45 protein-coding genes and 10 pseudogenes are annotated in these 47,231 nt (G+C 33.0%); 20 read left to right on the forward strand and 35 right to left on the reverse strand.

The annotated features are described in order from the left end of the window. Nucleotides 1-513: 513 nt before the first annotated feature. From Y7E_RS0105355 to Y7E_RS0105400, 10 genes and pseudogenes are all read right to left on the reverse strand, one after another. The gene (locus Y7E_RS0105355) at nucleotides 514-1,083 is read right to left on the reverse strand and encodes a hypothetical protein (RefSeq protein ID WP_017150261.1); all 570 of its coding nucleotides are present in this window, start codon (nucleotides 1,081-1,083) and stop codon (nucleotides 514-516) included. Nucleotides 1,084-1,869: 786 nt separating this feature from the next. After that, nucleotides 1,870-2,220 carry a TM2 domain-containing protein gene (locus Y7E_RS0105360; RefSeq protein ID WP_017150262.1) on the reverse strand — a complete coding sequence of 117 codons (351 nt, stop codon included), beginning with the start codon at nucleotides 2,218-2,220 and terminating at the stop codon, nucleotides 1,870-1,872. Between the two features lie 397 nt (nucleotides 2,221-2,617). Beyond that, nucleotides 2,618-3,223: a gamma carbonic anhydrase family protein gene (locus Y7E_RS0105365; protein WP_017150263.1), complete on the reverse strand. Its 606-nt coding sequence runs from the start codon at nucleotides 3,221-3,223 to the stop codon at nucleotides 2,618-2,620. Between the two features lie 23 nt (nucleotides 3,224-3,246). Continuing rightward, the gene (locus Y7E_RS0105370; RefSeq protein WP_017150264.1) at nucleotides 3,247-3,717 is read right to left on the reverse strand and encodes a GNAT family N-acetyltransferase; all 471 of its coding nucleotides are present in this window, start codon (nucleotides 3,715-3,717) and stop codon (nucleotides 3,247-3,249) included. Between the two features lie 548 nt (nucleotides 3,718-4,265). Continuing rightward, nucleotides 4,266-6,092: an alpha/beta fold hydrolase gene (locus Y7E_RS0105375; RefSeq protein ID WP_017150265.1), complete on the reverse strand. Its 1,827-nt coding sequence runs from the start codon at nucleotides 6,090-6,092 to the stop codon at nucleotides 4,266-4,268. Between the two features lie 59 nt (nucleotides 6,093-6,151). Further along, entirely contained in the window at nucleotides 6,152-6,682 is a 531-nt protein-coding gene (locus tag Y7E_RS29125; protein ID WP_237741346.1) for a TetR/AcrR family transcriptional regulator, read from the reverse strand. A gap of 438 nt (nucleotides 6,683-7,120) precedes the next feature. Next, nucleotides 7,121-7,303 (reverse strand): hypothetical protein, encoded by a 183-nt coding sequence (locus tag Y7E_RS0105385; RefSeq protein ID WP_017150267.1) that lies wholly within the window; start codon nucleotides 7,301-7,303, stop codon nucleotides 7,121-7,123. A gap of 63 nt (nucleotides 7,304-7,366) precedes the next feature. Beyond that, nucleotides 7,367-7,540, reverse strand: a complete 174-nt coding sequence (locus tag Y7E_RS33540) for a hypothetical protein (RefSeq protein ID WP_017150268.1) — start codon at nucleotides 7,538-7,540, stop codon at nucleotides 7,367-7,369. A 275-nt stretch (nucleotides 7,541-7,815) separates the two neighbouring features. Continuing rightward, complete coding sequence (locus Y7E_RS0105395) at nucleotides 7,816-8,430, reverse strand: stage II sporulation protein M (RefSeq protein ID WP_017150269.1); 615 nt, start codon at nucleotides 8,428-8,430, stop codon at nucleotides 7,816-7,818. 196 nt (nucleotides 8,431-8,626) lie between these two features. After that, nucleotides 8,627-8,965, reverse strand: a pseudogene (locus Y7E_RS0105400) (recombinase family protein); the annotation flags it as partial. Between the two features lie 383 nt (nucleotides 8,966-9,348). On the opposite strand from Y7E_RS0105400, the gene Y7E_RS0105405 reads away from it, so the two are divergent. After that, a complete protein-coding gene (locus tag Y7E_RS0105405) occupies nucleotides 9,349-10,311 on the forward strand; it encodes a VOC family protein (RefSeq protein WP_017150271.1) in 963 nt (320 codons plus the stop codon). Between the two features lie 265 nt (nucleotides 10,312-10,576). On the opposite strand, the gene Y7E_RS0105410 is transcribed toward Y7E_RS0105405, so the two are convergent. The 12 genes and pseudogenes from Y7E_RS0105410 to Y7E_RS0105475 form a co-directional block, all read right to left on the reverse strand. After that, the gene (locus Y7E_RS0105410; protein WP_017150272.1) at nucleotides 10,577-12,013 is read right to left on the reverse strand and encodes an IS4 family transposase; all 1,437 of its coding nucleotides are present in this window, start codon (nucleotides 12,011-12,013) and stop codon (nucleotides 10,577-10,579) included. 234 nt (nucleotides 12,014-12,247) lie between these two features. Then, nucleotides 12,248-13,684: pseudogene (locus tag Y7E_RS29130) on the reverse strand (IS4 family transposase). 238 nt (nucleotides 13,685-13,922) lie between these two features. Beyond that, entirely contained in the window at nucleotides 13,923-14,801 is an 879-nt protein-coding gene (locus tag Y7E_RS0105420; protein ID WP_017150275.1) for a hypothetical protein, read from the reverse strand. A gap of 306 nt (nucleotides 14,802-15,107) precedes the next feature. After that, nucleotides 15,108-16,249, reverse strand: a protein-coding gene (locus Y7E_RS0105425) for an IS3 family transposase (RefSeq protein WP_087957792.1) whose coding sequence is annotated in 2 segments (ribosomal slippage) — nucleotides 15,108-16,018 and nucleotides 16,018-16,249 — 1,143 coding nt in all. Because the reading frame shifts where the segments join, the coding sequence is not laid out codon by codon here. Between the two features lie 603 nt (nucleotides 16,250-16,852). Next, complete coding sequence (locus Y7E_RS0105440) at nucleotides 16,853-17,281, reverse strand: hypothetical protein (RefSeq protein ID WP_017150277.1); 429 nt, start codon at nucleotides 17,279-17,281, stop codon at nucleotides 16,853-16,855. A 335-nt stretch (nucleotides 17,282-17,616) separates the two neighbouring features. After that, nucleotides 17,617-17,859: a hypothetical protein gene (locus Y7E_RS33145; protein ID WP_017150278.1), complete on the reverse strand. Its 243-nt coding sequence runs from the start codon at nucleotides 17,857-17,859 to the stop codon at nucleotides 17,617-17,619. A 659-nt stretch (nucleotides 17,860-18,518) separates the two neighbouring features. Then, nucleotides 18,519-18,617, reverse strand: a pseudogene (locus tag Y7E_RS33150) (AbrB/MazE/SpoVT family DNA-binding domain-containing protein); the annotation flags it as partial. A gap of 107 nt (nucleotides 18,618-18,724) precedes the next feature. Further along, nucleotides 18,725-19,384 (reverse strand): GAP family protein, encoded by a 660-nt coding sequence (locus Y7E_RS0105455; protein ID WP_017150280.1) that lies wholly within the window; start codon nucleotides 19,382-19,384, stop codon nucleotides 18,725-18,727. Nucleotides 19,385-19,394: 10 nt separating this feature from the next. Further along, a pseudogene (locus Y7E_RS29135) lies at nucleotides 19,395-20,045 on the reverse strand (MerR family transcriptional regulator); the annotation flags it as partial. A gap of 57 nt (nucleotides 20,046-20,102) precedes the next feature. After that, the gene (locus Y7E_RS0105465; protein ID WP_017150282.1) at nucleotides 20,103-20,792 is read right to left on the reverse strand and encodes an IS6 family transposase; all 690 of its coding nucleotides are present in this window, start codon (nucleotides 20,790-20,792) and stop codon (nucleotides 20,103-20,105) included. A 12-nt stretch (nucleotides 20,793-20,804) separates the two neighbouring features. Further along, nucleotides 20,805-21,014 (reverse strand): ribonuclease toxin immunity protein CdiI, encoded by a 210-nt coding sequence (gene cdiI / locus Y7E_RS34985; protein WP_422666708.1) that lies wholly within the window; start codon nucleotides 21,012-21,014, stop codon nucleotides 20,805-20,807. A gap of 119 nt (nucleotides 21,015-21,133) precedes the next feature. Next, nucleotides 21,134-21,712 (reverse strand): DUF3967 domain-containing protein, encoded by a 579-nt coding sequence (locus tag Y7E_RS0105475; protein WP_017150284.1) that lies wholly within the window; start codon nucleotides 21,710-21,712, stop codon nucleotides 21,134-21,136. Nucleotides 21,713-21,772: 60 nt separating this feature from the next. Here Y7E_RS0105475 and Y7E_RS34720 point away from each other — a divergent pair, with 60 nt between their 5' ends. The 3 genes from Y7E_RS34720 to Y7E_RS0105485 all read left to right on the forward strand — a co-directional run bounded on the left by Y7E_RS34720 (nucleotide 21,773) and on the right by Y7E_RS0105485 (nucleotide 23,698). Next, nucleotides 21,773-21,898: a hypothetical protein gene (locus tag Y7E_RS34720; protein ID WP_272942941.1), complete on the forward strand. Its 126-nt coding sequence runs from the start codon at nucleotides 21,773-21,775 to the stop codon at nucleotides 21,896-21,898. 199 nt (nucleotides 21,899-22,097) lie between these two features. Beyond that, nucleotides 22,098-23,321: a ParM/StbA family protein gene (locus tag Y7E_RS0105480; RefSeq protein ID WP_017150285.1), complete on the forward strand. Its 1,224-nt coding sequence runs from the start codon at nucleotides 22,098-22,100 to the stop codon at nucleotides 23,319-23,321. A gap of 20 nt (nucleotides 23,322-23,341) precedes the next feature. Next, nucleotides 23,342-23,698: a hypothetical protein gene (locus tag Y7E_RS0105485; RefSeq protein ID WP_017150286.1), complete on the forward strand. Its 357-nt coding sequence runs from the start codon at nucleotides 23,342-23,344 to the stop codon at nucleotides 23,696-23,698. Nucleotides 23,699-24,221: 523 nt separating this feature from the next. Here Y7E_RS0105485 and Y7E_RS34200 read toward each other — a convergent pair. The 6 genes and pseudogenes from Y7E_RS34200 to Y7E_RS31405 all read right to left on the reverse strand — a co-directional run. Continuing rightward, nucleotides 24,222-24,485, reverse strand: a complete 264-nt coding sequence (locus Y7E_RS34200; protein WP_237741347.1) for a hypothetical protein — start codon at nucleotides 24,483-24,485, stop codon at nucleotides 24,222-24,224. A 751-nt stretch (nucleotides 24,486-25,236) separates the two neighbouring features. Beyond that, nucleotides 25,237-25,739 (reverse strand): annotated as a pseudogene (locus tag Y7E_RS29145) (DUF3967 domain-containing protein). Between the two features lie 103 nt (nucleotides 25,740-25,842). Continuing rightward, the gene (locus tag Y7E_RS34990) at nucleotides 25,843-25,980 is read right to left on the reverse strand and encodes an S-layer homology domain-containing protein (protein ID WP_422666709.1); all 138 of its coding nucleotides are present in this window, start codon (nucleotides 25,978-25,980) and stop codon (nucleotides 25,843-25,845) included. Nucleotides 25,981-26,490: 510 nt separating this feature from the next. Then, nucleotides 26,491-27,087: a DUF3967 domain-containing protein gene (locus Y7E_RS0105500; protein ID WP_017150290.1), complete on the reverse strand. Its 597-nt coding sequence runs from the start codon at nucleotides 27,085-27,087 to the stop codon at nucleotides 26,491-26,493. A 179-nt stretch (nucleotides 27,088-27,266) separates the two neighbouring features. After that, complete coding sequence (locus tag Y7E_RS0105505; RefSeq protein ID WP_017150291.1) at nucleotides 27,267-27,581, reverse strand: DUF3892 domain-containing protein; 315 nt, start codon at nucleotides 27,579-27,581, stop codon at nucleotides 27,267-27,269. 426 nt (nucleotides 27,582-28,007) lie between these two features. Beyond that, nucleotides 28,008-28,259 (reverse strand): annotated as a pseudogene (locus Y7E_RS31405) (DUF3967 domain-containing protein); the annotation flags it as partial. Between the two features lie 270 nt (nucleotides 28,260-28,529). Between Y7E_RS31405 and Y7E_RS0105515 the strand changes: the two are divergent. After that, nucleotides 28,530-29,351 (forward strand): ParA family protein, encoded by an 822-nt coding sequence (locus Y7E_RS0105515; RefSeq protein WP_017150293.1) that lies wholly within the window; start codon nucleotides 28,530-28,532, stop codon nucleotides 29,349-29,351. 1 nt (nucleotide 29,352) lies between these two features. Next, nucleotides 29,353-29,724, forward strand: coding sequence for a hypothetical protein (locus Y7E_RS0105520; protein WP_017150294.1), 372 nt, complete (start codon nucleotides 29,353-29,355; stop codon nucleotides 29,722-29,724). Between the two features lie 88 nt (nucleotides 29,725-29,812). Here Y7E_RS0105520 and Y7E_RS0105525 read toward each other — a convergent pair. Continuing rightward, a pseudogene (locus Y7E_RS0105525) lies at nucleotides 29,813-30,040 on the reverse strand (IS4 family transposase); the annotation flags it as partial. 138 nt (nucleotides 30,041-30,178) lie between these two features. Between Y7E_RS0105525 and Y7E_RS34860 the strand changes: the two are divergent. The 3 genes and pseudogenes from Y7E_RS34860 to Y7E_RS0105540 all read left to right on the forward strand — a co-directional run. Next, nucleotides 30,179-30,456 (forward strand): annotated as a pseudogene (locus Y7E_RS34860) (hypothetical protein); the annotation flags it as partial. A gap of 337 nt (nucleotides 30,457-30,793) precedes the next feature. Further along, entirely contained in the window at nucleotides 30,794-31,405 is a 612-nt protein-coding gene (locus Y7E_RS0105535; protein WP_017150297.1) for a DUF2278 family protein, read from the forward strand. Between the two features lie 127 nt (nucleotides 31,406-31,532). Further along, nucleotides 31,533-31,847: a hypothetical protein gene (locus Y7E_RS0105540; RefSeq protein ID WP_017150298.1), complete on the forward strand. Its 315-nt coding sequence runs from the start codon at nucleotides 31,533-31,535 to the stop codon at nucleotides 31,845-31,847. A gap of 62 nt (nucleotides 31,848-31,909) precedes the next feature. Here the strand turns inward: Y7E_RS0105540 and Y7E_RS0105545 are convergent, their stop codons facing one another. Further along, nucleotides 31,910-33,589 carry a helix-turn-helix domain-containing protein gene (locus tag Y7E_RS0105545; RefSeq protein WP_017150299.1) on the reverse strand — a complete coding sequence of 560 codons (1,680 nt, stop codon included), beginning with the start codon at nucleotides 33,587-33,589 and terminating at the stop codon, nucleotides 31,910-31,912. 1,255 nt (nucleotides 33,590-34,844) lie between these two features. Between Y7E_RS0105545 and Y7E_RS0105550 the strand changes: the two genes are divergently transcribed. The 3 genes from Y7E_RS0105550 to Y7E_RS29160 all read left to right on the forward strand — a co-directional run bounded on the left by Y7E_RS0105550 (nucleotide 34,845) and on the right by Y7E_RS29160 (nucleotide 38,911). Beyond that, nucleotides 34,845-36,545: a hypothetical protein gene (locus tag Y7E_RS0105550; RefSeq protein ID WP_017150300.1), complete on the forward strand. Its 1,701-nt coding sequence runs from the start codon at nucleotides 34,845-34,847 to the stop codon at nucleotides 36,543-36,545. 852 nt (nucleotides 36,546-37,397) lie between these two features. Then, complete coding sequence (locus tag Y7E_RS0105555) at nucleotides 37,398-37,742, forward strand: hypothetical protein (protein ID WP_017150301.1); 345 nt, start codon at nucleotides 37,398-37,400, stop codon at nucleotides 37,740-37,742. A gap of 80 nt (nucleotides 37,743-37,822) precedes the next feature. After that, nucleotides 37,823-38,911: a hypothetical protein gene (locus Y7E_RS29160; protein WP_390881330.1), complete on the forward strand. Its 1,089-nt coding sequence runs from the start codon at nucleotides 37,823-37,825 to the stop codon at nucleotides 38,909-38,911. A 215-nt stretch (nucleotides 38,912-39,126) separates the two neighbouring features. Here Y7E_RS29160 and Y7E_RS32570 read toward each other — a convergent pair. Together Y7E_RS32570 and Y7E_RS0105575 are read right to left on the reverse strand one after the other, a co-directional pair. After that, nucleotides 39,127-39,519: pseudogene (locus Y7E_RS32570) on the reverse strand (transposase); the annotation flags it as partial. Between the two features lie 149 nt (nucleotides 39,520-39,668). Next, the gene (locus Y7E_RS0105575; RefSeq protein ID WP_017150305.1) at nucleotides 39,669-40,643 is read right to left on the reverse strand and encodes an alpha/beta hydrolase; all 975 of its coding nucleotides are present in this window, start codon (nucleotides 40,641-40,643) and stop codon (nucleotides 39,669-39,671) included. A 265-nt stretch (nucleotides 40,644-40,908) separates the two neighbouring features. Between Y7E_RS0105575 and Y7E_RS0105580 the strand changes: the two genes are divergently transcribed. Then, nucleotides 40,909-41,736 carry a hypothetical protein gene (locus tag Y7E_RS0105580; protein WP_026049101.1) on the forward strand — a complete coding sequence of 276 codons (828 nt, stop codon included), beginning with the start codon at nucleotides 40,909-40,911 and terminating at the stop codon, nucleotides 41,734-41,736. 189 nt (nucleotides 41,737-41,925) lie between these two features. Here the strand turns inward: Y7E_RS0105580 and Y7E_RS33550 are convergent, their stop codons facing one another. Both Y7E_RS33550 and Y7E_RS0105590 read right to left on the reverse strand, forming a co-directional pair. After that, nucleotides 41,926-42,084: a hypothetical protein gene (locus Y7E_RS33550; protein ID WP_017150307.1), complete on the reverse strand. Its 159-nt coding sequence runs from the start codon at nucleotides 42,082-42,084 to the stop codon at nucleotides 41,926-41,928. Between the two features lie 209 nt (nucleotides 42,085-42,293). After that, nucleotides 42,294-43,010, reverse strand: a complete 717-nt coding sequence (locus Y7E_RS0105590; RefSeq protein WP_017150308.1) for a hypothetical protein — start codon at nucleotides 43,008-43,010, stop codon at nucleotides 42,294-42,296. A gap of 151 nt (nucleotides 43,011-43,161) precedes the next feature. On the opposite strand from Y7E_RS0105590, the gene Y7E_RS0105595 reads away from it, so the two are divergent. From Y7E_RS0105595 to Y7E_RS0105610, 4 genes are all read left to right on the forward strand, one after another. Beyond that, nucleotides 43,162-43,458, forward strand: coding sequence for a hypothetical protein (locus tag Y7E_RS0105595; RefSeq protein ID WP_026049102.1), 297 nt, complete (start codon nucleotides 43,162-43,164; stop codon nucleotides 43,456-43,458). A gap of 1 nt (nucleotide 43,459) precedes the next feature. Then, nucleotides 43,460-43,645: a hypothetical protein gene (locus Y7E_RS0105600; RefSeq protein WP_017150310.1), complete on the forward strand. Its 186-nt coding sequence runs from the start codon at nucleotides 43,460-43,462 to the stop codon at nucleotides 43,643-43,645. 100 nt (nucleotides 43,646-43,745) lie between these two features. Beyond that, nucleotides 43,746-44,927 carry an FtsK/SpoIIIE domain-containing protein gene (locus Y7E_RS0105605; RefSeq protein ID WP_017150311.1) on the forward strand — a complete coding sequence of 394 codons (1,182 nt, stop codon included), beginning with the start codon at nucleotides 43,746-43,748 and terminating at the stop codon, nucleotides 44,925-44,927. Then, nucleotides 44,866-45,480 (forward strand): replication-relaxation family protein, encoded by a 615-nt coding sequence (locus tag Y7E_RS0105610; RefSeq protein ID WP_017150312.1) that lies wholly within the window; start codon nucleotides 44,866-44,868, stop codon nucleotides 45,478-45,480. Before Y7E_RS0105605 ends, Y7E_RS0105610 begins: the two co-directional genes overlap by 62 nt. Here the strand turns inward: Y7E_RS0105610 and Y7E_RS0105615 are convergent, their stop codons facing one another. Next, nucleotides 45,481-45,705, reverse strand: coding sequence for a helix-turn-helix domain-containing protein (locus Y7E_RS0105615; protein WP_016113529.1), 225 nt, complete (start codon nucleotides 45,703-45,705; stop codon nucleotides 45,481-45,483). A 427-nt stretch (nucleotides 45,706-46,132) separates the two neighbouring features. On the opposite strand from Y7E_RS0105615, the gene Y7E_RS34210 reads away from it, so the two are divergent. The 3 genes and pseudogenes from Y7E_RS34210 to Y7E_RS0105630 all read left to right on the forward strand — a co-directional run. Beyond that, nucleotides 46,133-46,288, forward strand: a complete 156-nt coding sequence (locus Y7E_RS34210) for a hypothetical protein (RefSeq protein ID WP_017150313.1) — start codon at nucleotides 46,133-46,135, stop codon at nucleotides 46,286-46,288. A gap of 135 nt (nucleotides 46,289-46,423) precedes the next feature. Further along, nucleotides 46,424-46,837, forward strand: a pseudogene (locus Y7E_RS31415) (transposase); the annotation flags it as partial. A gap of 100 nt (nucleotides 46,838-46,937) precedes the next feature. Next, on the forward strand, nucleotides 46,938-47,231 hold a 294-nt coding region (locus tag Y7E_RS0105630), incomplete at its 3' end, for an IS6 family transposase (RefSeq protein ID WP_017150315.1).

The raw sequence follows: 47,231 nt of genomic DNA on the forward strand, positions 1-47,231 counted from the left end.
GTCTTTTTTATAGCTGTCTACTTGACAGGGCTAACACCAGTTCTTGGTCTTATCTATTTTTATTTATATATTTTCTTGGAGGAGGCGTACCGCCCACATTTTAACGAAAATATACGCTAAGCAATTTTCGATATCAAAAAACGTAGGTATTTGAGACAAAGGAACTTTTGACAAAATATTTTTTGTAATTAAAAATACGCACAAAAAATATCCCTTTATACAAAGGGATAAAGCGGTGCAACTTTTTTATAAACGGTATAACTTTTTTATAAACGGTACATCTTTTTTATAAACAGTACGACTTTATTTCAAAGGTACAGTTATTGAGTTTTGAGAATCCCTTAGAGTATAAAAACGTTAAAATGTGCGTGCTACCCCAATGATAATAAATCCGGATTATATTATTCTTTAATAGGTGAAAAAGAAGAAGGGAAATTCACTTCTTCAGAGTTAATAGAAATGGCAAATTCAATACAATAAAGTAAAAAAGGGCTGAAAAAATTCAGCCCTTTTTTACTTTATTGTATTTGCTATCTCTATTAATTTATCTTTTGTTTTTTCAACTTCACTATTAGAAATCGGAATATAACCAATCAAATATTCTACTTCTTTATCTTTCCAAGCTAATTGATTTTTTCCATAATATGCAGTTACTCCACTCTTTAATTTCAGTTCACTTTCATATTCTTTTTTATTAATAATATCAGATGGATAATCTGGAAAATTTGCAACACGTACAGAATATACTCCTAATTTTTCTTTGTTTAATTCGTTCGGAATTATTTTCGTTTCCATAGCTATTTTTTCTTTGTTACCCCAATCTTCTATATAAACATTCTTTATCGGTTCATAACCATCTAATAAGTTAGATGATAACTTTGGATCAAAAGGAAGTACCTTTTTCGCTTCTTTTAATGACACTGGTTTATATACTTTAGGTTTTACTTTTTCAGAAAGTTCCTTGTCTTCTAATACAAGTTTATCATCATTTAATTTGTTTTTACTTGTTGTTATTTCTGTATTTTTTTGACAACCTATTACCATTAAAAAACTAAAAAAAAGCATAATTAAAATTCTCTTCATAATATCCCTCCATTAAAAAAAGTCATATTAATTACATTATAGTATTTTCAAATTGTATATAATTACCTTTTTTAAATATCCATTGAGAAATATCTATTTTTAGGTATTCACTCTATTAGTGATAAGAATAAATAGTCTCCTCTTGTTTTTGGGTGTAAGTGCTGGCTAGTCGTGTGGGGGCTAAACCCCACGAACTTAACGTAACTACATATAGGCGTACCGCCCACATTTTAACGAAAATATACGCTAAGCAATTTTCGATATCAAAAAACGTAGGTATTTGAGACAAAGGAACTTTTGACAAAATATTTTTTGTAATTAAAAATACGCACAAAAAATATCCCTTTATACAAAGGGATAAAGCGGTGCAACTTTTTTATAAACGGTATAACTTTCTTTAAAACGGTACATCTTTTTTATAAACAGTACGACTTTATTTCAAAGGTACAGTTATTGAGTTTTGAGAATCCCTTAGAGTATAAAAACGTTAAAATGTGCGTGCTACCCCCATAAAGAAAAGACACCCTAAGGTGCCTTTCTCCGACTTGAACCACTCTACTTTTAATAATATAAATTGAATTCCTATCTAATTTCCATTTTACCATATTTATCTATATTGGATATTGAGAAAAAAGAAAAATACCCACATATAAGAGCTTTCGTGTTATGGTTAAGTTACCTGAATTATTATTTTCTTGCACATGTTATCCCCATTTCATGTGCTTTTTTTGTTGTTAAGATTAAAAATAAAAGCACTCTTTCGAGCGCTTATTTTTAATTACATGTTTAGAATCTAGGTTTTGATAAATCTAAAGGTTCTTCCTTCTTATCTTCCACTTTCGGTTCTGCTGTTGCAGCAGCTTCAGATTGCATATTTTTTAGCATGTTTGGATCAATATTAACTTGAACTGTATTCACATTATTAATATTATTTGTAGCTGTTCTAGCAGCGAATAATGCGTTTTTATAATCAACACGTCCACTTAATAGAAATAGATCAATAAACCATAGAACTCCGAATCCTCCTAATGTAAGAAGGTTTAAAATTCCCATACCTATATCACCAACATAGAAACGACCAGCACCTAAAAATCCTAAGAAAATATGTAGTAAATAAGCTACACCTTTTGATTTCATCTTAACTCCGCCCTCACTTCGTTTATTAAAATGTAAGATTTCCGAAACTATCATAACAAATCCAGTTACAACTATTTTGTCATATTTTGTCGAAAGAAATAAAAAAAGAGAGCCGAAGCCCTCGTTGGTGTAGCTTTAAAATAAAGATTGATAAAAAAATTTCCTTCAATCCTTGTTTAACAGCAAATAAAAAAACTCCATTTTGAAAAAAGATTAATCAAAATGGAGTTACTCTTTTTAACTAAGCATGAGATTTTTATAAAAAAGTTTGATTATTTCTACCTATGTTGTTCCACAATCGCGCCCGTTTGTGGAAGATCATATCTACATAAAGGGGGCCATACAGAATAAACTTATCACATTTGCTTGAATATAAATGAAATTTTAAAAAGAAGTTTTAAACAATATCCTTATCTTCTTTATGTTTCTCTAGATAATTTGTATATTTTTCGATAGCTATGTTCATCCTTTTCAACAACTCTATATCTGAGGGTACATTGAAAACACTTCCTAAGAAATCAATGTTTTGAAGTTCAGCCCCTATTTCATTTACTTGGTTCGGGGAATATATAGCATAAGGTGAACCAATGGCAACATTATAAATAGGAACACGACTTTTCTTGGGTAAATGAGTATTAACGTGAACAACTCCACCAATAGCGACAATAGAGCCAATACCTACGACAGCACCATTGTACACTTTAGCTCCTGATGCAATAAAACTTCCGTCTTCAATTGTACAACCGGTTATATAGGCATGAGGACCGATAAGCACTTGTTTTCCAACTTTCAAGTTGAATTTTCCGGCTGATCGTAATACAGCATTCTCCATAATAATTGTATTCTTCTTAATAATAACGGGACTACCTTCAGCAGTAATTACAGCACCATATAGAATACGTACGCCTTCTTCAATAGTCACGTTTCCCGACACCACTGCGTTCGGTGCGATATATGCAGTTTCATGAATAATTGGTTTTTCCTTACTATGTTCAATGATCAATATTCTCCCCCCTGACTGACAGGTTATAGTACTTTAACAAACAAAACTCTATCTTGTTCTACACCATCATAATTACTATGTACATCAATACCATCTACATTTTTATCTCCCTTTTCAATTTCAAACCCCATCTTGGTATGATAGGCAATCGAAACTTTGTTGACAGGAGATGTTACGCAACGGACAATTTTACGACCATTTTGTTTAACTTCATTAAAAAATTCGTTGTATAATTTTTTTCCGATGTTATGCTTTCTATATTCAGGATGAACGCCAACAAAGTGAATATATGCCTCATTTGAATGAGATTGAGAAAGGAACCCTATAAGAAAACCTACAATTCTCCCTTCCTTCTCAGCAATGAAACTTGTATTTGTAAAATGATCGAAGAATAATTTTGGTAACATATCGGACATATTCCTTCCGCCCCACCACTCATTAAGTAGTGGAGAAATTACATAGTAGTCTGAACCTTTCACTAAACGAATTTTCATTTTAATCCCCCAATTTATGTAAAAACAATTTTAACTAATTTTATCATTAAGGAAAATTTTATGCTATGCTTCTTTAACTAAACTCCCTATCCTAGCATTTACACAATAAGTTATTCAAGAAAATGGACCTTTAGTGGAGTAACTTTACTGCTACTCAACAGTTCCTTAATCCGCCCTTTCAGTTCAAATCTTCTTTTCACTTTTCACTATAAAAACACCCCTTTAGATAAACAGATCCAAAGGGGCAAAACATCTCAACTTTTTTATAAACGTCGCGACTTTATTCAAAACATCGCGTCTTTTTTAAAAACACCGTGACTTTATTTAAAAGCAACAACAATGAACTTCAACAATTACTAGCTACTTCTTAAACATTGTTCTTCATTTACCAACCTGTTTATGCTTTTTTCAAACTTTGCAACAGAACCAGTTTAACTATCATCGTGTTCATGGAACTTTAGGTTATTTAAGTCCAGTTGAGTTCAGAAAACGAGCCCTTAAAAAGCAGCCTAAATTTGTGTTGACAATCCACACCTCCATCAATACCTTTATACTGTTACAGCTTGAGAAATCCATTGAGCAGTTAGTTCAGGGGATTCAACAGGAAACTGATGACCGTACTGAATACGTGTAATATCCAAGTGTTCAAACTGCTTTGGGACATGATGATCTTTGTCCAAAGCTCCCCATAGTATCTTAATTTTCCTCTTATCCCATGTCTCAGGATTTAGTTGAATGGATTTTGATATAGTTAAGCAAGACATGACCGTAGCGTTAGTTTTACGTATACGGGGGGATTTTAAATCACGGACCACAGAATGAGCGTAATTACTCAATAACTGACTGGATGTTCTGAAGCTATTGGCTTGAAGTAGCTCTTTTTCCAAACGGGCGGGATCCATATATTTTAGAACGAAACTTGTAATACGTCGAAATCTATATTTAGGTTGGATAGGATGCAGTACTGGCTGCAATAAAATGAGTTGTTTGATCAGTGAGGGCAGCCGTTCCATCACTTGAGCCGCAATCAATCCGCCAAATGAATGCCCCACTAATATAACGGGTCTGTTCAACTCAGTGATCATAGTGGAAATGCTCTCTACATAGCCTTCTAGCACAGAAGGATTATGGTGATAAGGGGTACGCCCAAATCCAGGTAAATCTACGAACCAAGTATTTAAACTGCTTAAAAATTGTGAGAGGGGCAAAAGGGCATCAGCATTGCTGAACGTCCCATGAAGAAAAATAATAGGTGTTTTATTCCTATCTTTCTCTAGCGAAACTAAGTTAGCCCTTCTTCGTTGACTAAAATCTTTCTGCTCATTTTGATTCAGGCCTAAATGATTTAACCGATAATCCAAATCACTAATGATAAAAGGGAGCGTGGACGGAACTACGAATGAATTTCTGCCGTTCCTTTGTTCTATTTCTAATTTACTGTAAACAGGGAATTCCGACTTAACAAGAAAACTCATGGATTCTTTAGGAATACCAAGCATCTTACCAGCACCCATTCTAAGCACAGTTTTCAATAACGGAAGCGGTATAGTTCCTAACGGCTTTGTTGTCTGCAATTCGTGTGCCATGAGTTTGATGAAAGTTCGGATCGACGGACTCTCTTGCTTAGAATCTAAAAGATAGTAGGTATTGCTTGATAACCCTTCTGTATTAGCAAGTTTTGAAATAAACGAAGCCACATGATCAATATGAACCATTGGTAACCAATAATCGTCGCCGCCTGGAACAAGCGACATAAGATTTCGCCTTACGGCATCGACTAAGATGCTAAGGCCTCCAATCTGTTCTGTTTTCCCTGAGAAGGAGTCTCCGACGATTACACTAGGATTAACAGTAGATAAGGGAATGCTCATGTTATGAAGAGATTTTCGTATATAAGAGTCGGCTAAAAACTTCATTTTTTCATAAGGCGGTTGATTGTCCAGCAAATGATCTAGATCCAACAATGCATTTTGTTCATGATAGGGACTCATAAAGCCTACGACATGGATAAAATGCTTTAATTCTTTTGCAGCGTGGATATCCTGTGCTAGCCGAGCAAGGGATTTTGCAGGGGCGAGGAAAGACTGCTCAGCTTCACTGAGGTTCAACTCAATATTCATTGGACCTCCTGCATGAATAATTAGATCAGTTGCAAGTAATTGCTTGTAGCTGTCATCACTTAAACCTAATCGAGGCTGCGTTAGATCACCGATAACAGGAACAATGTTGTTCTGTTGATCGGGTGCCAGTTGATTGATGATGGTAAGAAGACGATTTTTTTGACGTACAAGTGCATAAATCTGATGCTGAGAAGCTAACTCAGCGATTAAATGACGTCCAATATAACCAGTTCCGCCGGTCATGAAGATTTTCATAATAAAAACACTCCTTTATTATTTTATAGTACTAACTAGTACTAATATATCTAAAAATATTACTTTAGCATGGAAGCTAAAGCAGGAAATAAATTTTTGATCATATCTTGGTTGTTAGAAGCTTGAGCCAAGAAGAGAGCACCCTCAATAGAGGAGACAATCAACATAGCTGTTTGTTTAACGGGCAGCTCTTCCTTTAGTTCTTGTCGTGCAATCCCTTGGGCTAAAATCAATTCAACACCATGCAGCTGTTTTTCAAAAAAACTCTTGATTCTATCTCTAATTTCAACCGCGTCAATAGGCGTCTGTGTATACAGAGTCAGGAAAGGACAACCGCCAAGGTAGTTATTTTGTTCAATAGTATCGCTTAAAATGTGGAGTACCGCTTCTAATTTCTCCTGAACGGTGAGCTCAGTTTGAGACACAATATAATTAATTCGCTGCTCGTAATGTGCTATCAACTGATTAACAATAGCGAGCAGCAGCTCCTCCTTGCTCTTAAAATAATAATAAATGTTCGTTTTTGAAACTTTGCTACGTGTGACTATGTCGTCCATGCTTGTTGCCAGAAAACCTTTAGTAAGAAACAATGTAAAAGCGGATTGCAGAGCAATATCTTTATTACTAAGTGTATTTTTTTCATATTAGTACTATACAGTACTACAAATGGAGAGTCAAGGGAATGATTGATGAAATGCATACAAATATAAAAATCACTATGGAGGTATCAATACTCCTAAAGAATTCCCCATAGAAGTACGAGCCTGGATAAATACCCAATCCGAATATATTGTGACCGAACTAAAAATTAGAGGCTTCCAGTCAAGTGTCACTTTAGGAAATAGATTTGATATTTCAATTTTCCGGTTAACAGACATAACCGGAAAACCATTATTCAGAGTACAAAGGGCATCGTCAGCATTTTAGAAAAACCCCACGCTAAGCAAAAAATAAAATAAGCCGTCCATATGGACAGCTCATTTACATAATTATCGAAAGCAGAAGTTATTTATGTTTATTAAACATCTTTAGTTTTTTTGAGATTTTCTTCTTAAATTCATAAGTGCAGAAATTCCTAAACCAGCACAAACACTCATGGTTATTTTCCAGGATAAAGATTGATATGCTACTCCTGATTTAAAACCTATTGTAATTAGAATCAAACACATAATTAAAATTGACGTATATATGTAGATCCAATATCTGTTCATGCTATGTCCTCCTTATTCTCATTCATTATTTTATGTAGCAAACCTCTCCGATCAAAAAGAGATTTATTTCTTAAACAATTGCATGACTGGACTTAATCCTATTAGGATTCCGCCAATAATCGCGGCAACAGTGGCAAGAACTATGGTGTTTTCCCATTGAGAAGCATAGATTCCTCCTGTAAACAGAATCAATCCTATGTTTAAGAGCAAAATGCTCAATATACCCCGAATACGCATGATTTCCTCCCCTTATTAAAATAACGATTTTACCACATTGTACCATTTGAGGAGGGCGATGTAATGTGTAGGCTTTGGTTGTATATCAGATTCATGCTCGGTTAACATAATCTCTCATTATCGGGATTCAATGTATTTAGAAGACTATTAAAAGCCCTTCAAATTATTTAACTGGAAGACTTTCGTGTTCACATAATTTCTCGTTATTGGAAGTTATAAGCACAGTTTGTATTATGTTTAGGTAAATCTCAATCTTCATCAAGCATATAAAGTTCCTAAAATAAATCAAGTATGATATCAGCTATATAAGTTTCCAAGAATGCAGCAACGATAATTATAGGTAAAGTTAAAACAATATAAATCTTTATTACTTCTAAAATCTTTTTACTAAGAGATACTCTTTCTTTATCCTTTTTGAATATAATTTTTAATTTGATTCTAATAAATTTATTTAATTCAAAAAGAATGGCCGCAAATAAACAAAAAGCGAAAACTTCAAAAAGGTAATGAGGGATAGTAGAAATTATCATCCCAAATCCTTTTTTAAAATCAACTTGTAATGCAATTCCAAAAAGAACCCCAGGAACTGAAACAGTTAAAATTATACTTATGACATATAAAAATTGTATTGGAATCAAGGCTAATATAAACATTTGTAAAGGTACTATAAAACCATTATTAACAATAAATGACCATACCTTTTCTATACCTGTTGGTTCCTTTACTTGATCTGGCAGTTTCTTTCCTATCTCTTCCATTATTTCTTTTAGATCGAGATTGATTATAAAGGTTATTATGGTTGCAATAACTGTTAGTGCTACACTTAATATAAAAAAGTTAATAGCTCTTTTAAATATAACCTTATTAATTACATTCGAAATAATTCTCACCCTCTTTTTCTAAATTTTAACATCATAATAATACGGTAGTAAAGAAATTTCTCTTGTATATCCTATACATGTAAGGTTAACATAACGCACAATTATCGGTAGCAAGAAAAAAGCGGATCCCTACTCTCAGGGGTACGGAAACGATTCTGGGTATGAGGGGCCACTCTGGGATTTAATTACAAATAAAAAAAGAACTTTATTCAAGTTCTTTTAATCTACGATACAGAGCTGCCTGACTCACTCCTGTAATTTGGCATATTTCCTTAACAGTTTTATTGGTATGCTTCCTTAATTCAATCGCATGATTCATACCTGGGTGCTTATTCGTGTATTTCTTCAATCTTCCTCTATACACTCCTTTTTGTTTCGCTAACTTTATTCCCGCACGTTGTTTTTCTCTAATCATTTCTCGATCTAGTTCACTAAAGGCAGCCATGACAGTTAAAAAGAATTTTCCTGTTGGAGTTCTAGTATCTATTCCTAAATTTAAAATCGCAAAGTGAACATCCTTTTCCCGAAGTTGTTCTACTAATTGGGATCACCATATCAAAAAAAGAAAATTGTACGTTTAGACACATTTTAACCGACTTCTGTACGTATAGATAGGTGTACGGTCAGCAAATTGGAAAATAACTACGTTAAACAAAATTTAGCATAATTTGATGTGAAAATTATCCCTTTAAGAACATTTTGATACACCACAAAATCATTTGTGTTGCATTAGAAAAGCAAAATTCATTTACAGCTCTAACACAAGTTATGCAAAATATAATGTTTTGAATGCAACGCAATTAAAAATCCTTTAGCGTGGTAAATTTCTAAAATGCTGATGATACTCCTGTTTGCAAGAACAAACCTCTTAATTTCCTGTGAGTAACAATAAAAAATAAATTCCAAACATAAGGAAGGAGTGGTGCTATGAAATCTGAAATCAAGCATATTCATCATGTAGGACATGTTGTAACAGATATGAGAGTTGCACTGGATCTGTACCGAAAGCTGGGTTTCATATGTCCTCCGCCAGCCTATCCGACGATAGCTGAAAAGGAAGACGAAGTGCCTAAACCATTGGGTGCAGCAAATACACATGCTACATTTCTCCATAATTTTATCGAAATCGTTACTATAGTGGAAAATGGAGAACGGATTCCTCAAGATGCGAACTTTGTGCCTCTTCAGGCTCCACCAACTGTACTTCCTCGAATTCTCGAAAATATCAGACGCACTGTTAATACTATTTCTAATTCCCTATCAAGATTCGAAGGAACACACATCTTGTGTTTTTGTACATCTAATGCGAAGGATTCTGCAGTTCAGTTCAATCAAGACGGTGTTGGGCATAGTGGTGTTAATGCTGTGCAACGTCCTATAGAGACAGAAGCCGGAACACAAATAGTCCCTTTGAACTATATAGAAATTGATCGGGAAGATGTGCCTGAAGGTCGTTTGGCTATCGCTGAGAATCCACCTCTAGAGATTTTGCAAACACAAGCCCATATGAATCATCCGAATGGAGCGATTGAGCTTGTTGAAGTAATTCTTTGTGTTGCTGATCCTGAGCTTGATGACTTCATCAAACGTTATCAGCGCTATCTAGGTCGTGATGCACAAACAAAAGGTGTGACAAGCATTTTTGACCTTAATGGTGCGTATCTAACGATTGTTCCTGAATCTCGACTGAACGATATTTTGCCAGGTGAAGTGACGCCTTCTTTGCCAGGATTTATAGGATATGCAGTTGCAGTACATGATATCTCGGCTACACGTAAATTTATCGAAAGAAATGGGTTCCCAGTGGTGGAAACAGCTGAGGGAGATATTTTCGTACCAGCTTTCGCATCACTTGGCACTGCTATAATCTTTAGACAAAATAGAGGATAGAGAAACCAGCCCCGAGAAAAAGATTTGAAAGAAAAATGAATTTAAACAACCGACTGCTTAACGTACAGGGAATCGGCTAAAATGGTTCCAAATTGTGTCTAAACGTACAATTTTCTTTTTTTGATATGGTGACCCCATGCCCATCAACTTAAGAGCGGAAACAAAATGAACTTTTGTTCATATGAACTAAAAAACTCTTAAAATATTTGATGTCCTTAAAAGTAAGCACACCGAATAAACCCTAACGGGTTTCATTTTTAAAAAATTATGCAACTTTCTTTTGTTTTCTCAATCCACTATACTCATAGACAACACCCATAATATCAAAGACAGTTTTCTTCTCATATCTGTGGGATTTCCGTCCATTCCTCTGTAAAAGGTTGAACAGGCGGGTTAGGATCTTTGTTATCTCTTGGTTGTTTTGCTGTATTGCTTGATATAACAGAAATAGATGATCTTGGATCATCCCAATCGCTTTATATTCGCTTAATTCTCTTTTCTTCTTTTGTAAAAGCAATTGACGCATTTTAAACATAGTAGAGGAACATAGGAAAATAGCGATTAGATTTCCATATAATTGGCACTCTAATCGTTCCTGTTTTACATTACGATAATGGTCTATCTTGAAGAGTGATTTCCACGTTTTAAAGACAATCTCTATTTGCCAACGTAAAGTATATAATTCATGTACCTGTTCCATCGGAACCCATTCCCAAGGTGTATTCGTCACATACACGTTTAATCCAGCTACCAATTTACTTTTCTCTGAGTACGCTCTATTTTTAGACTTTTCTTTTTCCGCAATCTTCGCTTGCCGCTTTTGAAGTTGCTTTTCTGTTAATCGATTAAAAATAACACGTGCAAATAGTTGTTGTTTATCACCGATATAAGCATGTTTTAATTCAAATGTTTCTCCTGGCTGTAGTTGGTTTAGAAGCCGCTTCACATCGATCTGTATGTATTCCGATTGCTTCTTAATAGCACCGTTTTTAAAGTATTCTGGATTTGGATTTTTCATATATACATTCGTATTTAATTTTAAACGAGACACATAGTATGTACCTCGTTGATCCATTTGGTCTAAGTCTTCCAATGAAAAATAACCTAGATCACGAATACATAAATCTCCTGGTCGTAAGGTATCTAAGCACTCCGTGCCAAATGTTTTGTCATTATTTTTTCCTGGTCCAACTTGAAAGTTAAGAAATTCCCCACTGTGCAGATCATATTCTAATTGAATTTTGATTCCGGCTGTTTGAGCACAGCCTCCAGAGCCTGGATATACATTATCTAAATCATTTGGCACCTGAAATACGGTGGCATCTAGGATACGGATTCGTCCAAAATAAGTGAAGAGATGGTTAGAAATTTGCGTTTGTTCACATATTTTTTGTTGTAACAGTAAAGAAAAAATATGTTGTAAAAACAAAACTGCTTTAGCGTTTAAACGCTTATTTAAGCCCTCAGGGCTGAGTAAAGTACCAGTGGCTGCATGAAGCCTACTACATAATCGTACTAAGGGATCACTTGCTACTCGTTGACTGATCCAAATACAAATCGTAGCTAAGTCTGAGCCAGAAAACTTACGTTTTCGCTTTATAAATCCGATTTCTCTTGCAAGTTTTTCTAAAAATACAGGTGTAATATATCGCTGTAACTCTTCCGCAAATGGTTGTAGTTCATCTTGAATCGAGAGGTTCATAAGAAAACGTCATCCTTTCTAATCTAGCTTGTTTAGAAAGAATAACGTTTTTGGATACTTGGGGGTATTAAAATCTCTTAAGTTGATGGACATGTATGGTGACCCCCATGCCCATCAACTTAAGAACGGAAACAAAATGAACTTTCGTCAAATAAACTAAAAAACCCTTAAAACACTTTTTATCCTTAAAAATGAGCATGCCAAATAAACCTAGGTAGGTATTATTTTTAAAGGTTATGCAACTTTCTTTTGTTTTCTAAATCCACTATACTCATAGATAACACCCATAATATCAAAGACTGTTTTCTTCTCATATCGATGAGATTTCCGCCCGTTTTTCTGTAGTAGGTGGAATAGGCGGATTAGAATCTTTGTTACTTCTTGGGTGTTTTTCTGTATAGCTTGATACAGAAGATATAAATAATCTTGGATCATCCCTATTGCCTTATATTCGCTTAATTCTCTTTTTTTCTTTTGTAAAAGAAGTTGACGCATTTTAAACATAGTAGAGGAGCACAGGAAGATAGCGATTAGCTTTCCATATAGTTGGCACTCTAATCGTTCTTGTTTTACATTACGATAATGATCTATTTTGAAGAGTGATTTCCACGTTTTAAAGACAATCTCTATTTGCCAACGCAAAGTATATAACTCATGTACCTGTTCCATCGGAACCCATTCCCAAGGTGTATTCGTCACGTACACGTTTAATCCCGCTACAACTTTACTTTTCTCTGAGTACGTTCTATTTTTGGATCTTTCTTTTTCCGCGATTTTTGCTTGTCGTTTTTGAAGTTGCTTTTCTGTTAGTCGGTTAAAAATAACACGTGCAAACAGCTATTGTTTATCACCGATATAAGCATGTTTTAATTCAAATGTTTCTCCCGGCTGTAGTTGATTTAAAATTTGTTTCACATCTATTTGTATGTATTCTGATTGTTTCTTAATTGCACCATTTTTAAAGCATTCTGGGTTTGGATTTTTCACATATACATTCGTATTCAATTTTAAACGAGAAATATAGTATGTACCTCGTTGATCCATTTGATCTAAGTCTTCCAATGAAAAATAACCCAAATCACGAATACATAAATCCCCTGGTCGTAAGGTATCTAAGCATTCTGTACCAAAAGTTTTGTCATTATTTTTTCCTGGTCCAACTTGAAAGTTAAGAAATTCCCCACTGTGCAAATCATATTCTAATTGAATTTTGATTCCGGCTGTTTGGGCATACCCTCCAGAGCCTGGATATATATTCTCTAAAGCATTTGGCACTTGGAATAAGGTAGCATCTAGGATACGAATTCGCCCAAAATAAGAGAAGAGATGATTAGAAAATTGCGTTTGTTCACATACTTTTTGTTGTAACAGTAAAGAAAAAATATGTTGTAAAAATAAAACTGCTTTAGCATTTAAACGTTTATTTAAGCCCTCAGGGCTGAGTAAAGTACCAGTAGCTGCATGAAGCCTACTACATAATCGTACTAAGGGATCACTTGCTACTCGTTGACTGATCCAAATACAAATTGGAGCTAAGTCTGAGCCAGAAAACTTACGTTTTCGCTTTATAAATCCGATTTCTCTTGCAAGTTCTTCTAAAAATATAGGTGTAACATATCGTTGTAATTCTTCTGCAAATGGTAGTAGTTCATCTTGAATCGAGAGATTCATAAGAAAACGTCATCCTTTCTAATTTAGCTTGTTTAGAAAGGATAACTTTTTTTTGTGTTTGAGGGTATTAAAATCTCTTGAGTTGATGGAAATGTATGGTGAGACCTTATAGGAAACATGTTGTCTAGGTGTTTTTTCTTTGTCTCACCAAATGGGGTCAGACCACCGTATATTCCTACAAAAAGTATAGCGTATTTTTATATTATATTAAATGAACATCAAATTATATTGAATATTATCATATATTAGGTGAACACTTATTTTCCTCATATAACGCATTAACATACTGTTTTAAATTCTTGATGAATAATAGAATATCTTGACTAGATATTCTAGCATGTTGAAGATGAAATATGTTTCCTTTTCCGATTTCTAACTCATTTGAAATTAAAGTAATAGGAATATTTCTAAAGACATGCCACGGAAAATACAGGTGTACAAAAGTTTCTCTAAAATATATACCCGATTGACAAACTAATACTCCATCTGATCCTTTACCCAAATTACCGAGGATAGATGTATCTAAAAAAGCAATGATTTCTTCTTCCTTTGAAATAATATATCGCTCCAAAATTTTCTTTAACTTTTTGTCTGAAATATGAGTGTCTACAAATAAACCATTATCAGGTTCTAATAATTCATCGTACGTCTCAAACAAAGAGCAGATTGATTTTATCTCGTCAATTTTTATAACTGGATGTATATCATTTTGCTTTGAATTGTGGAACGAATTTGTAAGAGCTATAAGTAATTCTTTAAATAACTGCGGTGGATAATCACTGCCGTTAATATTAAAACTTTTTTGTGCATCAAAAGATAAAAAACCATCTTTATCAATTTCGATTTGTTGCACTTCATTTAATTTATCCCATTTCATATTTCCTTTACCTAATAACCAATTTTTCCAATATAAACCCGAACTTGTAAAATAAACACCATATTTTCCTGAGCCCAATAAATTGCAACTTAAGAAAGCAATAATTCGATCATCTTTTGGTATAGAGAAACGTTTATTTGCAATTGATAAGAAATCTTCAGGTATTCTGGTAACATAAAATCTAGACTGTTGATATTCTAAACAAATATCAGTTAAACGATTAATATCTATATTCAACATGATAATTCTCTCTTTCTTATATATTTTCGATATAATAAATTATAATATTTACAGGTAAAAAATTACAGTTAAACTTTACTTAAATCGAGAGCACACTATTGGATTCCAAAGATCAATTAGTATTAAATTGAAAAATTTCTAATTTAGTTTTATCGTTTTGGGGAAGAATGTATTTCTTAAGTTGATGGGCATGTGGTGGGATCCCTTATAGTGCAAATTTACGCTTAAAATAGATGCAAAATAAATCCTAAAGTCACAAGCAATGTTTGGATTTGAGTCAATATCTTGGACACAAGAAAGTTAAGTCTATGCTACTTTTTTAGCCAGATCTTCTATTGCTTGGGGAGTTTTATAACCAATACTACTATGAATTCGCTTGCGGTTATAAAATCCCTCAATGTATTGAAATAGGGCTAGATTTGCTTGTTCAAATGTGACATATTGTGTTCTATATACTTCTTCTTTCTTTAAAATGGCGTGAAATGACTCGATACAAGCGTTGTCATATGGACAGCCTTTCTTACTGAAAGAGGGTTTTATGTTGTAATTCGCGAGTAAGGTTTGAAATTCTTGACTGGTATATTGTGTTCCTAAGTCAGTATGTAGAATGAGACCTTCTGATGGCTTTTGTGTATAGTAAGCGTTTTCTAATGCTTTTACTACAAGGTTCGTTGTCATATTTCGTGAAAATGAATAACCAATAATTTTCTTAGAATACAAATCCATCACAGATGCCAAGTAACACCAGCCATCTTTTTTTGTGTGAATATAGGTAATATCCGCAACCCACTTTTCATTTATTGTCGTTGTGGAGAAGTCCTGTTCTAATAGATTTGTACGTTCTTCTACAGTTGATTTTGATGAATGTGGTTTGTATTTTTTTAATATATTGGAACGGATATTTTCTCTCTTCATAATCCGTTGTACACGCTTGATACTTAGTTGTAATCCTTGTTCCAATAGTATTTGGTGAATTTTAGGTGCGCCGTAACGTTCTTCACTATCTTGATGAATTTGTATAATTTTCTGGGTTAATTCTTTATTTTCACGACTACGTTTTGACCCTGTTTTGCGCTGAGATTGGTAATACGAACTTCTCGCTATTCTAAGAGTTTGGCACATCATATGAACAGAGTATGTTTCTTTTTGATAATCGATAAATTGATGTAATTCTGTATCTTTTATTTTTTTGCGAATATGGCCATAGCCTTTTTTAAAATCTCATTTTCCTCTTTCAGACGAAGCATTTCTTTCTGCATTTGTTTCAGATCTTCTAGTGTCATTTCTTCCTCATCAATCGTTGTGATAGGAGAATATTTTTTAATCCATTTATAAATTGTTACTTCTGATACACCATACTCGCTGCTTAGTTCTTTCACAGATCGTTCTGAATGATATAATTCAACAACCATCTTTTTAAATTCTGCATTAAATTTCTTGTTTGCCATACGGACACTTCCTCCTTGAAATCCATTGTAAGGACTTAACTAAGTTGTGTCCATATGACTATACTAACTCCAGTTCTTTTAATTAAATTTAATACCACTTTAGCCAGTGGTTCTGATAGTAACCATAATTCCATATCTCCATACTTTCCCTACTGAACTTAATTGATTGGTAGGGATTTTTTCATGCCTTTTATATAAAATTCACCCATACATGCAAAAAGAGAATGCAGATTATCTCCACATTCCCTTTTCGAATTGCTATATGTTCAAAAGTTGTTTAATAAATTCAAATGTTGCAGTAGACCCAAATACAGCAGAAATAACAACTTCAAAATTAACGTGAAAAGAAATTTCTGTTGTCTCTGAATCCTTCTTATAAAAGAATTTGAACATATACAAGCACCGCCTTGCTGTAATTTGTATTCGATACAAATTAAAGGATTCCTTTATAATTCGTGCTTGAAAATGATTACCTACACAATATCTACACGCATCTCTCTAATCTATTCTAGCGTGAATTGAGTCCCCATAACTCAATTAGATACATTATCTCAAATTCCCTTTAAACAAACAAGTGTTTCCATGAAATTTATTCCTATAATTCTATTTTTTACTACTCTTCTTTGCTTTTCTTTTTTCCATCTTCCTGAAATTAGGGTCATCCCTAGCAACCTTATCTATAAATTCTATAACCCTCTCAATTTGTTCCTCATTAAAGTTAAGCATTTTCGTCATAATAGTATTACTATATTGCCTATTAAATGCTTTCTTATTTTTACGGTCATTATGAATAACCGCATGACACCTATTACAGTAAAATCCTAGATCAGTTAACTTCTCCTTCCCTAAACGCTTGTATGTATTATGGTGAATATGAAATCCAGCCCTAAAGATGCCATAACACCGCAAACAAGTATAATTATGTTCCTCAGCAACTCTTATTCTTAATAGTTTCCAGTGTTCTGTTTGTAGATAATTATTATAATTATGAACGACTTCCCCAGTAGAACAGACAATCTTTCTATTTCTCATAGCAACTGCCTCCCCTTTAATGTAGATCTCTATTATAAATAGTGGTATTCGCTACCGCACTTCACTACGTTCCGTTTGCTGAACCCTTTCCGTTTCATGCGTGTCTTACACTATCGTTCCAGACCCACCTGAATACTCAAGTGTCTACCTCCTCTAACAATCTAATTAACAGTTTCATCTTAATTAAATTTCTTAATCTCTTAAAAATTCCTTGTTTTAAGGGGTTCTGTTGCAAAGTTTTAAACGCCCCCCAAAATATAGAATAAAAATACAATTGTTCCGAATAAACATTATAAAATATACAAGAACATGTATCGTATACTCATTATTTTCGGTTATTTTTCAACTTTGCAACAGAACCTTAAAAATAATTCAAAATCTATTAATCTCCATCTAAATTTATGGACGGTATCAATCATTTCATCAATGGTCACTAATTTTTTAGGATATTCACTTTTAGCTTGTTTTTTTAATGTTAACATTACACCTAAATAGGTAAGAATCCCAGCGATAGCACCACTTAAGATACCACTCAATAAAGTTTCCCAATCCTTTATAAATTTTATGATATCAAACACAGTTTGTCCTCCTTTTGTTCTAGTAAATTACTTAAGTATTTAGATTTTCTGAATTTAAATGCTTGGACTGTAGTTTTGAATAAAGGTTGATAAAATAATTTCTTATATAGTTTGTTGTTGGTTTAATATTGAAGAATGATAGGGGGAATATTAAATAGTAATGGCACAACAGTTATATATGATGTTATTCCAAACAATTTGTGTTTAAAACATATATATGAGATTTTTTATCTTTATTCTCATCAAAAATTACATTATTTTAAATCCACATAAACACCTATAAGTTGATAAGACCCTATTGTCATCGAGTAAATATTTTATAGTGCTATATCCTTAAATTTAAGTTTGATTAAAAACATTCAATAAATCCTTATTTTGGGTTTCTTTGCCCATCCCCCGAAAAGGGGTGTTAAGACAAAATATTCCATTTAAATTGTAGACGAATTGAGGACACAGCCTTAGTTGTTCGATATGTAACATAAACGTTCGTTTTTGTTACTACCGAATACAAAAAACTATAAAAATAGGATTATAAAGTGTATTTTCTCCAGTGGCTCCCAAAGTAAAGAATCGTTGCCGTACCCATATTTTGTTTATTAATAAATACGGTACGTGAAATTATATATGTATCTTGAAAAAGCTCCTCTAAAAGGAGCGAATTATTTTACAAGTTGCTTCTGTAATTCCTTTATTATAAGCTCTGCACCTGCTGGGCTTAGCGTAATCTTTCCGTCTGCTAAAGTAATATTTTTATCAGATGTAGATTTGAAATAAAGTTCGATCAAAATGGATTCTTCTCCAGCAGAATTAAAATTGGTCTTTATAAAAAAGTTTAATCATTTTTTGCCTTTGTTACTCAAACATCCTACAAATAATCCAGGCTATTAAAAATCAGAATGAGTCCAACTATACACATAATCCACGAAAGGGCTGATCCTGTATTATTAGTAATTTTCACTCGAAGATTCTCGAGAGGTGTTTGCATCCACCGCCCAAACAGGAGATAGGAGAGAAGTAGCACGAGGGAAGGCAACACCATGATAAAGTTGTATCCCGCTAAAATAGAAGACCACTCCACCCACGATAGATTAGAAGTAGTCATTATGCCAATTGCTCCAAAATAAGGGAATGCAGCACCTACTTCAATTAATGTAGTAGTGAATCCCAGAGCAACCATTGAAAAAATGCTTTTCGATTTTGGTGCAGGTAGGTCTGAACTTTTCTTTGTTGGCACATAAAAACTTGCTATGAACAATATCAGCCCAATAATAAAGAACGTCCAGCTTACGATTCGATTTTGAAATATGCCAGAAATAATCTCAAGCAAGAAATCTAATCCTAACATAAGTGAAACTCCAACAGCAAAATACAATCCTGCTATCGTCAATAAATAAACCAATAAACGTTTGGTAAGTCTCTCTTTATCGGTTAGAAGCAAATAAACTGTTACCCCTAATATGGTAGGGCTTAGCATGTCCAATAGGGCCAATCCCCCTATTAGGAGAAGTAGCTCTGTACTCACCATTCTCCCCCCCTTATTCCTTTTGAGAATTATTCTTTTTAGCCATAAAAATGGTATATGCCTGATCCATAAACTCGAGCACATCCTGGTCAATTGGATATAATCTCAGTTTCTCTGATTGCTTTGGCGACATCCTTATTTCCCACAGTTTATCTAAAAATTCATCCTCACCTTCAAACTCCTCTAAGCGCTTTTCATCCATCCTTCTAATGATATTTTGGACTTTGGTTGCTTTGGGGCCGTCTTTCATATAACGCTTTAACTGACCTATCAGAGCAATCCATTCGAGTGAATCAGAGTTGTTACTTGTCATATTGGGAACCTTTTCCCATAGTTTTATTTCTCTGTCTTTAAATACAGTTTCACGATAATACTGCTGTATTTCTTTATCTTTACTAGATAATTGCATAATCTTCTGAATCGCGATCCAGTTTTCTTCTCCTTCTATCGCGATTCCATGTATCATTTCCCGTAAGGATAATTCTATTTTCTTTAAATTTTCCTGCTCTTTTATTACAAAAGATAATTGGCTCTTTAAACTATCTGACCAATCCCAAGCGTTGGAACCTAGCATATCTTTAATCTCATGTAACGGAAATCCAACCTTTTTTAAAAACTGAACCTGGTGTAGTTTTTTTATTTCCTCATTGGTATATAAACGATGGGGTTCTGTTGCAAAGTTTCTTAACAGATAAAAAGTTGGTATGATTGCAGATGGATTTTATGCAATCGTTAGTAATTGTTGTAATTCATTGTACGTCGAAAAAACGAAGTTTGGTTGTTGCAAACTTCGTTTTCGTTTATATAGAGCATGAACGGTTTCAATGCCTTTCAAGGTACGTGAAGCATGACGAATACTTTGAAATCCTGCAGATTTGGCAAAACGCCTTTTTACATGTCTATGGTCTTGTTCGATGAGATTGTTCAAATGTTTGACTGTACAATGAGTTGTACGTTTATAAAAGCCTTGTTCCTTTAATTTTTTGAATGCACAAAGTAATGCTGGTGCTTTATCTGTTGTTAGAACCGTTGGTTCTCCAAACGTTTTCACTAACCTTTTTATAAAGGTATATGCAGCCTGATGATCCCGTTTTTTACGAAGTTGAATATCCAATGTGTATCCTTCTTTATCAATTGCACGGTACAGGTAACGCCATTCTCCTTTGACTTTTATATAGGTCTCATCCAATTTCCAAGATAGTTCTATGCTTTTATTTTTCTTCTTCCAAATTTGATAGATAAGGTTTCCATATTCATGAACCCAGCGCATGATGGTTGTAGGATGAACTGAAACACCACGTTCATTCAAAATTTCAGAGACATCACGATAGCTTAAAGAAAAGCGACAATAGTAGCCAACGGCTACCAAAATAATATCTTGTTTAAATTGCTTTCCTTTAAAATATCTCATGTATGATTCTCCTCACTCTGTTTTGCAAAAGTTTAGCTTAGTTTTAAAAACTTTGCAACAGAACCATAATACTTTATTTTCTCCGAAATACTCTTCATCATTTTGATTAAATTCATCTGAATATACTACGCCAATGGTATCTCGTCTTTCAACATCCTCTTTAAGGAATCCCTTTAAAATGTCTACAAAATCATAATTAAACACAAACTGTCCTAATACAATAACGGTATAATTCTTTTTTAAGTTCTTTTGTTCAAAATATTATAAAATTTTTCAAACTCTTCTTGTCTGTTTTGCATTTACTCTCACCCTAATATAGGATTTTCATAGTCACATTTAAGTTATTTTTTAAATAATTTAGCAAACCATGATTTTTCTTGTTGTGTAGATGCAACTAATTTCTTAGTTTCTTGTATCTCACGAACTACTTCTAATAGCTGTTGATCTCTGTTATTTATTTTTCCATCAATGTTCTTTTGTTGTTCATCAATCTTATTCAATAACATTTGATTAGTTTCTTCCAAATGGTCTATACGTTTTAAAAGTTCCATGTTCATGGCTTTCTGTTCTTGAAAATATATAGCAACCTCTTTCATACTTTCATACATTGTCTGAATAATTGGCTTCGTTATTTCGTCGTCTTCATCAGCCTCTTCTACTACAATATAATCTACGTTTTGTTTCAACATCTGTTCTATTAATTCTGGTGGCTCTTGTGCATCTTTCATATTAGCAATTAATTTAAATAGCTCCAATGCTTCCTGTTCATACCTCAGTGTTCGCCCCTTCGTCCCAGCGACGGTTGGTAAATATGGTTTAAATTGATCCCGCCATGCCTGAAGAGTTGTCCGTGGTTTTCCAAGCACCCTTGCTATATCTGCAAGGGAATATGTTTTCTTGTAAGGTTCTTCCCTATCCATTTCATCGTCCTCCCCTCATCGTCATTTGTTGTTATCGGTGTCCGACATGTTGTCATTGCATTGTTATTGATTATCATCCATGTCGGTCTTGTTGTTATTTCACTGTTATTAATCATCATTTATGTCGGTCTTGTTGTTGTTTTACTGTTATTCATCATTATTTATGTCCGACATGTCGGCATCTAACTGTTATGTGTCTAATTCGTTTGAAAGAAGGTATTTCCTTGTTTATTTTGAACTTTTTAAGTATATAAGTTAATTAAATAACAAGTACGATTTAAGTCATACTTGTTATGAAAAGTGTTCTTATTTTTGGTTTAATGTGCTAAAATATAATTAAAAGTAGCACTTAAGTCGTACTTAATGTATAAAGGAGGAATTGTAAATGAGAATTGGAAGAAAAGTAGCGGATTTCGGAAATAGTTTTAATAATTTCATGGTGGATGGTTATTATATTGAACTTGCAACGAATGTAGTTAAAATTTCAAAGAAAAAAGCTGAGGATTTACTTGTTGATCGTATTTCTAGGCCGGAAGATTTACTAGATAGATTATTAATTTCTACTGAAATTGATGGTGAAGAATCTTTCTATTTAGTTGGACAATTAGCTGAAGATAATCAATTAGCAAACTCTCATGTAAATAAGATGCACGATAAAATTAATAGTCCCATCCCTTACATAAGCTTTTTAGGAGCAATTGCATATTATCATGCCCTTAACGCTGAGCAAGAAGATAATGAAGTTGAAATTGAAAACATGAGTATGATGCTTCCAATTTGGCTTTTAAAACGCGAAGAGAAATTTAGCATTGCCCATAAAAAAATGGAAGAAAGATTTATCGGTGAACATAAAGTTAAAGTATTAACACCAGGAATGGAAAGAGAACTAACTATTACAGTTAATTCAGCAAAATGTAGAAATGAATCAGAAGTTGCAAGACATTCTTTAAAATATAAAATGGTTTCAAGAGATCAAAATACCAATGTAATTAGTATTGAAAAGCGATATGAATCCGAGAGATTCGATGACTATGAAGTGGTTTTAACTGATATTGGTGGCGGTTCTACAGATGCTGTGCGATTAGGTAAAGGACTCACTACACCTAAGCACAGAGATTCTTTCCAAGTTATCGACATTGAACCATTCTTAGGATACCTAGAACGCTTTAGAAAAGAAAAATTGATTCAATACTTTAAAGATCTAAGAACATTAGAGAAATTTATTGTTAATAATTATAAAGAGCAAAAGTATGTACTATCGAATGAAAATACTGGTGAAAAATATGATTTCACAACTGAAATTGTAGAAGCACTAAAAGAGTATGCAAGAATTTTAGTTGCTAAAATTCTTGATGTATTCATCCCATCTAGTACGAATACAGTATTGAAATTCATCTATATTGGAGGCGAAGCACCAGTTTTAGAACCATACATCCGTCTCGCTTTATTGAATCATATGTCTGAAACGGCTGCTAAAAACAATCACTTCTTCTTGAACGATATTATTCAAAATAGCGAGAAAGAAGTATTTGCTCCAACTTCACGTACAATTAACCTAGCTGCATTAGAATTAAAAGCAATTGATGAAATGAAGGGGCAGTTAGCTTAGAATAAAGGGACGTGCTGATAATGGCTAAAAATAGAAAAATGGCATTACGTGCTGATAATATGCCTGAAGATGTATATAAGATCCTTAATGAAAAAGCTAATAGTAGGCAATTAACAGCATTTGTTGTTGAACTGGTACAAAATGAAAAACGTTATGAACAACTACTGCAGAAATTAGATACTGTAGAACAGAGATTAAATCTTTTAGATACAGTTGAAAATAAATTGGATCTTCTACTTACTAATGGATTTGTTCCCGCACAGAGACAAGAAGATTTAAAAACAGAGGAGCCCGTACTTCAAGAAGGTAAAATTATTGACGCTAGGGAAGTACTTGGTGGAATTTCTGAAGAAGATAACGAAGAGATTGATTTCTAACTAGTAAAGAAGACCTTTAGGTATAATCCTAAGGTCTTTTTATATTTATGTGACTAAAGTCTGTTGAATTGAACTACCCGCCACTTAACACCCTTATGGGTTGTTTGAAGAGGGGATTCCTACGAACACCAAAGTATCCTTCGGTTATCTTAGTAGGCTACCCCCGTAGTTCCTACGGTTAATACGAAATTCGTACGGTATCACAATCTTGTTTTTAGTTTTTGACACTTGGTTTTCGTGCCACAGGTTTACTCGTTCCTTCTTTTTGCGACTTTCGAATGGTATAGGCGAACGACAGCCACCAGACAAGTTCTATTTACGCAACTAGCACCACACTAGAATTCGCTCAGGAATATTGAACCATGTCGGATACTTAATCTACAACCGATACACTTCGGTATCTTGTGGTTGTAAACCGTATCTGAAGACGATTCATCTCCCACCTACTCACATTGGGCTACGCCCTTCACATTCCTTGAGTTGGAAGTATTCTCGCCTATTTAAGATAAATCGCAATAAATCATTACCCTCTATGATGGTATCCATTTGAAATATATACATATAACATTCCAAAAGGCGCGATCAACGGGCTAAATGAATAAAGTATAAAAATCTTAATTAACTTCCAGATCACCATAATAGGTAAGGCTAAAATAATAAAATGCCCATCCATAAGTGTATTTATCAAGTCATCCCATAAAATTGTTGCAAAAGGAAACAAAAATCCAGCTAATAAAACATATATTGTCAGTACAAATGAACTCGCATGTCCATCAGTGTAATTCATATATAGTAAAAATCCGGATACAGCTATTGAAATAATATATGATTTTACCAAATATTAGGTATTCACACCATGAAACATTTTCTTGATAAATTGTATCATTTTAGAATCTAGCACCTCCTGAATTTCAAATTTATTCCTTATATTAACATATAAAGGTTATTTTGTGATATGTTATTTGCATAATTTTCATAATATTAAATGAAAATTACATCAGTTAAATCACTATACTCCCCCCTATGGATAAACAGATTCAAAGGAGCAAAAACATCGCGTCTTTTTTATAAACACCGTGACTTGATTTAAAAGCGACACAAAATAATTTTCATTTGATTTTATTCCCTCAAACGGTTGAAGTTTTTTCAAGACAGTACAACTTTGTTTCAATTGCAGCTTTGAAATACAGTTTGATTAAAGCCACCTCATTAACCCATAATTTATGATAAATAAAAAATCCATTTTGATCAAAATGGATCCCTTTACACCACATCTAGATGTATTCGCACGTTTACAATATAGGAATTTCCCTATTTCTATAAGTGGATATTTCCCTATAAATATACTTTTTTTGTTATCAGAAATATAGATATAGGAATATTGGGGGATTTTAAAAAAATTACTGGAGTGGTACAAATGGCTCATTCTATTACATATTCCAATTATTAACGCTATGATCTCCTTTACAACATAGATATATCCCTATTTCTATAAATGGATATTTCCCTATATCCCTACTTTTATTATCAAAATATCATCACCAGAACTTCCACCATGGCTTTTTCTTCTCTCTTGCTGCCGCAACTTCTTCATGAGATTCCTTCATTATTTTCTTCGTCTCTTGGATCTCTCTTAATGTTTTCATCAAAGTCTCATCTCGTTCTTCTAATCTTTTTTCAATCCGTTCATTCCGTCGTTTCATACTTTCCTCAATGTGTTTACTTCTTTTCTCAGCTTGTTCGCTTAATCTTTGTTCCATTTCCAAGAGGTTTTGGTTCATTTGTTTCGCCATAACGTTATATTATTGCTGTAGCTGTTGTTGAGTATGATATGAAATTAAATCTGTTTCCTGGGATTCCTCTGTCTTCGTATCAACATTACCTAATTGCTGCGTAATTAACTTCGCTGCTTTTTCAAGCGTCATACTGTCATGCTTACTTAATTAATTTCTCAAGCACCATAACATCATACTTTGTATACTCTCTGCTGCCTCGTTTATCCTTTTTAAATGCTATCACTTATTTCTAATTGCTTATACACATCGCTAGCAGTTTAGATAATTACATCCGTCATAGCGTTGCACCTTCTAAGGGAGAGTTAATATAAAAAGCCAACTCATATGAGTTGACTTTAACTGTTTATCTTATTTAAGTTTATTTTGAATTGGTCTTGAAGAAACCGGAATAGCTCTATATAAGAATACCGCAAGTTGTTCACGCGTTATAGCGCCATTTGGATCGAAATTGTTATCACCTACGCCACTAGTTATACCATTACTAATAAAATTTGTACAACTTCATTTGCCCAGTAACCTTTCATATCTTTAAAAAGGATGGAAGGAATAAAGTACTTAATTTGATAATATTAGCTTTTTTTATAAACAGTTAATCTTTTTTCAAAACGGTTAAACTTTATTTCAAATCTACAGCAGGAAGCATAAATTTGCCGTGAACTAAAAGAAGCATAAGTTGACCAAAACGGCCATCTTATGCTTCTCTTTACAAAAATAACTGGAGTGATGGAAATGGTAGATTCTATTACATGTATCACATTTCACTGTTATAAACTTCTTTACGATATAGAAATATCCCTATTTCTATAAGTGGATATTTCCCTATATCTATGATTTTATTATCAAAATATAGACATAGAGATATAAAGCATTTTTTGAAAAAAATAACTAGAGTGATATAAAAGACAGGTTCTATTACATGTACCACGTATCACTGTTATAATCTTCTTTACAATATAGAAATATCCCTATTTCTATACTTTCGTTATCGAAATATCATCACCAGAACTTCCACCATGGCTTTTTCTTCTCTCTTGCTGCCGCAACTTCTTCATGAAATTCCTTCATTATTTTCTTTGTCTCTTGGATCTCTCTTAATGTTCTCATCAAAGTTTCATCTCGTTCTTCTAATCTTTTTTCAATCCGTTCGTTCCGTCGTTCCATACTTTCCTCAATGCGTTTACTTCTTTTCTCAGCTTGTTCGCTTAATCTTTGCTCCATTTCCAAGAGGTTTTGATTCATTTGTTTCGCCATAACGTTATATTGTTGCTGAAGTTGTTGTTGAATATGGAATGGTATTAAATCAGTGTCCTTGGATTCTTCATCATTAACCAAATCTGGATTGATACTTTCTAACTTCTGCGTAATCATCTTCGCTGCCTTTTCTAACGTCATACCGTCATGTTTGCTAAGTTCGATTAACTTCTCAATCACCATGACGTCATGCTCTGTGTATTCCCTCTTACCTTGCTTATTCTTCTTAATGATGTAGGATTCTCGTTGGAGGACTTCAACGTATTTTCTTAGTGTGCTATCGCTCACTTGCAAGCGACTATAGACGTCTTTTGCGGTATAAATAATTTTCATATCCGACATAACGCTATAACACCTCCTAGAAAAAGTATTCCCTGGCATTCTATAAATTCCTGCAAAGAAAAAAGCCCTGATATTGGGCTTCTTATTCTACATTCATATTTTGTTACATAACTTGAACTACTCACCACTTCAAACAGTCCTTAAGGACGTTAAGTGGTGGATAGTTCAAGTTTACCCGTTTAAAAAGAGGGTAAGTTATCTAAGTTATTTTCTTTAATACCATCAGGTTCACTACGTATAATATCCCTGCCATACTTATGAAATACATCCACATGTGCTAACTTTCCTGATTTTGCTTCATCAAGAGCAGTAATATAATCTAATTCTCTTCCACTACTGGTTTTAAAAGCAATAATATCATCCTCATCATTTTTACGAACTGCAACAATTTGTTCTACTCCTGAATCGATTTCCTCAACAACTTCCAATTGAGCTTGGTCTTCTCCCTGTTGTAAGTAATCATTATAAATTTTTTGAAAGTCTTTTTTATTCATAAAACCCACCTCCAAAAGATTTTATTAGTATGTGCGGAAGCTATTAGTTTTATGTACTATTATGCCCCTTAACAAAATGGATTGGAGACCATGAATAATGAACTGAACTTTGCTAATGCAAAAGATCCTACAGATTGTCTGATTTATAATGAAATAGTCCGAATATCACTACTATAATCTTCTATATAATATAGAAATATCCCTATTTCTATAAGTGGATATTTCCCTATATCCATATTCCCGTTATTAAAATATAGAAGTAGAGATATAAGGAATTGTTTAAAAAAATAACTAGAGTGGTATAAATGACACGTTCTATTGCAAGTACCAAATATCACTGCTAGAACCTTCTTTGTAATATAGAAATATCCCTATTTCTATAAGTTGATATTTCCCTATATCACTACTTTCATTATCAAAATATCATCACCAGAATTTCCACCATGACTTTTTCTTCTCTCTTGCTGCTGCAACTTCTTCATGAGATTCCTTCATTATTCTCTTCGTCTCTTGGATCTCTCTTAATGTTTTCATCAAAGTCTCATCTTGTTCGCTTAATCTTTTTTCCATTTCCAAGAGGCTTTGGTTCATTTGTTTCGTCATAACGTTATATTGTTGCTTTAGCTGTTGTTGAATATAATATGGAATTAAATCTGTTTTCTCAGATTTTTCTTTAACTGTAGAAAAACAAAATTTTTGTTTTGAGAAACAGCCAATTTCTTGACTTGATGGGCATGGGATATAGGGGAAGTTTCTGAAAAATAAATGAAGTGGTATAAATGGCAGATTCTATTGCATGTACCACATATCACTGCTATAATTTTCTTTATAATATAGAAATATCCCTATTTCTATAAATGGATATTTCCCTACATTCCTAATTTCGCTATCAAAAATATAGAAATGGGGATATAGGGAATTTTTAAATAGATAAATGGAGTGGTATAAATGGCTATTACAATTACTGTTGGAAATTACAAAGGGGGCGTTGGTAAAACCACTAATGCTGTATTAAACTCTTATGAATTCGCAAAAAAGGGGAAACGAACTTTACTCGTTGACCTTGATCCGCAGAGTAATGCAACAAAATCTCTAATGTTAACGAAATCTATCCTTAATCCTGACGAAAATGTAACTATTAAAAAAACATTAATGAAAGGCATTCAAGAGGGAAATTTAGATGGATTAGAAGTTGAAATAATGGAAAATTTATATTTAATTCCTTCTTATGTTGATTTTCAAGATTTTGCAAAATTTCTATATAAATCTTGTTCTTCTGAAGCTGAAGAAGATTACTACTTTAAGGGATTACTTGAGAAAATAAAACATAAATATGATTACATATTTATCGATGTTCCACCTATGTCAATTGAAGTCACAAAAAATGCAGTTGTAGCTTCTGATTATGTTCTCATAGCTCTACAAACACAAGAACGTTCTCTTACGGGTGCGGAAAACTATATTAACCAACTAATAAAATTAAAAGAGCAATATGATCTTGATATTGAAGTTGTAGGCATTCTTCCTGTGCTATTAAAAAATAATGGTAAAGTAGATGAATACATTATGGAAAATGCTCGTGAAATTTTTGGTGAAGAAAACCTATTTAAAAATATCGTGCCACAGATGGAACGTATTAAAAGGTTTGATGTTAACGGTATTACTGAAAATGATAGACATGATTTCAATGTAATAGAACTATACGAAAAGATTAGTGATGAATTATTGTCTCGTATCGATATTTTTGAAAACTTGAAGGTTGGTGTATAACATGGCAAAAACTCCTGGATTATTAGGCAGAAAAAAGAGCAATTTTGACCCAATAGATCCTTATATCCCAAACGAGGATTCAGTTGTAACAAAAAGTAGCGAAGATACTCCTGCTTCTCCACCTATAAATGAACAAAAACAAGTGAATCAGCAGGCGAAAAAGAAGGAGCAGACACCGGAGAAAAAGAAATTTAAAAACCAACAGGGAAGTATTAAAATTTCTAGTCAATCTAAGGAAGAACTCGAAGCACTAATGAAACTCACTAATACAAAATTTGCTCATAAAATAATAGATTTACTTATACATCATTACGTAGAAAATGAATTAACTTCTGAACAGAAAAGGAAATTTAAATTATTAACAGAGATTTAGAAATATAGAAATATCCCTATTTTCAAATAGGGATATTTCTATATTTTGTAGTTAAAAAAGTTTCATCACCAGAACTTACACCACGACTTTTTACGCCAGCCCTATAACTACAGCCTCCTGCACCATGATGAGCCAATGAAAATACATATAAAAGTTGAAATGCAGTGGAATCTAAGATACGAATACGCTTAAAAATAGAAGTATATGAAAAAGAAAACAACCTAGATGAAAATAATTTTTGGTTCAGAGTTTTTGCTACACTTTGGCTTAGCCATACGCATAAAGCTACTAAATCTTTTGCTTGATACTTACTTGAAATCAATGGTTCAGGCATTATCCGTTAGTTCTATGATTCTATTACATGTACCACATATCACTGCTATAATCTTCTTTACAATATAGAAATATCCCTATTTCTATAAGTTGATATTTCTATATATCCCTATTTTTTTTCAGAAATAGCGAAGATACTTCTACTTCTCCACCTAAAAATGAACAAAAAACAAGTGAATCAGAAGGTGAAAAAGAAGGAGCAAACACCAGAAAAAAAAATTTAAAAATCAACAGGGAAGTATTAAAATTTCTAGTCAATCTAAGGAAGAACTCGAAGCACTAATGAAACCCACTAATACGAAATTTGCTCATGAAATAATTAATTCACTTATAAATCGTTATGTAGAAAATGAATTAACTCCTGAACAGCAAAAGAAATTTAAATTATTAACAGAGATTCAGAAATATAGAAATATCCCTATTATCCTAACTGTTTTATATCCAGTTACTTTATTGCTCAAGAAACTTATGAAGTCAAACATGCAGAAAACAATTCTCTCAAATACTCAACTTCTCCTTTTTATTAAAACGCATTTATCGTTTTAACCAAAAATTCAGCTTGGACAGATTGGTTAGAGTATTCACTTGCAAATCTTACTTTATAATTTGCCTCCGAAAAAGGCATATCATATCAAGGTTATATATAAAATGTAAATATTTGGATGTTTTTTAGTGACTTTTTTGAAACAATAATAATAAAATTTTCTATTATTAGAACCAAGTGGGAGGTTTTATCATGCCATTAAGTAATGGTTATGGTGTAGTCATTGGAAGCGTCAAGAACCACTATATTGAACCACCAGATAAAGAAGGGAGATGGCCTCATTATCATATTTTTGTTGATTCTTCCGTAGGAATTTATGAGTGTGTTGTGAATCTCAAATCGCGAACAAAAATAGAGTATAAACATATTAATAATCTTAACAAAAGTCTGTTTGCGAATATCATTTCCAAGCCTGATGGTTTTTACCGTTTAGTTTCAAATTCAGAGTCAGGAGCAATGGATGTTATACGTCATAAAGGTGTGCTTGTCCCATACAATTGGGAACCGGAAAATGGTAATAATGTAATTGAGATAATGAAATCTTGTTTAGAGAGTGTAAAAAGGGTTTATGTTTTCGGGGAACCGTACACAATAGGACTTGGGATACATAACGTACATATGAATCAAGGTGATCCAATAGATAGTAGTTTTTCTAATGAAAATGGAATTTGGCAAGATGGTGCAGTTATGTTTGAGTATGATAGTTATCCACCAACTTTTTCCATACTTCTAACAAAGTTTCAAACGCAGTCATTACATACAGATGAAACTGGCCGTCCTTTAGAGTATTCAAACGGAATATAGTTAGAATCGGTGTGTTATATTGTTAAAAGTTTTCTAATGAAAAGAGCTTTGGCAATGGTATATGTTGGCTTCAATTATAACGTACAAGATAGTTCTAGCACACAAGGGACAATAACATTCCATCTATTTGTTAGAAGATATTAATGGAGAAACAGTACCTATTAGCACAGCTGCTTTTTGGGGAACTGGCGAGGAAATCTATTCACAAGAAGAGTTTGATGAAATGATTGATGATGGAGGCTTTCTCTTAGAAAGACAAGCAATGGACATAGAAACTGCTATTAATGAATGGCAAGAGGATGCCGAAATGTCAGATGTACAAATTAACCTGCTAAAGTCCGTCTTCCAACGCAAGATAGACAATCCTTCTGAAGTCATTGTTTTAACGGCGGAGGAAATTCAAATGATTGAATCTGAAGATGAAGAGGAATTATTAAACTAACAAATCCAACAATTATTATAAAAAGAGTCCTATTCTAGGACTCTTTTTATAATAATTTTAACTTACATTTTATCGAGGATTATTTGTCTTTTATACCATTGGTTTAATTTGTCTCTCGCAGTTCCAGAGAGACGCTTTGTTTTTTTATTATAGAATCTTGAAAGAGTGGGCTGTGATATGCCTATTTCTGCTGAAAGTTCTCGCATAGTTATGTTCTTTCTCCTATGCATAAATTCTATTCTATCCCTAATTAACTGTTCGTTCCCATTCATATCTAAGGGCTTTTCTTCAATTTTTACTGGTTGACCTTCCTCATGCATTACATCGATAGTCTTCTTCTTTGCTAAATTTTCCATTGAATGAATTAATTCTTTAGGTGGCAGTATTACTATTCCTAACTGTGAATAATAATTTTTAAACCAATTCTTCTTCGTCAATTGTTCCTCATCTAACCCTTTATCATATCCCCAATGGGAAATTACACCTTCTTTTTCTAAATCAATCAAAACATTTTCTAATTGATCACGAATACGGTTAGGCTTTTGCTTTTGGTTTATGCCCATTACTGCTAATAACCCTTTATCTCCCCCTATAGAATAGGGCCTTTTTAAGTTAGAAAACATTTGACGAATTCTCCACTGCCATGTCAAATAACGAATTAATCTTTTATGATACTTGTGTCTATAGCTATTATATTCAAGGGCCTTTTTTGATAATAGTGCCGTAGTGCTATTAGATCCATATAGATAACTGGATAAGAAACTTCCCGGTTTAATTCGGCACGACTCTATACCCATGTATTCATTTGTATTTTTATCTCTCCAAAGAACTACAGAATCTAATACAAATAACCTTTTAATTACTTCACGCTTTACTTCATAATGTTTACCTGTTTCAGCGCGATCATTTAGTACGACTACTTCATTCTCATCATTTAAGTATATAAAAATACTTGCTAGAGCTGCTATACGTTTAGCTACCTTAATCTTATCTTCCACTCTATAATATTCAACACCATTTGCTTTTGCTTTTGAAATACTGCACATTTCTAAAACTTGTTCATATGAAAAATCAATAAATTCATCAGGTGTGTTTGCTTCATTTAGCCATTGAATTGTGATGGTATCTAATACGTCCGCTGTTAAATCATCCATATTACTCATTACACCATCTACTAATGTATTCCATCTTGCGGCTTCTTCAATATTCGTTAACCTTAGGTCTTCATCCTTATGAGATGAAAGCTGTGCTACTCCATTACTATCTTTCGTTTCAATGGGATATGATTTTAATTTTGTATTTTCATCTTCCTCAAATTGATTCTTTGCTATCCCATCTCTTAACTTATAATAAACGGCGGAATTATTTACTTCTAAATAATTTTCATGCGCTATATTCGCATCAGGTTCAATCACTTGTGTATGTGTCTTAGTATTAACTGTTTCATCATTACGAAACTCTTGGGCTATAAAGACATCAATTGTCTCATGAATTGTTACTTTGTAAGTATCTATATTTTTAAATATATCTAAAGCTGAAATACCTTTTCTTTGTTGCTGTTTCACCCACTGTACCAGCATTGAAAATGATGGAGAAAGGTATGCTGAAGTTACAATTTTACTATTATCTGCTTCAACGTCTACATAGTAAGAATTCCATTTATGCCACAATTGCTCGTTCTGTTTATAAAGTGGTTCTGTTATTGATAATGCATCTCTAAACAACTGTAGAACGTCTTCCATATATATTTTGCTCCTTACATAAGTTTAATAAATGTTTTCTAAACGTGAAAATGCTTAGCTATATGATGGCCCTTTCTAAATAACAAGAAAGATAATTAGAATATTCTATTTGAAATTTTCTACGTTACCCCCATATAAAATCCTAGTATTCATACCTAAGGTCATCCCTTTTAATGATTATACAAGACCAATTCCATTTGTAAAATCCAAATACGACTTAATTCAAAGGCATGCTTAGTATCCTAACTTGTTCATATATCCTTCTTCTATAGTATTATTTTTCATAAACATGAAAATCTGTAGCTATATTATTGCCCACTCAACTGCACAAAAATTTTATAAAAGAAGGCCAACGCTTACTATAAAAGATTTCCTTTTGTAATTACAATATGGAACATGAAAATTTATAGCTATATGATGTCTCTTTGGAATGATGTAAATGTTCTATTAATCCTTTGATATCATACACCCACTACCTTTTGTTCGTATTTTTAACTATTTATATAATACGAAAATCTGTAGCGGTATAATAGCCCTTTTTTTATAAAAAGATGAAAAGGTCTTAGTTATATGATATCCCTTTTAAAATTTGAAATTTCGAGATTGAATCCTTTAATACCAACGATTAAAGACTATTCTATGAATAATTTCATAATTAAAAACATGAAAATTTATAGCTATATGATGTCCCTTTTGAATGATGTAAATTTTCTATAAACCCTTTGATATCATACATTCACTGCCTTTTGTTCGCATTTTCGACTTTTTATATAATATGAAAATCTGTAGCGGTATGATGGCCCTTTTTTTATACAAAGATGAAAAGAACTTAGCTATATGATGGCCCTTTTAAAATTTGAAATTTTGAGTTCAAACTCTTTAACACCAACGTCTAAAGGCCATTTTATGAATAATTTCATATCTAAAAACATGAAAACTTATAGCTACATGATGTCCCTTTCGTATTTATAAAAGAACTTCACAAACATTGTTGTATCAATGTTTGTGAGGTTCTTTCTAATAATTTATCGATTTTCTAGAAAGATGAAAATATGTAGCGGTATGATGGCCATAAAAAAAATTTGGTAAATCTTCAAACCCCTTGGTACACAAGGGATTAATGTACATTTCATCTTTTCATTTTTCCTCTTAAAGGGGCATATTTCATCAAATTTCGATTTGATATAATCATAATTGGTATATTTTATAGTGTTTTGGCATATATTTCTCGATTTATGTGTAGGAGGTGAAAAAGATGGGACAATCATTTATTATTCGTAATCAACGTAGTCTAAATGGACAAGATACAAATGCAGTTCTAGTAACATTAAAATCTTGGCAGAAACTTGTTGAGGCTTTTGAAGAGAAATACTACAGCTATAAAGATACATACCTTGAGGATATTCTGGATCATATGACATATGAAGAACGTATTGCTGATGTAGACGGCTTTGTGGCTCAAGCGAAACCATCTTTTTCACGTCGTACCCTATCTGCTATTTCAGAAACAATGGGACGAAAACATAAATTATATGGCATTACAAATGCAGATTTAGAAGTCTTCTTATATCTACACAAGAAATGTTACACGAATGGGGTTATTCCAAATGTAACAGTACATATGATGTGGGAAGATTACAAGCTGTATAAAGAGGAATTTGCTTATATACAGCATTCTCAATTCTATATTGCATTAAAGAAATTAAGTTTACATAACATTATTACAATAGAAAATGAATTAGATGGCCGCTATACCATTAAGCTAACTCATTTTATGAATGAAGAAACTGAAAAGGCAAATACATATGTGTATATTAGCCCAGTCGTATTTACCAAAGCTTTCTTTGAGCTTTCAGTTGCGGCTAAGAAACTATTCTTGGACATTGCTATGCAACAGCACAGCGAGACGACTCTTAAACGCTCCTTAGACAAACAGGATGAAAGAGGAAATACAACTCATTTTGGCGGAATGTACCGCTTTTTACATAAAAAGTACCCGCATCAAATCCGTGCGGTTATGACAGAATTAACAACTGCATTCCCATGTACAGGGACTCCCCTTTTTGTAATTTGCAAATTACAAAAAGGGGTTAAAAATAAAAAAAGATATACAACGTTATATCTATCCTTACATACAGATTTCTTATGCACAAAAGAAGCTGGAGAAGTACAATATCGCGATCCATTTACTCCAAAGGTTACATATGCACGGAAAGCTCGTTTTATTGAATCTGTGCTACAAGAACTGAATATAGGTGAGTTTGCACAAGACATGAATAAATTTATTCATGTACTTAAGTATACTTGTCATCGACAAATTCGAAGTGTCATTCGCAGCTTACGTGACATGATAGATCGTAATGAAGAATATCCAAGTAAGTTAGTGTATACACTGAAAAAACTATTGAATCAAACATCCCAATATCAAATTCTTGATACAGCAGCAAAAGAAGGGATTTACCCTCTTATTGGACAACATGTTCCAAAAGAACAAAAAGAGCAAGCTATATTTGATTTTGGATTGCATTTCTCTGTGTACTCTCTACGAAACATCAAAAAATTGTTCCGTAAGACATATGAGTTACTAAAATCCAAATTTGCTGTACCTGTTACAGAAGAATCGTATCACCGTAACTATCTAAAGTATCAAGAAGAAACTTTGTTTAGAAAGTACGCCTATGAACAAGGTGCAAATCTAAATGCTTATATGGCTTTAGAAATAGAAATACGTGAACTTCTAAAAACAAGAGGACATAAAGAGCGCTTTATTCCAAGTGATGTTCGCGAATTGTTCATTGAAAAGATAGATCGACTACCTAAAGAAACACTTCGCGTTATTGAAGTACCGGATGAGTTCAATTTGATTACGTTTATGCGTGCCTTTGAACAATTAATCCGCGCCGGTATTCCAGTAACAACAGCCGAACAGGTACTTGAGGTAATGGAAAAAAATTAACGATACTCCGCTCTCTATTTTTGAAAAAATTAAAAGTAGAGGGCTATTCGTGTTGGTTCCATTCTATATAAGCCTTTAACTAATTTCTCCTCATAGACACCTTTACTTGACTCTATTCATAATAGAGTCTTTTTTTATACATTTCTATACAAAACTGTACTTCAATTTATTAATTTTCCACGTCTATATTTAAATAAACACGTTATATTTATCTAAAATGCATACAAATACCTACAAAAAATCATAAGAAAAACATTAAATTTCGTGGGTATGTAGATAAATAAAACCCGATGTGAATAATATTATATAATGATTATTGAAATAAAGGGATTTTGGCACTTCACCTATCAAAAATCATCAATATATATGTGAGTAATGTGACAAATTCTAATTATGTTGATTAGTTAGCCTATATTGTGAATGTTTTGTGAGTAAATATTTTAAAATTGTGGACATACAGTGGATGAATTGAAGATTTAGCACTTGAATAAATATATTTAACAATGCATCAATTTGTTTCATTTTTTATGTAGAAATATATGATTTCATTTATGATTATTTGTAGGTTTTATACCTTACTAATGGCTATTTTTGTGTTGTTAGATTTTGCTGTTTATGATTTTTTACGCTATAGTATGCTCAAATTCCTTGTTACAGTAAGGATAAGAGCATATTTACTAGACCTATATAAGTTTTATCTTTATATTTTAAATATATATAAGATATATATTTATATTAGATTTTATTAATTAGTAAAAACATGATAAAAAATAGACTCCATTATCTAACCAAAATTTTTATGTTAACTTATAATAAAGGGGTAAAATTTAAGAGAATAGTAGAATTGATGATTTGCTAAGTATAGCTGATGAGGATGATATTAAGAAGAAATGCCTTAAACCATGTATTACTGCTTACATAGCACATCCCAAAGTAGCATCTCTAGCTGAAAGGGATGTTTGGTTAGGGAATGATGAGACTCATTATGTAAGGAAATGGGAAGATAAAGATGTACAAGACCTAAAGCTCCTTATTAAGCTAACAGTTAGTTACATTGATATGGAGTTACTTACAGAACAAATTGAGTTAGAGATGAGAGGAGGGTTTAATTGCTCTGTCTCTCTTTTATTTTGGTTAAAAGTTATCTACATCATAATAAATACTTTGGATAGGGCTACTGTAAAGGAGGATATGTAGATAGATGCTTTTAGATATTGGAATTATGGATATAGAACAGTCTAATGATTTTTTGGGAAGTCTATGGGCAGAGCTTGAAAATGAATTTGGGAAATATCAGTGTAGTTATTATGCACCTAGAAAAGACAAAGAAGAAAAAAATTCATTTTGGCATCATGGACATAGGTATTACATCTCTAAATGTTGGTATTACATACAAGCACAATGGCTCAATTGTTAATCTGTTCTTTGAAGATGTGGACAATAGACAAGAATTAGAGGCAAACTCTCCTTTAGGTCAAAGACTTAGACAAGCTGTGAGAAAAGCAAGAAAAAACAAAGGGGCTTATGAAAAATTTTTTGTTAAGATAGGTATTAAGTCTCATTATTCTCTATCAAGTTATAAAGGTGAGAATTTCACAACAGAGGTATCAGCAGATGGATTTACTGATATTACTTTCCCAATATATGCTCATGGTAAAAGTCAAGTGAATAGTAAGTTTTTTCCTAAGTTAAAGCAGATAATGGACTTTTTATCAGTAGAAACAAATGCCCCTTTTGAGAGAGATTATAAATATGATACAGGCCAAAAACTTGCAGAAATATCACCTAATGAAGTGTATCAAGTACCAGTCTCTATAAATGATTCCTTTACATATCAGCCATTTGTTAGGAATGGATATATCGTCATTTCAGAGATAGGTCAAAGGTTTGTGGACTATATAGCTAACACTGATAAATTAGATAAGGATTTAGCTTTATTCTTAAAGGCTTGTTCCCACTACCATACTGCAAGAAAGTATGATGACCAATTGACTGAAATAGCAACAACCTTATACCTGTCTGCTTTAGAGGTTACTACCTTAATTGGGTTTCAGGAGGAGAAATGTAAAGAGTGTAGTCAGCCTAAATATCAGATTTCTAAAAGGGTAAGGGGCTCAACTGAAAAATACCTGAATGCAGATGTAGCAAAGGATTTTATTGAGTATTATGATAAAAGGTCAAAATATCTGCATAGAGGAGAGATGCTATCTGAGGATAGTCTTTCTTCACACTCATTCCCAATGCTTGATAAAGATAGTGAACATGGCTGTAAAATGGGGGCACATATAAATTTAATGGATATTAGGGAATATACAGGTTACATACTAAGGGAATTTTATAGGGAATATTTTGTAAAGAAATGTTAGGGCGAGTATTATAAATAATTACAGATGGGAAGCAGATGTATTAGAGCATCTAACTCCTCTTTTAGGCACTCTTTAAGGGTGTCTTCTTTTTTATGTAGGGGGACTTTTCACCAACTGTAACTGTATATCCATTGGATAGGGCAGGAGCACTGACACTCCTGCAATCAGAATTGAAAATCATTACCGTATAGAGCAGAAGAAAACAATGTTAATCTTAAAAGATCATATTCAAGTTGAATTTTTACACCAGCCTTATGGCTACAACCTCCTGCACCAGGATAAGCCGATGAAAATACATCTGGAAATTGAAATGCAGTGGAATCTAAGATACGAATACGCTTAAAAATAGAAGTATATGAGGAAGAAAGCAACCTAGATGAAGATAATTTTTGGTTCAGAAGTTTAGCTAATACTTGTTGTAGAAACTGCACGGCTGCAGCATTAAATCGTTGATTTGGTCCCTCAGGGCTGATGAGTACTTTTGTTGATGCTTCTAAACAGTTACATAACTAAGTTACAGACGTCGTAGCGACATTTTGGTTCATCCATACACATAAAGTAACTAACTCCTGTGCTTGATATTTACTCTTTCGCTGAACGAATCCTTTTTCTTTGTGTTGATTTGGAATAAAGTTCAATTATAATCGTGCTACAAAAGGCAATAACACTCGCCCACCTAGTTTCGTCATTCTTGGGATTTGTAAGAAAAAGAATTGCCCCCATTAACCATAGTAAAATGACCAGTGCTATCATGTTTTCATCCTTCTATTCGTTTTCGAATAAAATTAATAGTGTCAGTTGCGATTTTTTTTCGTTTAAGAACAATTCCAGCATGTCCGCAATTATAAATATATCGCATAGGTCTCTCCCAAGATTCCCACAAATAGTCCGTATCCTCAGAATGCACGTACAGATCGTGTTTACCTGAAATTAATAAAATATTTTCTTTTTTAATCTTTGGTACTGTTTGACTAGGTTCAGTGATTTTCCAATAATTTATTAAATCATCATAAGTTACGCCATGATGTTCCAGATCTTTTCTGATAAACTTACCGGGATTAGTATTCCATATTGAGTAGGAAAGTCGGTTGGCATAAAATATGGATGCTAATACGTCAATTTTGGGTTCAACAAGAGCTGTTAGATTAGTAATAAATCCACCTAAACTAATGCCTATTAGAATTATTCGCCCACTTCTATTTGCTTTAATCCAATGAATCAGTGCTCGCAAATCAACTACCGCCTGTCTAGAAGCTTGAACAGTTCGTTCGATATTAGCACTCACCATATATTCTCCACTATACAAGGAACTCTCTGGCTCTCTGTCAAAGTGGTAAGGCATTGTAAAATAGTACATATTCCATCCTAAATCCATCATTTTCTTTTTAAATATGTTTTTAATCCTATCTGTAGAATCCATTCGCCAACCATGAACCAAGATGACATGAGGTGCATCGTCATTGTTATTTAAGAAGACTTCTCCTGTTACAGCATTATTCCGTGGATCGCCAGATTGAACTGAACTTTGATACTTGAATTGTCCAATCAAATATTCTTTATCCTTTGAATATTTGATGTCGAAATGAACATCAACTGGTTTTACTTTATAAAAGGAATATATGTCCTTCAAATTTAGTGAAGTGTTAGAAAGAGAAGAATACTGAAATTCTTTACTTCGCTTTTTATGTAAATCATATAGGGCGTATCGGTCGATGAGTTTTGAAATAATCAAATTAGCATCCTCCAAACTACATAAAGTTCAAATTATGGGTAAAATGCAAGTTTTATTCATATCAAGTATAATCAACCTACCTGTGAATATCGAATAAAATTATTACCATAATTTCTGGTTTGGAATTATGTTTCTCAATATTATTTAGAGTTAAAAGGAAATTTCAGGATGGTACAATTGTTATTATTAATGTAGAAGAACGCACATTTTGCAACAAAGGGATATATATTTGAAAACACAGCAAATACGAATCTGTGGGGATTATATGGATAATACTTTGTTCCAAGAACTCTGTAAATGTGGAGTAGATTCTGAACATCTTATTAAAACAGATCAAGAGAAACCAATATCTTCAGAGGAACTTGAAAGATATTATGATTATGTAAAAGAGGAAGAACAAAAAAAGTTAGTGGATGTTACAAAAATTAAAGGTTTAACGGATACTAGATTGAATGTGAACTGTACATGGTGGGAACATTTCAATGGAGAAGCTGAAGTACTGGCTCATAATCGTATAGAAACCTTATTTGAACGTTTGAAGGAAAAAGGGTTACTACGATTTATCTTTTCATTTGAGGAGTCTAGATATTGTGTACCACTTGCATATTTTGATAAAGAAGATATTTATTTTGCTTATGGAGATGGGAATCATAGAACAGTATTTGCGAAGATTGTTAATGCACCGTATATATTTGCTAAAGTGTCATATTACAAGTACAATCCGGTATCTGAAAGAAATTATATACAATATAAAAAATGGTTTCAGGATTTGTGTAGTAGTGTGGAGAAATTAGGATTTAGAATAGAACAAGGTTGGATAAAGTATAAGGATGTCTCAATTATAGATATCGATATCTATATGCCATCTAATTTTAATTTATCTGATAAAGATATGAACTTTATACATGAGAAATTTAAAAATCTTCAAAAGGAATTAACTTTCATTGAAGAGAAGGTTCGGTTATTACGTTTTTTTAGTTTAAAATGGAAAATTAGGATTTGTACGTTATTTAGTCACTGGGGTGATGATTTTAATAAGATGATTCTTTATGGTGCGCTTGCTTCTTTATTGGAAGAAGGTTATACAATCTAAGAGGATAACAGCCATTTTTGTATTGTTGTATATGTGTCCAGATTGCAAATCTTCTGCTTAATGGTATAATATAAGTACAAACAGAAACATATTTTCAATCTATATTCCATATAATAATAAGAGAGCGACATGCTCCAACATGCGCTCTCTCGAGATAACTGCTACCGTCAAGGTGGTGGCTATCATAATTTATTTTTTCTTACAAAATCCACCCTTTTTACGCTTCCGACGGCGAGATGATAGGGTGGATTTCTTGTGTTCTAAAATGTTTTTCTTAAAGAGATGTGCGAACGTTTCACGAGCGACACCCTTCATAATTTCCTTTAGAAATTCAAGAAGTACTTCCATGGCTTGTCACCCCCTTTCTTTCTAAAATAGAAAGAAGGAGTGATAGCGTCCACCCTAACTTTTGCAATTACCTTTCACCATTATAGCATAGTTCCGGATAGTTAGAGATTATTGTCAAACTCCAGCAAAAATTGTAATCATTTAAGGTTGAACTACTCCCACTTACTTTGTTGAAGTGTGAGTCTTCTGTCAGGAAACGATAAAAAATACTATATTTTATACAAAACTTTGAACAATGTATCGTGCAATTCCTTTTTTATATTTTCTTCTGATGTGGTATTCATGCCATCTACAAATTTATTGATTACACTGAAATTATAAGCTAATTTAAAAAGAAATACATCTAAATCTAAAAGTAATCCCTTCATATGAACAAATGGAGGTAAAACATACGCTAAAATTTGATGATGCCCTTTTTTATAAGCTTGAGCAATTCGATGGTTTCCGTCGATAATAATTCCTCTATAATTATTATTTGCAACAGGATGTTGAGCTATTATAATTGGTTCATTATTTTCCCTTTCTACATCAATGGTATTTAAATTTACTCCATTATCTTGTGCTTCAGATATTAAATTATCTACAATGAGTGTATTTGGAATGATTTCATTTTCTTGAATGGTTTCTTGTAATTTTGAAATATCCCAAGTCAAGTAGTAATAACCCAATTCTCGTTTTGCTCCAAAGAAGAATTGTTTTGTAAAGCATTGATTACTCATTCTAAAAAGCATGTCTTCAATAGAATATGTTTTCAAAGTTTCTTCAAAAAAACTCCCAAAACTCCACAATTTCTTTTTGTGCTCTCTAATAACCTTTTGAATTTTAGGATAATCAGATACTTTCTTTGATGTTTGATTAAAAAACCTATCTAAATCACAGTAAATAAACTCTTGAAAATTAGTGGTTGTATCAAATATATTGAACACTCCATTTCATAAGTAATACACCAATTTTATCGAAAAATTCTAAATAATACATATTGTTTCTGTCATCATTTTTTTATAGTACAAATTCAAAAAAGTGAATCACCATCATATGTATTTAGTGCATCTAGAAAATTATATGGATGGTGATGACATGAACCAATATCAGATGTTATATAGCACTCCGTACCTTTATTCTTCAAAAACGCTCAAACAAATGTACAAAGAAACCAAAAAAGAAGAGAATATTTGTGCGATACAAGAGCATATGCAACGACACGAAGTATATTTAGATCGACAGTATCGAGGGTACTATTATTTAAGTCAAAAAATCGAAGAAGATTTGTACGGTGATGAACATGCATTGTCTTGGAATGAGTTGTTAGATGATTATCAGTTATACAGAGATCGTCAAGGGAATCTTTCCATTAAACCAAAAGGATGGGATTAACATGACAATCATTGGAGAGCTAGGAATTGTTTATGGTGTGACCGGGGCTTCAGTTTTAGGAATTAAGTTACTAAAAAAGAAAGGTCTTTACCTTCCAGATTGGTTGCTACGTGCGGGTCTCAAATGCTTGTTGATTGGGAGTGTTTGGTATGTGCTAATGGATATACTAGATGTGTTTCTACGTTAGTATTACATCTGGTAGTTGAAAATAATTGTAATAGTGCGCCTTAATCTGTTTTTTCTAACCTTCCATACAGGCTCAACTACCTAAAGGAGGTATGGAGGATATGATGTCACTTTTATTAATTCCAGCAACCTTTATAGCAGTAGCTTACTTTTATCAAAGTAAAGGAATGAGTGATAAGAAAAAAATTGCAACGTTTTTTGAAATTGCAAAGATATGTGTTCAACATAAAGGTGAATTACAATACCCTATTTTTATAAAAGAAATAGAAGATGACATAAGTATGAATTATGTTTACAAGTTACCGCTCGGCGTACCTAGTCAACTTATCAAAAAGTTAGCTGAAGTATTAGAAGAAGGACTATATAAACCTGTTAAAATATCGTTTCATCAAAGAGAGCTTCATATTCGAGTATTTAAGCAACGAATACCTGAAATGTGGAATTGGTCTAAGGATCTGTTAAAAGAGCACACATGGAGAGTTATGATGGGGAAAGCATTAGATAAACACGTATATCATGATTTCGAGAAAACACCGCATATGTGTGTAAGTGGAATGACTCGTTTTGGAAAGACAGTATTCTTAAAAAATGTGATGACTAGTTTAATTTTGCAACAATCTCAACACGTGAATTTTTTTATTATCGATCTGAAGGAAGGGCTAGAATTTAGTCCTTACAAAGGGCTATCCCAAGTAGTAGAAGTAGCTGAAAACCCGGAACAGGCGTTAGAGATGTTGGTGAGAGTACGTGAAAAAATGGTAAAACAGATTGAGATGATGAAAATGTCCTATTTTACCAATGTTATAGACACATCAATTAGAGAACGTTGCTTCATCATTGTAGACGAAGGAGCGAATCTTTGTCCGACACAAGGTTTACCTAAAAAACAACGGGATTTATTATTTATGTGCCAGGAGATGTTATCTGAAATCGCAAGAATCGGAGGTGGTTTAGGATTTCGGCTTATATTTTGTACCCAATATCCAACCTCTGACACATTGCCAAGGCAAATCAAACAAAATGCTGATGCAAAGTTAGGTTTTCGATTACCAACAGCGGTTGCTTCACAAGTTGCTTTGGATGAACCAGGTCTTGAGGATCTGCCTTCCCTTCCAGGAAGAGCATTATTCAAAACCGATCGTACAGAAGAAATCCAGGTACCATATTTAAAGGATACAGATATGTGGAAGTTACTGAAGCGATACAAGGTGGTGAAACAAAGTGAGGCATCAAACTCTCAAACAGAAAGCGAGACAAATCGAGATTTTATCCACTTTGAGTAAGTTAGATTTTGCAACTAGGAGGCAATTACAAGCCATCCACTGTCTAGGTAGTATTCGAAATGCAAATCGTGTATTAAAGGATCTGACTTCATATTGTCACATCACAAAAATAGCTCGTGAACATGTATATTATTTAAATAAAAAAGGACGTGACTTATTAGGAATCACAAGGACAGTAAAGAAAAATAGTCAATTACAGCACATTTTAATGAGAAACGAAGCCTGGATGTGGCTAGGATTTCCCGAATGGAAAACAGAACAAACGATAGAATTTTCAACCGGTGGTCAGCGATATCAAATCATTCCTGATGCAACCTATTTTGAAAATAAAGTCCCTCACTTTGTTGAGATAGATCGCATGCAACATATGAAAGCAAACGAACACAAAATACAGTTATATGGCCATATAACAGATATCTATAAAAGACAGAATGCTATTGTTCCAGTGATTGTTTTTGTCACATTATCAGACTATCGACAATCAAAGTTAGAGCAATATGCTGTAAAACAAAACGTATTTCTAAGAACTTTTATAATGCACGATATGTTTTAACTACATCCAAAAGTCATCATGGTGGATTTCTTTATGAGTCATTCTCTTCAATGCTTTAATAATCTTTTGTCCATTTTTAAAAGAGGGATAAAAAGTATTTGCTCGACACAACTTACTAATTGTTCCTTCACTTACACCAGATTTTTGAGCTAAATCTACTTGTTTGATATTATGATTGTCTAAAAACTTACCTAAGTTAGATCTAGGTTTCTTAAACCAAGACATGTGTTCCACCTCAATTGTTAGATTTTATTAAGAGCATGTCCAATTCTTTAGTTTTCTAAACTTTAGATAAGTGAATAATTTTGTTGGTCACAGCATATAGTTTAAAAGAGAATAAGATAAAAAAATATGTAATAATTTTGAGGAATCTAGCATTCATAGTAATAGCTACAAGTTGCTTATACACTAGCCTAATGGCAACTTGTTGCAACGAGTATTCCTATAAAATAAAAAGCTTAAATCCATTGATACACAAGGGTTTAAGCTTTTCCTGTTTTATGAAGTTATCAAAAATAGTTTAATAAAATAAGAAACTAAAATTCGTTCGGCGGTCGATTTTTGAAGAATTATATATAATTTCACATACCATAATGTAAAAGTTATGTGTATGAAAGGAGCAACAGTAACGGGGTTGATACAAAGGGATTAGATGAGAGCGGTAATGAAATTCAATAAGAAATTACAAAATACAAACTGTATGGTAACAACTTTCCGTTATCAATTGGATCCACTTTTTACATTAAACTTATGTGGGGTATGTGTAGCAATGGAACCAAATCACGCAATAAGCATTAGCGGACATTAGAAATGCTAAAAATGCCATTTTTTCATGTAAGGGCTAACGCCACATCATTATCAAGCTAACAAAATAAAATACCCCCTAAAATGAAAAAATACGCTATTCTTTCTGTAGAATCATAGGAAAGGATGGCGTTTTTGTATGTCTATTTCTGTATCTGATGAATTACAACTATTTGCTCAAGAAATTCGAAGCTTTTTATCCCCTAATATCTTACGAAATCTTGCTAGAGATGTTGGCTTTGTGCAACGAACAAGTAAGTACCAAACCAAAGATTTAGTCGCTTTATGTGTATGGATGAGTTAAAATGTTGCTACGACTTCTTTAGCTCAGCTATCTAGCTGTTTAGAAGCATCAACAGAAGTGCTCATCAGTCCTGAGGGACTGAATCAACGATTTAATAAAGCGGCCGTCCAATTTTTACAACATATATTAGCTGAACTACTAAACCAAAAATTGGCCTCATCTATACCGATTTCTTTTCCATATACTTCTGTTTTCAAGCGTATTCGTATGTTAGATTCAACTGCATTTCAACTCCTAGATCCCTTTTCATGGTTCTGTTGGTTCTGGTGCAAAAAATTCAAGGCTCTTGCAAGTAATCTCCTAAACTTGGACATACTGATAGTATGAATCTAAAAAAGGTGTGATCAGTATGGAAAAGGAAAATTTGTTTAAATGGAAGCATTATCAGCCTGAACTAATCTTATTAACGGTAAGGTGGTACCTACGGTACAATTTAAGCTTCCGTAACCTGGTGGAAATGATGGAGGAAAGAGGATTATCAATGGCTCACACCACCATTATGCGTTGGGTTCATCAATATGGACCTCAATTAGAAGAGAAAGTACGACATCATCTTAAATTAATAAATGATTCGTGGAGAGTCGATGAAACTTATATTAAAGTGAAAGGTCAATGGATGTACTTATATCGTGCAGTTGATTCA

Source organism: Bacillus bingmayongensis (assembly GCF_000299035.1).
Taxonomy (GTDB): Bacteria; Bacillota; Bacilli; order Bacillales; family Bacillaceae_G; genus Bacillus_A; species Bacillus_A bingmayongensis.

Bases quoted from the DNA above. Each gene is read 5' to 3' on its own strand.
- Y7E_RS0105355 (WP_017150261.1), bottom strand. From the start codon at position 1,083: ATGAAGAGAATTTTAATTATGCTTTTTTTTAGTTTTTTAATGGTAATA.
- Y7E_RS0105360 (WP_017150262.1), bottom strand. From the start codon at position 2,220: ATGAAATCAAAAGGTGTAGCTTATTTACTACATATTTTCTTAGGATTT.
- Y7E_RS0105370 (WP_017150264.1), bottom strand. From the start codon at position 3,717: ATGAAAATTCGTTTAGTGAAAGGTTCAGACTACTATGTAATTTCTCCA.
- Y7E_RS0105375 (WP_017150265.1), bottom strand. From the start codon at position 6,092: ATGAAAATCTTCATGACCGGCGGAACTGGTTATATTGGACGTCATTTA.
- Y7E_RS0105385 (WP_017150267.1), bottom strand. From the start codon at position 7,303: ATGAACAGATATTGGATCTACATATATACGTCAATTTTAATTATGTGT.
- Y7E_RS33540 (WP_017150268.1), bottom strand. From the start codon at position 7,540: ATGCGTATTCGGGGTATATTGAGCATTTTGCTCTTAAACATAGGATTG.
- Y7E_RS0105405 (WP_017150271.1), top strand. From the start codon at position 9,349: ATGAAATCTGAAATCAAGCATATTCATCATGTAGGACATGTTGTAACA.
- Y7E_RS0105410 (WP_017150272.1), bottom strand. From the start codon at position 12,013: ATGAACCTCTCGATTCAAGATGAACTACAACCATTTGCGGAAGAGTTA.
- Y7E_RS0105420 (WP_017150275.1), bottom strand. From the start codon at position 14,801: ATGTTGAATATAGATATTAATCGTTTAACTGATATTTGTTTAGAATAT.
- Y7E_RS0105440 (WP_017150277.1), bottom strand. From the start codon at position 17,281: ATGAGAAATAGAAAGATTGTCTGTTCTACTGGGGAAGTCGTTCATAAT.
- Y7E_RS0105455 (WP_017150280.1), bottom strand. From the start codon at position 19,384: ATGGTGAGTACAGAGCTACTTCTCCTAATAGGGGGATTGGCCCTATTG.
- Y7E_RS0105465 (WP_017150282.1), bottom strand. From the start codon at position 20,792: ATGAGATATTTTAAAGGAAAGCAATTTAAACAAGATATTATTTTGGTA.
- Y7E_RS0105475 (WP_017150284.1), bottom strand. From the start codon at position 21,712: ATGGATAGGGAAGAACCTTACAAGAAAACATATTCCCTTGCAGATATA.
- Y7E_RS0105480 (WP_017150285.1), top strand. From the start codon at position 22,098: ATGAGAATTGGAAGAAAAGTAGCGGATTTCGGAAATAGTTTTAATAAT.
- Y7E_RS0105485 (WP_017150286.1), top strand. From the start codon at position 23,342: ATGGCTAAAAATAGAAAAATGGCATTACGTGCTGATAATATGCCTGAA.
- Y7E_RS34200 (WP_237741347.1), bottom strand. From the start codon at position 24,485: ATGAATTACACTGATGGACATGCGAGTTCATTTGTACTGACAATATAT.
- Y7E_RS0105500 (WP_017150290.1), bottom strand. From the start codon at position 27,087: ATGTCGGATATGAAAATTATTTATACCGCAAAAGACGTCTATAGTCGC.
- Y7E_RS0105505 (WP_017150291.1), bottom strand. From the start codon at position 27,581: ATGAATAAAAAAGACTTTCAAAAAATTTATAATGATTACTTACAACAG.
- Y7E_RS0105515 (WP_017150293.1), top strand. From the start codon at position 28,530: ATGGCTATTACAATTACTGTTGGAAATTACAAAGGGGGCGTTGGTAAA.
- Y7E_RS0105520 (WP_017150294.1), top strand. From the start codon at position 29,353: ATGGCAAAAACTCCTGGATTATTAGGCAGAAAAAAGAGCAATTTTGAC.
- Y7E_RS0105535 (WP_017150297.1), top strand. From the start codon at position 30,794: ATGCCATTAAGTAATGGTTATGGTGTAGTCATTGGAAGCGTCAAGAAC.
- Y7E_RS0105545 (WP_017150299.1), bottom strand. From the start codon at position 33,589: ATGGAAGACGTTCTACAGTTGTTTAGAGATGCATTATCAATAACAGAA.
- Y7E_RS0105550 (WP_017150300.1), top strand. From the start codon at position 34,845: ATGGGACAATCATTTATTATTCGTAATCAACGTAGTCTAAATGGACAA.
- Y7E_RS29160 (WP_390881330.1), top strand. From the start codon at position 37,823: ATGAATTTGGGAAATATCAGTGTAGTTATTATGCACCTAGAAAAGACA.
- Y7E_RS0105580 (WP_026049101.1), top strand. From the start codon at position 40,909: ATGGATAATACTTTGTTCCAAGAACTCTGTAAATGTGGAGTAGATTCT.
- Y7E_RS33550 (WP_017150307.1), bottom strand. From the start codon at position 42,084: ATGGAAGTACTTCTTGAATTTCTAAAGGAAATTATGAAGGGTGTCGCT.
- Y7E_RS0105595 (WP_026049102.1), top strand. From the start codon at position 43,162: ATGAACCAATATCAGATGTTATATAGCACTCCGTACCTTTATTCTTCA.
- Y7E_RS0105600 (WP_017150310.1), top strand. From the start codon at position 43,460: ATGACAATCATTGGAGAGCTAGGAATTGTTTATGGTGTGACCGGGGCT.
- Y7E_RS0105605 (WP_017150311.1), top strand. From the start codon at position 43,746: ATGATGTCACTTTTATTAATTCCAGCAACCTTTATAGCAGTAGCTTAC.
- Y7E_RS0105615 (WP_016113529.1), bottom strand. From the start codon at position 45,705: ATGTCTTGGTTTAAGAAACCTAGATCTAACTTAGGTAAGTTTTTAGAC.
- Y7E_RS34210 (WP_017150313.1), top strand. From the start codon at position 46,133: ATGAGAGCGGTAATGAAATTCAATAAGAAATTACAAAATACAAACTGT.